General features: G+C 61.5%; 50 protein-coding genes (2 of these 50 cut by a window edge). 22 read left to right on the top strand and 28 right to left on the bottom strand.

From position 1 onward, the window contains the following. The 4 genes from tssC (J2X76_RS26225) to tssA all read right to left on the bottom strand — a co-directional run. A protein-coding gene (gene tssC / locus J2X76_RS26225; RefSeq protein WP_310220491.1) for a type VI secretion system contractile sheath large subunit crosses the window boundary here: on the bottom strand, positions 1-769 show its 5' portion. 620 nt of this gene lie to the left of the window's left edge; 769 of the gene's 1,389 nt are visible here — the first part of the coding sequence; it begins with the start codon at positions 767-769; the stop codon falls past the left edge of the window. 123 nt (positions 770-892) lie between these two features. Beyond that, a complete protein-coding gene (gene tssC, locus J2X76_RS26220; RefSeq protein WP_310220489.1) occupies positions 893-2,374 on the bottom strand; it encodes a type VI secretion system contractile sheath large subunit in 1,482 nt (493 codons plus the stop codon). Between the two features lie 124 nt (positions 2,375-2,498). After that, positions 2,499-3,023: a type VI secretion system contractile sheath small subunit gene (gene tssB, locus J2X76_RS26215; protein WP_113282905.1), complete on the bottom strand. Its 525-nt coding sequence runs from the start codon at positions 3,021-3,023 to the stop codon at positions 2,499-2,501. A 90-nt stretch (positions 3,024-3,113) separates the two neighbouring features. Beyond that, positions 3,114-4,184, bottom strand: coding sequence for a type VI secretion system protein TssA (tssA, locus tag J2X76_RS26210; RefSeq protein WP_310220488.1), 1,071 nt, complete (start codon positions 4,182-4,184; stop codon positions 3,114-3,116). Positions 4,185-4,416: 232 nt separating this feature from the next. Here tssA and tssH point away from each other — a divergent pair, with 232 nt between their 5' ends. The 9 genes from tssH (at position 4,417) to J2X76_RS26165 (ending at position 16,049) form a co-directional block, all read left to right on the top strand. Further along, positions 4,417-7,197 carry a type VI secretion system ATPase TssH gene (gene tssH / locus J2X76_RS26205; RefSeq protein WP_310220486.1) on the top strand — a complete coding sequence of 927 codons (2,781 nt, stop codon included), beginning with the start codon at positions 4,417-4,419 and terminating at the stop codon, positions 7,195-7,197. A gap of 42 nt (positions 7,198-7,239) precedes the next feature. Then, positions 7,240-7,716, top strand: coding sequence for a type VI secretion system tube protein Hcp (locus tag J2X76_RS26200; protein ID WP_113128141.1), 477 nt, complete (start codon positions 7,240-7,242; stop codon positions 7,714-7,716). Between the two features lie 143 nt (positions 7,717-7,859). Beyond that, positions 7,860-8,936, top strand: a complete 1,077-nt coding sequence (locus J2X76_RS26195) for a hypothetical protein (RefSeq protein WP_310220485.1) — start codon at positions 7,860-7,862, stop codon at positions 8,934-8,936. Positions 8,937-9,240: 304 nt separating this feature from the next. Beyond that, entirely contained in the window at positions 9,241-9,876 is a 636-nt protein-coding gene (locus J2X76_RS26190) for a hypothetical protein (RefSeq protein WP_310220483.1), read from the top strand. 28 nt (positions 9,877-9,904) lie between these two features. Then, complete coding sequence (gene tssI, locus J2X76_RS26185; RefSeq protein WP_310220481.1) at positions 9,905-12,229, top strand: type VI secretion system tip protein TssI/VgrG; 2,325 nt, start codon at positions 9,905-9,907, stop codon at positions 12,227-12,229. 7 nt (positions 12,230-12,236) lie between these two features. Then, a complete protein-coding gene (locus J2X76_RS26180; RefSeq protein ID WP_310220479.1) occupies positions 12,237-13,307 on the top strand; it encodes a DUF2169 domain-containing protein in 1,071 nt (356 codons plus the stop codon). A 5-nt stretch (positions 13,308-13,312) separates the two neighbouring features. After that, complete coding sequence (locus J2X76_RS26175) at positions 13,313-14,893, top strand: PAAR-like domain-containing protein (protein ID WP_310220478.1); 1,581 nt, start codon at positions 13,313-13,315, stop codon at positions 14,891-14,893. A gap of 5 nt (positions 14,894-14,898) precedes the next feature. Beyond that, the gene (locus J2X76_RS26170; protein WP_310220476.1) at positions 14,899-15,351 is read left to right on the top strand and encodes an ankyrin repeat domain-containing protein; all 453 of its coding nucleotides are present in this window, start codon (positions 14,899-14,901) and stop codon (positions 15,349-15,351) included. Positions 15,352-15,392: 41 nt separating this feature from the next. After that, positions 15,393-16,049 carry a hypothetical protein gene (locus tag J2X76_RS26165; RefSeq protein WP_310220475.1) on the top strand — a complete coding sequence of 219 codons (657 nt, stop codon included), beginning with the start codon at positions 15,393-15,395 and terminating at the stop codon, positions 16,047-16,049. Between the two features lie 253 nt (positions 16,050-16,302). Here the strand turns inward: J2X76_RS26165 and J2X76_RS26160 are convergent, their stop codons facing one another. Further along, positions 16,303-18,111 (bottom strand): chloride channel protein, encoded by a 1,809-nt coding sequence (locus J2X76_RS26160; RefSeq protein WP_310220593.1) that lies wholly within the window; start codon positions 18,109-18,111, stop codon positions 16,303-16,305. 141 nt (positions 18,112-18,252) lie between these two features. Between J2X76_RS26160 and J2X76_RS26155 the strand changes: the two genes are divergently transcribed. Beyond that, positions 18,253-18,660: a helix-turn-helix domain-containing protein gene (locus tag J2X76_RS26155; protein ID WP_310220592.1), complete on the top strand. Its 408-nt coding sequence runs from the start codon at positions 18,253-18,255 to the stop codon at positions 18,658-18,660. Between the two features lie 28 nt (positions 18,661-18,688). Continuing rightward, positions 18,689-19,132, top strand: coding sequence for a helix-turn-helix domain-containing protein (locus tag J2X76_RS26150; RefSeq protein ID WP_310220473.1), 444 nt, complete (start codon positions 18,689-18,691; stop codon positions 19,130-19,132). Positions 19,133-19,233: 101 nt separating this feature from the next. Here J2X76_RS26150 and J2X76_RS26145 read toward each other — a convergent pair whose 3' ends face one another. The 8 genes from J2X76_RS26145 to J2X76_RS26110 all read right to left on the bottom strand — a co-directional run bounded on the left by J2X76_RS26145 (position 19,234) and on the right by J2X76_RS26110 (position 27,339). After that, positions 19,234-20,172 carry a dihydrodipicolinate synthase family protein gene (locus tag J2X76_RS26145; protein ID WP_310220472.1) on the bottom strand — a complete coding sequence of 313 codons (939 nt, stop codon included), beginning with the start codon at positions 20,170-20,172 and terminating at the stop codon, positions 19,234-19,236. 16 nt (positions 20,173-20,188) lie between these two features. Then, complete coding sequence (locus tag J2X76_RS26140; protein WP_310220471.1) at positions 20,189-21,142, bottom strand: oligopeptide/dipeptide ABC transporter ATP-binding protein; 954 nt, start codon at positions 21,140-21,142, stop codon at positions 20,189-20,191. 1 nt (position 21,143) lies between these two features. After that, a complete protein-coding gene (locus J2X76_RS26135) occupies positions 21,144-22,160 on the bottom strand; it encodes an ABC transporter ATP-binding protein (protein ID WP_310220470.1) in 1,017 nt (338 codons plus the stop codon). An 8-nt stretch (positions 22,161-22,168) separates the two neighbouring features. Then, positions 22,169-23,086: a dihydrodipicolinate synthase family protein gene (locus tag J2X76_RS26130; RefSeq protein WP_310220468.1), complete on the bottom strand. Its 918-nt coding sequence runs from the start codon at positions 23,084-23,086 to the stop codon at positions 22,169-22,171. A 19-nt stretch (positions 23,087-23,105) separates the two neighbouring features. Next, on the bottom strand, positions 23,106-23,981 hold the full coding sequence (locus J2X76_RS26125) for an ABC transporter permease (protein ID WP_310220467.1): 876 nt from the start codon (positions 23,979-23,981) through the stop codon (positions 23,106-23,108). Positions 23,982-23,984: 3 nt separating this feature from the next. Continuing rightward, positions 23,985-24,944: an ABC transporter permease gene (locus tag J2X76_RS26120; RefSeq protein WP_310220466.1), complete on the bottom strand. Its 960-nt coding sequence runs from the start codon at positions 24,942-24,944 to the stop codon at positions 23,985-23,987. A gap of 80 nt (positions 24,945-25,024) precedes the next feature. Further along, the gene (locus J2X76_RS26115) at positions 25,025-26,611 is read right to left on the bottom strand and encodes an ABC transporter substrate-binding protein (RefSeq protein WP_310220465.1); all 1,587 of its coding nucleotides are present in this window, start codon (positions 26,609-26,611) and stop codon (positions 25,025-25,027) included. After that, positions 26,611-27,339, bottom strand: coding sequence for a FadR/GntR family transcriptional regulator (locus J2X76_RS26110; protein WP_310220464.1), 729 nt, complete (start codon positions 27,337-27,339; stop codon positions 26,611-26,613). Before J2X76_RS26110 ends, J2X76_RS26115 begins: the two co-directional genes overlap by 1 nt. A 107-nt stretch (positions 27,340-27,446) precedes the next feature. On the opposite strand from J2X76_RS26110, the gene J2X76_RS26105 reads away from it, so the two are divergent. Then, entirely contained in the window at positions 27,447-28,940 is a 1,494-nt protein-coding gene (locus tag J2X76_RS26105; protein WP_310220463.1) for a putative N-acetylmannosamine-6-phosphate 2-epimerase, read from the top strand. An 11-nt stretch (positions 28,941-28,951) separates the two neighbouring features. On the opposite strand, the gene J2X76_RS26100 is transcribed toward J2X76_RS26105, so the two are convergent. After that, a complete protein-coding gene (locus tag J2X76_RS26100) occupies positions 28,952-29,884 on the bottom strand; it encodes a LysR family transcriptional regulator (protein ID WP_310220462.1) in 933 nt (310 codons plus the stop codon). Between the two features lie 124 nt (positions 29,885-30,008). Further along, positions 30,009-30,773 (bottom strand): GntR family transcriptional regulator, encoded by a 765-nt coding sequence (locus tag J2X76_RS26095; RefSeq protein WP_310220461.1) that lies wholly within the window; start codon positions 30,771-30,773, stop codon positions 30,009-30,011. A gap of 116 nt (positions 30,774-30,889) precedes the next feature. Between J2X76_RS26095 and J2X76_RS26090 the strand changes: the two genes are divergently transcribed. Genes J2X76_RS26090 through J2X76_RS26065 form a run of 6 tightly spaced genes read left to right on the top strand, consistent with a single transcriptional unit; the run spans position 30,890 to position 38,480 of the window. Continuing rightward, positions 30,890-32,203, top strand: a complete 1,314-nt coding sequence (locus tag J2X76_RS26090) for a M20/M25/M40 family metallo-hydrolase (RefSeq protein ID WP_310220590.1) — start codon at positions 30,890-30,892, stop codon at positions 32,201-32,203. A 19-nt stretch (positions 32,204-32,222) separates the two neighbouring features. Next, entirely contained in the window at positions 32,223-33,773 is a 1,551-nt protein-coding gene (locus J2X76_RS26085) for an ABC transporter substrate-binding protein (protein ID WP_310220459.1), read from the top strand. A 57-nt stretch (positions 33,774-33,830) separates the two neighbouring features. Next, positions 33,831-34,778, top strand: coding sequence for an ABC transporter permease (locus J2X76_RS26080; protein ID WP_113283428.1), 948 nt, complete (start codon positions 33,831-33,833; stop codon positions 34,776-34,778). Continuing rightward, entirely contained in the window at positions 34,771-35,595 is an 825-nt protein-coding gene (locus tag J2X76_RS26075) for an ABC transporter permease (protein WP_113283429.1), read from the top strand. Before J2X76_RS26080 ends, J2X76_RS26075 begins: the two co-directional genes overlap by 8 nt. A 10-nt stretch (positions 35,596-35,605) precedes the next feature. Further along, positions 35,606-37,237 carry an ABC transporter ATP-binding protein gene (locus tag J2X76_RS26070; RefSeq protein WP_310220456.1) on the top strand — a complete coding sequence of 544 codons (1,632 nt, stop codon included), beginning with the start codon at positions 35,606-35,608 and terminating at the stop codon, positions 37,235-37,237. A 22-nt stretch (positions 37,238-37,259) separates the two neighbouring features. Then, positions 37,260-38,480: a M20/M25/M40 family metallo-hydrolase gene (locus J2X76_RS26065; protein WP_310220455.1), complete on the top strand. Its 1,221-nt coding sequence runs from the start codon at positions 37,260-37,262 to the stop codon at positions 38,478-38,480. A gap of 94 nt (positions 38,481-38,574) precedes the next feature. Here the strand turns inward: J2X76_RS26065 and J2X76_RS26060 are convergent, their stop codons facing one another. The 4 genes from J2X76_RS26060 to J2X76_RS26045 are packed head-to-tail and all read right to left on the bottom strand — an operon-like array spanning position 38,575 to position 41,193. Continuing rightward, the gene (locus tag J2X76_RS26060) at positions 38,575-39,213 is read right to left on the bottom strand and encodes a CDP-alcohol phosphatidyltransferase family protein (RefSeq protein ID WP_310220453.1); all 639 of its coding nucleotides are present in this window, start codon (positions 39,211-39,213) and stop codon (positions 38,575-38,577) included. Further along, positions 39,210-39,605 (bottom strand): hypothetical protein, encoded by a 396-nt coding sequence (locus J2X76_RS26055; protein WP_405030095.1) that lies wholly within the window; start codon positions 39,603-39,605, stop codon positions 39,210-39,212. The genes J2X76_RS26060 and J2X76_RS26055 overlap by 4 nt, the downstream gene beginning before the upstream one ends. After that, entirely contained in the window at positions 39,605-40,552 is a 948-nt protein-coding gene (locus J2X76_RS26050; RefSeq protein ID WP_113283432.1) for a phosphatidate cytidylyltransferase, read from the bottom strand. The genes J2X76_RS26055 and J2X76_RS26050 overlap by 1 nt, the downstream gene beginning before the upstream one ends. Next, a complete protein-coding gene (locus J2X76_RS26045; RefSeq protein ID WP_310220448.1) occupies positions 40,549-41,193 on the bottom strand; it encodes a lysophospholipid acyltransferase family protein in 645 nt (214 codons plus the stop codon). Before J2X76_RS26045 ends, J2X76_RS26050 begins: the two co-directional genes overlap by 4 nt. Positions 41,194-41,460: 267 nt before the next feature. Between J2X76_RS26045 and J2X76_RS26040 the strand changes: the two genes are divergently transcribed. After that, the gene (locus tag J2X76_RS26040; RefSeq protein WP_310220447.1) at positions 41,461-42,417 is read left to right on the top strand and encodes a hypothetical protein; all 957 of its coding nucleotides are present in this window, start codon (positions 41,461-41,463) and stop codon (positions 42,415-42,417) included. A gap of 55 nt (positions 42,418-42,472) precedes the next feature. Here J2X76_RS26040 and J2X76_RS26035 read toward each other — a convergent pair whose 3' ends face one another. The 9 genes from J2X76_RS26035 to J2X76_RS25995 all read right to left on the bottom strand — a co-directional run bounded on the left by J2X76_RS26035 (position 42,473) and on the right by J2X76_RS25995 (position 55,275). Then, a complete protein-coding gene (locus J2X76_RS26035) occupies positions 42,473-43,792 on the bottom strand; it encodes a glycosyltransferase family 4 protein (protein ID WP_310220445.1) in 1,320 nt (439 codons plus the stop codon). Beyond that, positions 43,789-46,029 carry a hypothetical protein gene (locus tag J2X76_RS26030; protein ID WP_310220442.1) on the bottom strand — a complete coding sequence of 747 codons (2,241 nt, stop codon included), beginning with the start codon at positions 46,027-46,029 and terminating at the stop codon, positions 43,789-43,791. Before J2X76_RS26030 ends, J2X76_RS26035 begins: the two co-directional genes overlap by 4 nt. A 13-nt stretch (positions 46,030-46,042) precedes the next feature. Next, the gene (locus J2X76_RS26025) at positions 46,043-46,774 is read right to left on the bottom strand and encodes a hypothetical protein (RefSeq protein WP_310220440.1); all 732 of its coding nucleotides are present in this window, start codon (positions 46,772-46,774) and stop codon (positions 46,043-46,045) included. Between the two features lie 8 nt (positions 46,775-46,782). Next, positions 46,783-48,033 carry a glycosyltransferase family 4 protein gene (locus tag J2X76_RS26020; protein WP_310220439.1) on the bottom strand — a complete coding sequence of 417 codons (1,251 nt, stop codon included), beginning with the start codon at positions 48,031-48,033 and terminating at the stop codon, positions 46,783-46,785. After that, positions 48,030-48,869, bottom strand: a complete 840-nt coding sequence (locus tag J2X76_RS26015) for a class I SAM-dependent methyltransferase (RefSeq protein WP_310220437.1) — start codon at positions 48,867-48,869, stop codon at positions 48,030-48,032. The genes J2X76_RS26020 and J2X76_RS26015 overlap by 4 nt, the downstream gene beginning before the upstream one ends. Beyond that, on the bottom strand, positions 48,866-51,121 hold the full coding sequence (locus J2X76_RS26010) for a glycosyltransferase (RefSeq protein ID WP_310220435.1): 2,256 nt from the start codon (positions 51,119-51,121) through the stop codon (positions 48,866-48,868). Before J2X76_RS26010 ends, J2X76_RS26015 begins: the two co-directional genes overlap by 4 nt. A 65-nt stretch (positions 51,122-51,186) precedes the next feature. After that, positions 51,187-51,846, bottom strand: coding sequence for a calcium-binding protein (locus J2X76_RS26005; RefSeq protein ID WP_113128105.1), 660 nt, complete (start codon positions 51,844-51,846; stop codon positions 51,187-51,189). 271 nt (positions 51,847-52,117) lie between these two features. Then, positions 52,118-53,518: an HlyD family type I secretion periplasmic adaptor subunit gene (locus tag J2X76_RS26000; protein WP_310220433.1), complete on the bottom strand. Its 1,401-nt coding sequence runs from the start codon at positions 53,516-53,518 to the stop codon at positions 52,118-52,120. Beyond that, positions 53,515-55,275, bottom strand: coding sequence for a type I secretion system permease/ATPase (locus J2X76_RS25995; RefSeq protein WP_310220432.1), 1,761 nt, complete (start codon positions 55,273-55,275; stop codon positions 53,515-53,517). The genes J2X76_RS26000 and J2X76_RS25995 overlap by 4 nt, the downstream gene beginning before the upstream one ends. Before the next feature lie 256 nt (positions 55,276-55,531). Between J2X76_RS25995 and J2X76_RS25990 the strand changes: the two genes are divergently transcribed. The 3 genes from J2X76_RS25990 to J2X76_RS25980 form a co-directional block, all read left to right on the top strand. Next, positions 55,532-56,041 (top strand): MarR family transcriptional regulator, encoded by a 510-nt coding sequence (locus J2X76_RS25990; protein WP_405030094.1) that lies wholly within the window; start codon positions 55,532-55,534, stop codon positions 56,039-56,041. Between the two features lie 44 nt (positions 56,042-56,085). Then, a complete protein-coding gene (locus J2X76_RS25985) occupies positions 56,086-57,333 on the top strand; it encodes a glycosyltransferase family 4 protein (protein WP_310220430.1) in 1,248 nt (415 codons plus the stop codon). 183 nt (positions 57,334-57,516) lie between these two features. Continuing rightward, a protein-coding gene (locus J2X76_RS25980; RefSeq protein WP_310220429.1) for a DUF6212 domain-containing protein crosses the window boundary here: on the top strand, positions 57,517-57,671 show its 5' end (the start). The gene runs 1,327 nt beyond the window's last position; only the first 155 of its 1,482 coding nucleotides appear in the window; its start codon is at positions 57,517-57,519; its stop codon lies beyond the right edge, outside the window.

Here is a 57,671-nt window from a genome sequence, read left to right as displayed (position 1 = left end):
TCCTGTCCTGGGTGACGCCGCGGATATCGGCGAACCAGCCCGATTCGATGAAATTGCGGATGACGATGGTGGCGAAGGCGAAGGCGCCATTGCCCCAGAGCAGGGAGCTGCCGTCTGCTGCAATCTCCTCGCGGAAGGGAAAGCCGTCGTTGCGCCGCCGGTCATACGGTTCGAGCGGCGCGCGCATCAGGACGCGTGGGCCGACGAGGCCGATGAAACGCGAATCCTCGCGGGCGCGAAGTGCGTTCCAGCGGATGCGGGCCGGATCGCTGGCGAGCCAGGAAAAGTCCTGGACGCGGCCGAGCTCGTGAAAGTCCTCGAGCCCGATCGCCTGGGGCGAGGCACCGGCGACGAAGGGGCAAAAGGCTGCCGCGGCCACCATGCCGAGCTGGGTGAGGAGGCTGACGGCGTCACCGCATCGAGGTTCGCCCGGCGAGAAGTGGTAGTCGCCGATCAGCAGCCCGTAGGGTTCGCCGCCCGGCGTGCCGAATTCGCGGCTGTAGATCAGCTCGAAGAGATGGCTCTGGTCGAAGTCCGAGGCGCGCTCCATGCTCCGGGAAAGCTCCTGCGCGCCGACGCTCAGAAGCTTGACCTTCACATCGCCGCTCGGGCCGGATACACGCACGAGCATGGCAAGGCCGCGCCACCTCGCCTCCATCGCCTGGAAATCGGGGTGATGCAGGATCGCGTTCACTTGGGCGTTCAGGGCCTCGTCGATCAATGCGATCAACCGGTCCGCCCGACGCCTCCATTCTGTGCAAGAACCCATCGTCATCCTGGTTTCAAATCCGGGCAGATCCAGGAAAATGCGGTTGCGTTTCCGGCTGGAGCTGCATGAAAACAAAATCGGAAGGATCACGCGCGACGAGGGGACGCCGCGCGTGCCGTCGCATCAGGATTTGGAGGGTATCCGTGCGACCATCCGCAGAGAGGTCGTCAACTCCTCCATCTGCAGCCAGGGGCGCATCCAGGCCACCGCATTATAGGCGCCCGGCTTGCCCGGGATTTCCTGAACGGTGACCTTGGCATCGCGCAAGGGATATTTGGCCCGCGATTCCTCGCCCGCCTCGTCATTGGCGTTGACGTAGTTGGCGATCCAGCGGTTCAGCCAGGCCTCGCAATCTTCCGCTTCCATGAAGGAGCCGATCTTGTCGCGGCCCATCACCTTCAGGTAATGCGCGAAACGGGAGGTCGCCATCATGTAGGGAAGACGGGCGGAAACCGCCGCGTTGGCATTGGCTTCCGGCCGGTCGTAAAGCTTCGGCTTGTGGGTCGTCTGCGCGCCGAAGAACACGGCGTAATCGGTGTTCTTGTAGTGGCAGAGCGGCAGGAAGCCGAGCTTGCCGAGTTCGGCGTCGCGGCGGTCGGTAATGCCGACTTCGGTCGGACATTTGAGATCCAGATCGCCATCGTCGCTGGAGAAGATGTGCATCGGCAGGCCTTCGACCTTGCCGCCGTTTTCGGCGCCGCGGATCGCCGTGCACCAGCCGCTCTTGGCGAAAGCTTCGGTCAGCCGCGTGCCCATCACATAGGCCGCGTTCATCCAGCAATAATTGTCATGCGGCAGTTCTCCGGTCTTGGAACCGCCCGTCTCGTCGTAGTTGAACTCGTCGATCGGGCTGGTCTTCGGACCATAGGGCATGCGCGCGAGGACGCGCGGCATGGCGAGCGTCACGAAGCGTGAGTCGTCGCTGTCACGGAAGCTGCGCCACTTGGCATATTCGACCGTGTCGAAGATCTTTTCGAGATCGCGCGGCTTGGCGACTTCGCGGAAGTCCTCGAAACCGAACATGCGCGGGCTCGCTGCCGAGATGAACGGTGCAAAAGCGGCAGCGGCGATCATCGACACGCCCTGCAGCAGCTGGATGTCCTCGAAGGAATTGTCGAACTCGTAATCGCCGATCAGCGCGCCCATCGGTTCGCCGCCCGGCGTGCCGAACTCGTCTTCATAGACCGACTTGAAGAGGCGCGACTGATCGAACTCGACCGCCTTGGCGAGATCCTTGGAGATTTCGCGCTTGGAGGCATTCAGCACGCGGATCTTCAGGTTGACGCTGGTCTCGGTATTCTTGACCAGATAGTTGAGCCCGCGCCAGGCGCCTTCGAGCTTCACGAACTCGGGCGCCTGCATGATCGCCGCGAGCTGCCTGGAGATCGTCTTGTCGATCTCGGCGATCGCGTTGTTCAGGGTGACGGTCAGGTTGCGGTCATAGGTGACCGTGCCTTTCAGCGCCTGATCGGTCAGGGTGCGCAGGAGGTCCTGGGCGCGGTTCGGTTCCGTCTGGCGGGTCGCCGCGACCACCTTCGTCAGAAGGTCCTGATCGGGAACGAAATCGATCTGCTCTGTCGTCTGCAATTGCGTGTCAGCGCTCATGTCTCAAATCCTTGTTCCGGGGAGCTGCGCTCTCGAAGTGTTGACGCCTTCGAGGAAGCGGCTGCTCCAGCCAACAGATGGGCGGGAATTTCAAAGCGCGCGGTCGCCCGCGCGCCGACGACACTCAGTTGACCGCGTCTTTCTTCTCTTCCTTCTTGTCGCCGCCGAGCTGGGCGACGAGCTGGGAAAGATCGGCCTTGTTCTGCAGGATCTCTTCGAGAAGCCGTTCCAGCTCTTCGGAGCGGTCGGCCTTGCTCATCAGGTCGCGGAGTTCGTTGCGGGCATTGAGCAGGGCTTTCAGCGCCGGCACCTGGTTGACCACGGCGCCGGGTTCGAAATCCTCCATGCTTTCGAATTTCAACGAAACCGGAAGCTCGGTTCCGTCGTTCTGCAAGGTGTTCTCGACGGAAATGGTGAGGCCCGGGGTCATGCGGCGCATGACGTCGTCAAAATTATCCCGGTCGATCTGGACGAACTTGCGCTCGCCGAACGGTTTCAACGGCTGGGTTGGATTGCCGGAGAAATCACCCAGCACGCCGACGACGAAGGGCAGTTCCTTCACCACCATCGCGCCTTCGGTCTCCACTTCATATTTGATGTGGACCCGGGGTTTGCGAACCCTTTCCAGCTTCTCATGCACACTTGCCATCGGGATTCTCCTTCCTGCCATCGGCAGATTACGAATTCAGACTTTTGCAGATTGCGGTCGGGCGGAAGCCCGCATGCGGTCGTATGCCCCTCAACCTCCCCTGTCGGCCGAGGGCTGGATGCCGGCCGCCGTCAGCACCGCATTGCGCGCGTGCTGTTCGGGCAGGAGCTCGGCAAGAAGCTCGGAAAAATCCATGCGGCCGCGGCGCACCAGCGTCTCGATCGACATGGAAATCGGTGAATGAGGTTCGGTGCGGCGAAAATAGCGTGCCACTGCGATCAGCAGTTCGAACGCTTCTTCGCGGGACCGAATCATCTCGGCGGTGATCGGACGGAGCTGCGCCGCCGGCTCCGTTTCCGCCTGGTTCGTGTTGGCGGGATGCAGGTCCGTCTGGTGCGACAACGGCTGTTCGGGAGCGGGTGCGGTTATCTCGATGCCCGCCAGGACCCGAATTGCAGAGGCCGCCTCATGCAAAACATTGCGTGTATTCGAACTCGGCGGCGCCTGATCGCCGCATCGGGCGTCAAGTATAGCGACCAGACGGTCGAAAGCGGCGATGCATTCCGTGAGTACCGTCAGGTGGCCTGACATGCGTGCGACACCGGCTTCGGTCGCCGCCTGCTGCAAATCCTCGCGCCGCTCGCTTTCAGTCGCCCGCTGCGAAAGCTGGAAATCCCAGAGCGAAAATTGCGCGAATTTTCCGCCAGGGATCAACGAAGTCAGACGGATCGCCTGGATGATCGTTCCTTCCCCGCCGACGCCGTTCAGGCCCGCAAGGGGCGCAAACCGCTCCTCCAGATCGTCTTCGCCGATTGAGTGCAGGGAGTCAAAATAGTTGTCTAAAAGCGACACAAGCGCCTCATAGACATCCCGCAATCCTTCGAAGCCGTGCAGCCTCAGCTGAGCCTCGGCCAGCCAGGCCAATACTTCGATGTCCTTGCCCACGGAAGAAAGGATATGCAATCCAAGATTGTTGACGTCCTGCCAGGCAGGTGAAAGACCAATAGTTTCACCCGGAACTATTCCCCGTTCAGTTGTCCTTGCGGCGCTTCTCGCGTCCTTTATTCTATAGTATATTTCGCGTACCGAAGTATTAGTTCGGACGTTTTCTCCGCACGGAGCGCCTTCTTCAAATGGATCGGCTATTTTTAGCACATTCACGCTGGCATATTCTCCAAAAATGGGAGCATAAATCCGCAGACGGTCATCCTGTTGGTCATATACTGCCTTGTCAAGTTCCAGAATAAGGTGACAGTTTGGTGACAACTGTCATAATCGCTATTTTTTGACATAGCGCAACTTTTTGTCTGGACAAGGTCTGGTAACCGCCCTAGTTGTTGCCTCGCATCTCGAAAGAACACTGCACCTCGACGAAAGATACAGGGCTTGCCGGATGTCGCACATCGATCTCAGCCGTCTCATCAGAACGCTTGAGCCAAGTTTGCGTGTCGGTCTTGAGACAGCCGCTTCGCTTGCTGCACGTCATCAGCAGCCGGTCGTGGAGGTCAGTCACTGGCTTCGCGCACTTCTCGACATCGAGGGAATTTCTGCTGTCTTCGAGGACCTGGGCGTCCCTTCGGAGACGCTGCGCACGGAGCTTGATGCGGCGATTGCCGATATACGCCGGGAAGACGGCGCATCGCTCGTGCTTTCCCAGAACCTGCTTTCGCTGGCCCGCGAAGCCTGGCTCGTCGCCTCGCTTCAATACGGACGCGGCGTCATCACCCTTGCCGACCTGCTTTCCGCGTTGACGGCCGATCACGCTCTGCGCGCCGTGGTGCGGGGCATCGCGCCGTCGATGCGCGGGCTCGACCGGACGCGTCTCGACGACAAGCTCGAAAAACCGAAAGTCGATCAAGCGGATAACCCGTCGCAGCCGGTTCTTTCGAAGCCGGCTTTTTCGTCGGCGGAAAACGAATTTCTGCGCCTCTATACCCGCGATATGACGGCCGATGCGCATGCCGGAAAGATCGATCCGGTCATTGGCCGCGACCGCGAACTGCGCCAGCTGGTCGATATCCTGATGCGGCGGCGGCAGAACAATCCGATCCTGGTCGGAGAGGCAGGTGTCGGCAAGACGGCAGTCGCGGAGGCGCTCGCTTTGGAGATCGCTGCGGGAAGCGTGCCCGACCGGCTGAAGCAGGTGAAGCTGCTGCTGCTCGACCTCAGCCTGTTGCAGGCCGGTGCGGGCGTGAAAGGCGAATTCGAACGGCGACTGCATGGCGTCGTCGACGCCGTGAAAGCCTCACCCGAACCGATCATCCTGTTCATCGACGAAGCGCATGGCCTGATCGGCGCCGGCGGGCAGGCAGGGCAGGGCGATGCTGCGAATATTCTCAAACCGGCCCTGGCGCGGGGCGAATTGCGAACCATCGCGGCCACGACCTGGAGCGAATACAAGCGCCATATCGAGAAGGATGCGGCACTCACGCGGCGCTTCCAGGTGGTGCATGTGCAGGAGCCGGATGAAGAGACCGCGGTCCGCATGCTGCGCGGGGTGGCCGAGAGCCTGAAGGCTCACCACAAGGTGCGGATTCGCGACGAGGCGCTGGTTGCGGCTGTCCGCCTTTCGGCCCGTTACATGCCGGCACGGCAGCTCCCCGACAAGGCGATCAGTCTGATCGACACGGCGGCCGCCGGCGTTGCGCTGTCGCGGCAGACCTCCCCGGAAGCGCTGAGGCTGCTGAGCAACGAACAGAAACTTCTCGAGACCGAAGCCAAATGGCTGGAGGGGGAGCCGGAAACGCCGGAAAATATGGCGCGGCTTGCCGAGATCGCCCGGAAAAGAGACGAAATCGGCGCCGAAGCCGAAGCGCTGCAGGCGAAATTCGAAGAGGAAATGCGGCTCGCACGCGAAGCTGACCGGCTTGAAGAGGCTTTTTCGCATGACGCTGCCATCTCGCCGCTAAGCCCGGCCGAGGGGGCGGGTGGCGGCACCAATGTCGCGCCTTTCCCGCCGCAGGCGATGACGCCGGAAACTGCCCGCGCCGCCTTTGCCAGCACCGAGCAGAGCCTCATGGCGATAGCCGGCGAGACACCGCTGGTGCCGCGTGTCGTCGATAAGGAGGCGGTGGCCGCAGTCGTCGCCCGCTGGACCGGTATCCCCGTCGGCAAGCTGCTGTCGGATCAGGTCGAGACGGTGAAGACGCTGGATGCGCGGTTGAAAGAGCGCGTGCTCGGCCAAGATGCGGCAATCGAGCGGATCGCATCGACCATGCGCGCTGCCCGCGCGGGCCTCACCGACCCGCGCCGGCCGCCTGCCGTCTTCCTGCTTGTCGGCATGTCCGGCACGGGTAAGACGGAGACGGCGCTGTCGCTCGCCGACATGCTCTATGGCGGCAGCCGATATCTCACGACCATCAACATGTCGGAGTTCAAGGAAGAGCATAAGATCTCGATGCTGCTCGGCTCACCTCCCGGTTATGTCGGGTATGGCGAGGGCGGCGTTCTGACCGAGGCGGTGCGGCGGAGACCCTATGGCGTGCTGCTGCTCGACGAGATCGACAAGGCCCATCCGGGCGTCCAGGAAATCTTCTACCAGGTGTTCGACAAGGGAACGCTGCGGGACGGCGAAGGCCGCGACATCGATTTCAAGAACACCACGATCTTCATGACGGCCAATACAGGCTCGGACCTGCTCGCGGCACTGGCCGCCGATCCGGACACAATGCCGGAAGGCGAGGCGCTCGAAGCGCTTCTGCTTCCCGAATTGCAGAAACACTTCAAACCTGCCTTCCTCGGGCGCACCACGGTGCTGCCCTTCATGCCGCTTGGCCGCGAAACGCTCTCCGGCATCGTCGACATCCAGATCGGGCGCATTCGCGAACGCGTTGGCACGGCCTACGGCACGGCGCTCGACCTTTCGGCCGACGCGCGGGAAGCCCTGATCTCAAGGGCGAAAGCCAGCGAAATGGGCGCTCGCGCCATCGAGATCATGATCGCCCGCGACCTTCTGCCCGTGCTTTCCACCTTCTTCCTCGATGCGGTCGCGGAAGGCCGGAAGAGCGCCGGCATCACCATCAATTTCGACGGACAGCGCTTCGGCATTGATGCCAAGAGCGCGGCCGTCCAACAAAAATTCGCCGAACCGGAACATAGCCGGCAGGCGGATGGAGAACCCTCGGGCAGCAAGCGCACCCGGGGAGGAGCGAGACGAAAGGCAACTACGCCTTAGACGCAACTAGGCACTTAATCCGATAACAGGAGAGCTGACAGCATGCCGATTTATCTGCAGATCGACGGTATTCAGGGTGACGCAACCCATGAACAGCACCGCAAGTGGATGGATATCGAAGCCATCCATTGGAACGTTGCCCGCAACATGAACACGTCTGCCGGTTCCGCGGCAAACCGTGAAGCTTCCGAGCCGACTGTCTCGGAAGTCATCCTTACCAAGGTCAGCGACTCCTCGTCGACCAAGCTTTTCCAGGAAGCCTGCTCGGGTCGCACCGGCAAGCGCACCGTGATCCACCTGGTGACCACCGGCAATCCGGGCGACACGTATATCGAATATTCGCTGACCAACACGCTGATCGCCAGCTACTCGATCGATTCCAACGGCGACCGCCCGATCGAAACGATCAAGCTGAACTTCACCAAGATGGAAGTGAAGTACACGCCGTACGACGAAAATCATTCGCCGCAGTCGCCGATGATCGCGTCCTACGACCTTTCCACGGCCAGGGCCGCCTGAGGCTTCTCAACATTGGCGACGCCGGTCTTTTCGGCCGGCGTCGCATCCATGCGCCACCCCACCCGTCTCCGCTCACGCTGGCGACGGACGTTTTCGCAGACAGTTGAGAGATATTTTTCGGCTTTGGACAATGGGAGATGATCGTGGCATCCGCAAATCAACGCCTGGGCGATATTCTTGTAAAGCTTCCCAAATATAAGTCCCAATGGGAGCTGAACGTCGCCAGCCCCTATGTGCGCGCCTATGACGCCGCAGTATTGAGCTACAACAACGAAATGAAGGCACAGGGCGAGCGCGACCGCGCCACCGCCGAGATGTTCGTGCTGGCAGCTTCGATCCTGACCGGCAGCGTGATGATGGCCGCTTTCGCTACGACCTCGGTACGCGTGCTGGCGGGCCGCGCGATTGTCCGCGTGATCTGCAACAACAATCTCAACCGTACTTTCAATCTGATGGTCGCCGCGAACAACAACAAGGCTTTCATGTTCGCGCTGGGCGGCGTTCTGGACGAGGCCAAGAAGATCGCCAACAAGCAGGTGACCAAGCTCGCGGAAGGCTTGACGAGCACCGGCACGCAGATCTCCGCGCCGACGTCCGTCAACTATGAATCACGTCTGATGGACTTCATTCGTGCCAGCCATATCTGCACGCATAGCTTCATCGAAGGGGTCAAGGAAGACAATTCGATCAGCGAGGCGCACAAGGCACAGGTTGCGGACATGGCCGCGAGAATCCCGTTCTGCAACCCGCCGGCCGGCAGCAACGTGGACGAAAAGAAGCTGGCCGAGAAGATGGAACTGCTCTTCTACATGAGCTCGGTGCTGGATTCCGACAGGCTCGTCACCTACGCGCCGTCTTACGGCGGAAGCGTAGGGGCCATAGGCCGCGAAACGGAATATGACAAAAAGTCGATCTCGCAGATGCCGTCCGATCCCCGTTATCCGAAGGCCGTCTACCCCAAATTCAACGGCAGGCCTTTCGCATCCTACGATCCAGGCCAGCGCGTCGAGTACGAGAATATCGGCTCGGGTATCCGCGACCGCATCAACAAGCTCAGCGTCAGCACCGGGAACGGGCCGTTCTATCCGTCGCAGAGTTTTGTCGAGAAGAAGCTGTTCGATCCGACCGGTCACACGCAGATGGTAAAAGCCGAACAGATCATCAACAGGCTCTACAACGACGCGCGCCCCAGGCAGCTGACAGACGTTCGGATGATCTAGGGTGCAGTGGATGAAGTCGTTCCGCTTTCCCTCGTCATCGGTTCGGGCCGGCACCATTCTGCGGCGGTCGCGGAATGTTGCCCTGGCCTTTGCCATGGCGGTATCGGCACCCGCGCTGGCATGTGCTTCGGGCGAAATCGACGAAGCTCTTCTTCGGATCGAGCAGGTGGCTCCGCGCCTTTCGGCGCTGCCGTCGGCGGTTGAGAACGTCGTGAAGGCCGCGGCCGATCGAGGAAATGCCGAGGCTTCGAAGGCCGGAGCCATCCTTGCGCCCATCGTCCGCGCTTCCTTCGATCCGAAGGGGATGGCTGCCGAGATTTCGGATGGCTTGGCGGAGGTCCCCGACGGGAAGGCGGATCCGGCCGACCTGGCCAAGGCGGCTGCGGCTTTCGAAGACGGGCGCAAGAAGATCGCGAAGATGTATGAAAGCCAGGATCAGGCGACCGCAAAACAGGTCGAGGACCGGATCGCCGGCACCGAGGACGGCCCCCGCATCAGGCAACTGGCCGACCTGATGGCATCGCCGGAACTGGCTGCCGAAACCGCTCTCACCGCGCAGGTCATGTATGTCTCGCTGGAGGCATTTTCCGATACGAATTCGGCCGAACTGGCATCCGCGTCGCCCGAGAAACTGAAGTCCGAACTGAGCGGCGTTGTCGCATCCCTCCGCGACAGGACCGAGAATGAAAAGCCGGTGCCCAAAGATATCGCGCGGATGGAAGAAAAAGCCCGGTTGACGTTCATCCTGGCGGCTCTGCCAAAAGAAGATCTTTCGGTTCTTTTTGATTTTTATCAAAGCGCAGAAGGAAAGGCCAAGCGGCAAGCGCTTGTCGAAAGTTACAGGCAAGTATCCGATCGGGCCAGTACCAAAATGCTCGCCGAATATTTCCCGACATTGGCAGATTATCTCAAAACTCATCCCCGACCGCAGCAGCAGTAGCCGCGCGTTCCAAGACGGGACCTGATGTATGGACGATTTACAATCCTTTGCAGCCGACTTCATCCAGGCGAGCCGCATTCTGAAGGTCGTTTCGCCGCTTGGCGAGGACCAGCTTCTGCCGGAGCGGCTGACGATCGACGAGGGGGTTTCCTCGCTCTTCGAGATCAAGCTGTCGGCCCGTGCCAAGAAGCCGATCATCAAGCCGGAAGAGCTTATCGGTCGGCTGATGGATGTTTCGGTCGAGGTGCAGCAGGGTGAAGGCGAGGGCGGCGTGCGCCGTCCGTTCAACGGCCTGGTGACTGAACTCAACGAAGGGCCGCCGGTCACCCGCGGCCTCAGATCCTATTCCATGGTGCTGCGGCCGCAGATGTGGTTGCTGTCGCGGCGTTCGGACTGCCGTATCTGGATGGACAAGACCGCGATCGATATCGTCGAGACGCTGTTTTCCGAGCACGGCATTCCGGCGCCCGACACGTCCGGCATCGTGACGCCACCGCCGCCGCAGCATTATTCGGTACAGTGGAACGAGACCGACCTTGCCTATCTCACCCGCCGTTTCGAAGAGGACGGGCTGTTCTACTGGTTCAGCCACGAAGACGGGAAGCACAAGCTGCATGTGGGAGACAATGCCAGTTCCTGGCTTGGTCCATCCCCTTCGGCGCAGGGCGAGGGGCGGGTGCGTCTGGCGCAGGGTTCTTCCGACCGCAACCACATCACCGACTGGAGCCGGCGGTATTCCTACGTGCCCGGCCAGCGCGCCGGCGCCGACTGGAATTTCGAGACGCCGCGCATGGTGCCGGGGACGATGACCCCATCGCTCGTCCAGATGCCGGAGGCGACCAAACGCGAGCTTTACGAATACCCGGCCCGCATTTCCACGGTTGCCCAGGCCGAGCGCGCCGAAAAGCTGCGCATGCAGGCGAGCGAGGCCGATCACGACCGCGTTTCCAGTTCTTCGACGTCGCGCATCCTCGAAGTCGGGCGTCGGTTCACGCCTTACGAAGTGGCCCATCCCGACCACGTCTACGAGGAGCATGTGGTGACCAGGATGACCCAGAAGGTCGTCGATCGCTCCTATGAAACCAATACGAACGAGCCGGAATATACCAACACATTCGAAGCGATGCCGTCCCGCGTGCCGATGACGCCGCATCGGGAAACCAGGCGTCCGCGGATCGAAGGAACGCAGGTGGCGATCGTCGCAGGTCCGGCCGGCGAGGAAATCCATCCGGACCAGTACGGCCGCATCAAACTCTGGTTTCCGTGGGACCGCAAGGCGAAGAAGGACGGGTCGGACACCTGCTGGGTGCGGGTGGCGCAGAACTGGGCCGGCTCCACCTGGGGCGGCCAGGTCATTCCGCGCATCGGCATGGAGGTCATGGTCGCCTTCATCGATGGCGATCCGGACCGGCCGCTGGTCACGGGCGTCGTCCCGAACCCGTCGAATGGGGTGCCTTACGACCTGCCCGCCAACAAGACCCGCATGGTGATGCGTTCCAATACCCACAAGGGCAGCGGCTTCAACGAAATGACGTTCGAGGACGATGCCGGCCGTGAGAACATGTTCTTCCATGCCCAGAAGGACCAGACCACCCGCGTCCTCAACGACCGGACCAAGCGTATCGACAGGCACGAAGTGTCGGCGATCGGCGCAAACCGTACGGTCGAAGTCGGCGGCAACCAAAAACACGAGGTCGGCGGCTCAATGAACACCGTCGTCGGCGGGACGGGCCCCGGGGCCATGGCGCTGATGGCGGCCGTGCAGGGGCTTGCCGGCCAGACCGCGACGCTGCTTGGTCAAGCAGGCCAGATCGCCGGCGGTGGCGGGCCGGGCCTTGCCGCATTCGCGGGAACGCTTGCTTCCTCGGCACTCGGTTTCCTCAGCGTAGCCGGTCTCGGCAGCCGTCAGGGTGTCGTTTCCGGCCCGAGCCCACGGGCTGACGCCGGCACCGCACTGGCCGGTTCCGGCAGTGGTGTCGGCGATGCAGCCTCGAGCCTCTTCCCGCTGCCGGGGATCATGAACACCATTGTCGGATCCTTCAAATCCGACACGGTGGGCGTCGCCCGGGTTGAGCAGATCGGAGTCAGCAAGGTCACCAATGTCGGCCAGACCTCTCTTGAAAAAGTTGGTAAATTCAAGAAGTTGATCGTTGGCGACGAATTCGTCATCGAATGCGGCGCGTCCAAGTTCATCATGCGCAAGGACGGCACAGTCATCATCCTCGGCACGCATTTCAACTTCACGGCATCCGGTCCGACACAGATCAACGGCGTGGTCGTGGATCTGAACAAGCCGGGAGGAGGGTTCTCGGAAGCATCGCCGACATCGTCCGACACGACAGCTAAGGGATGAGCGATCGATGTCGGTCGACAATCACACGCCCTTTCCGGCGCTGGCGTTTCGGCAATACAATCTGGCCGGGGATTTGCTCGGCGTCGTGGTGGCGCGGGGCACGTTTCGCCTGAGCAATGGCGGCCCTCTCGTTCTGGATGATGTCCAGCGTCCTCTGGTTATGTCGGACACCTATGACGGTGATCCGCACCAGACTCCACAGACGGCCTGCACCGATCTTGCTCCTTTCAAGCCCGGCACCGATGTAACGTTTCTCGGCGCCACATTTGCGCCTGGGGGCAGCCCCGAGCAATCCTGGTCGTGCGGATTGCAGGTCGGGCCAGTCGAAAAACGGTTGCGCGTCTATGGACCGCGCGCCTGGCGTGCCCGCACCCGCAAGACCTGGAAAGGTTTGATCGATCGAGCGCAAGAGGACGCGCTTGACGGTTGGGTGCTGACAGATCCGGAGCCGGTTACGCATGTTCCACTGGATTGGCGACTTGCCTTCGGGGGGCGGCTGGAAACATCCGGCAAAAAGGAGGTTGTGGAGAAGAACCCGATCGGCATCGGCCTTGTCGATGAGGGTCTTTTCCGGGAACGGCCAGAATGGCCCGCGCCACAGATCGAAGACGAGAAACATCCTATCCGTCACGTGAGTGAGAGACCCGACCCGGCGGGTCTCGGCCTGCTGTCACCTTTCTGGGAAGACAGGGTGGCTCGCGCAGGAACCTATGATGACACCTGGCTGAAAGAACGCCATCCGCTTTTGCCAAGGGATTTCGACTTCCGTTTCTGGCAGGCTGCTCACCCAAACCTCGTCAGCGAGACCTGGCTCCAGAGCGACGAGGAATTCGGGCTGGAGAATCTGCTGCCGCAATTCCCACGGCTTGAGGGCGCCCTGCCCGGCATCAGGCTGGAGATCGAGATCGACCGCGGCGCCGGTCTTGCCCGGGGAGAGATGAAACTGGACGGAGTGCATTTCGACATGCGTCCGGGTGTCGGCCGCGTTTTCCTGACGTGGCGCTGCGGCTTTCCGTGGCCACAGAGGATCGGAATTCCCAAACTCATCTTTGCACGATCCGATGCGGAGGTCGCCTGATGGGAATGGAAATTACCATCGACGGCAGCCACATCCGCAACGTCAGCGCGGCTGCTGCCGAGACCGGTGCGATCGCTCGAAATGGACTCGACCCTTCTCAGCCCGTGATGTGGAACAAGGCGGGCGACTACTTCTATCAATATGACAGCCCGACAAGCCTCGATCCACCGAAGGAATTTACCGACGAACTGCTTGCCAAACGGGTGAAGGAAGACGAGCAAAAGAGGGAAAAAGAGAAAAAGATACAATCTCCGACAAGTGCGAACCCGGCCCCGCCGGAGCTTATCCCGGATGAGAGCAGGGCGATCGCGGTTTGCCTGTCGCCTGATGTCTGCAAGTCGCCGGACAAGCCGGTCCCCTATATGTCCTGGGGGGAGGCTTCCGACGACCAGAACTATTCTCCGGACGTGCGCTCGAACGGCAAGATCATAAAGCGACAGGATTCCAAGTTTTCCTGCTGTTATGGCGATGAGCCGGGTGTCGGACTGGGCTGCAAATCTAACACGGTCGGCGATGTCGTCGAACCTGTCACCTCGTCGCAAATCGTTCGCGCCAATGGCATTTGGGTCCAGCGCCATGGCGATCGCTGCACCTTGAACAAAGGCAATACCGAGGGCGAATACGTCCACGTGGAGGCTACCGACTCTCACAAGGCTCCCGAGGGAACAGATAAACAAGATCAGAGCGGCGGCAAGGCCGAAGATACCCGCAGCGAGGGCCAGAAATTTTCCGATGGCTTCACGGAGAATGCGAGCGAGACATGGGAGGGGATGAAAAAGGTCGGCTCGGATGTCCTGGAGGGCACCAAAAATCTGGCTTCCGATCTCTGGAATGATCCCACGGGAACGATCGCGGCCGGTGCCGAAAGCGTCAAGGATGGCGCCGTCGGTGCGGCGAACTGGACGGCGGAGGTTGCGCAAAATCTCTACGACGATCCCGGGGCGACACTCGGTCGCGGATGGGAAAATACCCAAAATACCGCCAGTTCAATCTGGCACGCGGTTGCTGATCCCTACAGCGAAGCCTATGAGAAAGGCGGCCTGTCGCAGGCCGTAGGTCACGGCACCTTCGACGTGGTAAAACTCGCCGTCGAAGCCCTGGCAACCAAGGGGGCGGCCACGGTCGCCGGAAAGACTGCATCGATCGGCGCGGGGGTCGCGGCCAAGGCGCACAAAGCCGAAGAGGTTGCGGAGACCGTCAACGATGCGCGGAAAATCGAATCGAAGGTCGAAGATGGCGCGCATGGTGCGAGAAGCACGCGCGAGGTCAAACCGTACTCAGACCCCAAGAAGAGACCCAAATACGCGGATGGGCAGGTAGACGACGTCTGGGAGGCTGCGAAGGATGAGAACGGCGACGTCTACGATCCAAATACCGGTGAAAAGTTGGAATGGGACAAATCCAAACCGAGAACTGGGCAATGGGACATGGGGCACAAGCCGGGCCACGAGTATCGGACATTGCACCGAGATTATATGGAGGGACGGCTATCGAAAGACGAATTCTTGCGCCAGTATCGCGATCCAAATAACTATCAGCCAGAGTCCATAAACGGAAATCGCAGTCATCGCTACGAAGCGGAGTAAAAAGAATGGCGAATTTCTTCGCAGAGTTACGAACTGATCCGAATTTTGACCCTCAGGTGATCGCGGACTTCAGCGAGATAAGTGAGGACAATCGCAGCTACCTTCAGGAAGCGATTGCTTACAGACCGGAACATGCTGAAGCGATCCTGCAGGCTGACATACCTCTCGATCACCAGGACGGTAATGGCCAGACAGCGCTTCAATATGCGATCTCACGGGGCATGTATGATCTGGCAACGGACATCGTGAATAAGGGCGCCGATCTGAATCGTCTCGACAAGTATGGGAATGACGCGCTTTGGACGTCGGTACTGAACCCCCGCCCGAGCCTGCCACTGATTGAACTGCTTGTCACAAAGGGTGCGGACCCCCACCGCAAAAATGCAGCCGGACGATCGTCGGCGGACATGGCGGTTACGAAGAAAAATCAGGCAATGATGAAGCTTTTCGGGGTTTGATCACGGCGCCGGGGCTCAGTCATGCTCATCTGAGGCCTCACATGAATGACGATTATCTCTCCCGGTTTTGCGGAAGCGACTATCGCCTCCTCGCTGATGCAGCCGATGCCGGTCGGTCGCTGTCGCCTCTCTGGGCCGATATCGCGCGTATCGATCAGACGAAACGATTGGAGGCTTTCACCGCGTTTGTCGATAAAGTTTTCGTTCGGATGCCGCAGACTTGCAATCTTCTGCTCGAGCGAACGACAGACGCTTATCTTGTGAAGGTGCAGGATGACATAGTTCTGGTCGCCGATCGTCAGGCTGAGGATTTGGTTCTCTCCTACAGAGGATTTGCGCCGACCGGCAGCTCAAGGTTCGGGGGAGGAGTTGGGGAATTTTACAATCATCTTGATGGCTTCTGCGACTTCCATTTCATGGGAGGTCTACTGCCTGAAAGAGAAATCCGACCAATTGGTCGTGACGGCAACGAATTTTTGACGGAGCCCTCGTCCAAAATATTTGAGACAGTTAAGTCACAGGACTACGTCCACATATTCAACAGCGGGCGGAAAGGCCAAGGCTATGTTAGTCTCCGGAGCACCATCGCAGATGATCCCGAAGGATTGCTTCTTTGGGTTGATGACGATGAGCCGCTGGTCGATATGGATTTCTGGGACCTTTTTGACAACTGGACGTCTATCGCGATGGAGGACTGATTCATTGGGGTCTTCGGCAGCGGCTTGATTGTCCTGCGTTGTTTTTTGAAGATATCGTTGTGGAATTGGCGCGCCGTAGTGCCGCAGGCGAAAAAACGAATGTCGAGTCGAAGATTTGCGAATAAATGCACGAATATTTCAAATGCTACCCGGGCAAATACAATCTACTTAACGTGAGAAAAGCCTGACAGGGCAATCATTTCCTGCCTTCCAAAATATACCCCGGCATTTCCGGTGGGAATCGATCACCTCGTCAGACTCCCAACGTTCTGGTTGTCAGATACGGTCGCCGCTCCAGTTCCGAGCGCCTCAGCGAGCTGCGCAGACGCAGAAGATCCTTCCGGGCAATCAGCCCGCACAACACCCCGGTCACCGGATCGACGATCGGGATTCGTCCTGTGTCGGTCGAGAGCATCACGTCCGCGACAAACCCGACCGTATCTTCCGGGTGACAAACGGGAACGGAAGCGTCCGAGACGCTGTCGGCGAGCGTCTGTCCTGCCAGTTCCGCATTGCCCTGCCAGCCGAGCGCGTCACCCCTGGAAACGACCCCTGCCAGACGGCCGGCGCTGTCTGTCAGGGGATAGATGCGGTGGGTCTTTTCGGATGATGCAAAGAGTTCACAAGCCTCCGATACCGTCATCGTCGCCGGCAGCGTGTCCACCTCCTTGATCATGATCTCACCGGCCCGCGTGAGTTCGAATGGGTCGATGCCATATTCGCGGGTTATGTGCTGTCCCCTTCGCGCGATCTTCTCGGTCAGGATCGAGCGGCGCAGAAGCAGGACAGTGACCGCATAGGCGACGACCGTCGCCGCCAGCAGCGGAACCAGCGTGCTGACGTCCCCTGTGATCTCGACCGCGAAAAACGTGCCGGTCAGCGGCGCGCGCATGGTTCCGCCCATCATCGCCGCCATGCCCAGCAGAGCCCAGAACCCGGGATTGTCACCCGGCATTACCAGGCCGACAAGCCAGCCCAGGGCGCCGCCAAAAATCAGCAGCGGGGCAAGAACGCCGCCAGAAGTCCCGGAGGACAAGGCAAACAGCCAAATGCAGCTCTTGACCACGAGGATTGTCAGGACAGCGGAGGCGAGCAGCTTGTTGTTGAGCAGGCCGTCGATGATATCGTAGCCAACGCCCAATGCGCGGGGCTCGATCAAGCCGCCGACGCCAATCACGACGCCGCCGAGCATGGGCCACCACATCCAGTGGATCGGAAGCTCCTCGAAGAGATCCTCGATCTTGTAGAGCAGGGTGGTGAGCAGCCCGGACTGCAGCCCCGTTACGATGCCGATCGCGGCACAGGCGAAAATACCCCACCACGGCAGGGCAAGTTCGAAATGGGTCGGGAACAGCGGTCCTGTGCCTAACAACAGCGGCCGCCAGCATATCGAGACACAGGCTGCGACGGCGACGGGAATGAAGCTGCGCGGTTTCCATTCGAACAGCAGGAGTTCGACCGCGAGCATGACGGCGGCAATCGGAGAACCGAAGATGGCGGTCATGCCCGCCGCGGCGCCGGCCACCAGCAAGGTCTTCCGCTCTGCTGCGCTCATGTGGAAGAACTGGGCAAACAGCGATCCGATTGCCCCACCGGTCATGATTATCGGGCCTTCCGCGCCGAACGGGCCGCCCGTCCCGATCGAGATCGCCGACGACAGCGGCTTCAGCACGGCGACCTTGGGCGACATTCGGCTGCCGCCGATGAGGATCGCCTCGATCGCTTCGGGAATGCCGTGACCTCGGATCTTTTCCGATCCGAAACGAGCCATCAGACCAATGACGAGCCCTCCCAACGGGGGCACCAGCAAAATCCACGGAGATCTCGGGACGTCTGCAAACGAGGCGGGTTCGATGCCGGCATGTCCAAACCAGACGATATTGGTCACCAGCGCAATCAGACTGACCAGGCACCACGCCGCAAATGCACCAGCGGTCCCGACGATGATCGCCATGCCGACCAGGACGAGCACCCGTTTGTCGGTTGTGAAGTCTCCCGCCTCGCGCCGTGAAAGGCCGCCGGTAAAGTCGTGCGGCCGGTTGCTGGGTTGATGCTGGGACATGGTTTTCCTTTGGCAGGTCGGAAACGGGGATGCTTGAGCAGGTGAATTATATCGTGATACGATGTAAATCAACTGGAAAAACCGGGAGCAGATATGGCGACGAAACATCAGGATCACCTTGGCGAGTGAGACTACGAAGCACTGGCCAACCTGCGTTACAGTATCCGCCGGTTCCGGCAGTTCAGTGCGAAGGAGGCGGACAAGCTTGGCCTCAGTCCGCAACAGCATCAGGCGCTGCTGGCGATAAAAGGACTGCCGCGCGGGAGAGAGATGACGGCCCGGATGCTGACCGACCGCCTGCTCATGGGCAGGCGGCTGGTGGAGGAACTGGTTCAGCAACTCGTCGATGAAGGTTATGTGGCGGCGGAGGCGCCCACCAAGGGGCGCTCCGGGCAGGTTATTCGCCTCACATGCAAGGCGGAAGGCGCCCTTGACCAGCTGGCAAGCGCCCATTTATTCGAGATCCGGAAGATGGCTCCGGAACTGATGCAGGCGCTCCGCATCCTGCAGGACCGTCAGAGGATGCAGCGCATCACGTGGATGCTCTGACCAGCGAGTGTCGGAAAACGGGGAACTGATGAAAAAGTCAAAAGGGCTCAGGCAGCAGGACTATGAAGCCCTTTCCGACTTGCGATATGCGCTGCGCCAATTCATGGATTTCAGCGCTTCCGCCGCCCAGTCGGAAGGTGTGCCGGCCCAGCAGCATCAGGCGCTGCTGGCGATCAAGGGCAACAAAGACGGCGAACCGATGACAGTCGGTATGCTCGCCGAAAGGCTGATCATCGCGCCCCACACCGCGACGGAACTGGTTGGCCGCCTGATCGACGGCAATCTCGCGGAGCGGCGAACCGATCCTGACGACAGGCGCCGGCAAACCGTACATTTGACGGAAAAGGCAGAAGAGCTTCTCGTTCGGCTGAGCGAAGTCCATCTGGCGGAAATTCGCGAGATGGCGCCAAAGTTGATAGTCCTTCTCGCAGAACTGGAAAAGACAGGATCGAAGACCGGCCGGGAGAGCTGACGCGGTGTACGAGGCATCAGACGAATATCCGAGGCCCAAGCTACATTTCCTTGGGACCTCGACGTCAAGCAGGCTCTTCCGCGGTCGGACGCGCTTCCGGCTTATGGGTTCATCAGCTCGGGAAGCATAGCTTGTGCGACAGCCCGTAGACTGACGGCATGTTCGGCGTCCACGAACCGATAGGGCCACCGCAACCGGGTGCCAACGGGTCCCCAGCCGCCGATCGCCGCCAGCAGCTTGTCGAGGGCCGCGTTGGAATATCCCTGCGCCCGGCGGAACGGAACGATATGATCGTCCATGAAAGCACAGATGCGGCTTTCAATTTCGAGCGCTGTGTCGATATCCGTGCGCATCAGGTCCGTCCAGTTCTGCGCCCCCCGGGGGCTGATGCAGGCGACATTCGAAAACGCGCCGGCGGCGATCCCGGACTTGGTTCCTCTCGCAAGGTGATGGCCTGGCACAAACAGCGAAAATTCCTCAAGATTGGCACGCGCATCAGCATACCACTGATCATCCCCGTCGGCGAGCTTGATGCCGACGACCGAAGGGCAGGGGCCGCAGACATCGGCGAGCTCGGCGGGCGTGAGGACCCGTTTGGCATGCGGCGGGTTGTAGAGGATGAGCGGAATCCCGTCCGCGACATCGGATGCGCGCTGCAGGAAGTCCACCGCTTCCGGGTAGGTCAGGGGCCACCAGTCGGGAAGGATGACCTGGATGGCCATCGGCTTCAGAGGCACCGCGCGGCGCAGACGGCCCAGCATGAGATGGGGATCTGGCTGGCAGGCGCCGATGACGAAGGGCATATCGGCCGCTCGGCAGCGGCTTGACAGCATCTCCTGGATACGGTCGTATTCCGCTTCCGTCTGGTTGTGGAATTCGCCGGCCGTGCCGTTCGAATAGATGCCGTCCACCCTGGCGGCGATCAGGATATCGATTTCCTCGCCAAGCTTGTCGAAGCCGATACTGTCATCGGCCGCAATGGGCAGAAGCAAGGTCGCCCAGTTTCCGGCAATCGGGTGGCGGCGCGTCTGCATCGTCATGGAAATAGTCTCCAGCTCAGTCGAGGTCGTCACGGATGCAGGCCTTGAAATGCCCGGGTGTCGTTTCCCGCAAGTCCGGCACGATCTCGCTGCAGGCCGGCAGCACGTTCGGACAGCGGGTGCGAAAAACGCAGCCGCTCGGCGGATCGGCCGGGCTCGGGATGTCGCCTTTCAGGATCTGGCGGTCGCGCGGCGCGTCCGGATCGGGAGAGGGGATCGCCGAGAGCAGCGCCCGTGTGTAGGGATGCCGCGGCTGCGCGTAGAGCTCGGCGCTCGGCGCGATTTCCATGATCCGGCCGAGATAAAGCACGATCACTCGGTCACAGATATACTCGACCACCGCGAGATCGTGGCTGATGAACAGCATGGTCAGGCCGAGACGCTGCTGCAGGTCGCGCAGGAGATTGATCACCTGGGCCTGGATCGATACGTCGAGCGCCGAGACCGGCTCGTCGGCGACGATGAATTCCGGTGCCAGCGTCAGAGCGCGGGCAATACCGATCCGTTGGCGTTGGCCGCCCGAAAATTCATGGGCGTAGCGATTGACCGCATCGCCGGGGAGATCGACCTGTTCGAGGGCCTCGCGGGCCCGTTCAAGGCGTTCCTTCGATGTGCCGATGCCCTGAATCCTCAACCCTTCCGTCAGGATTTCCCCGATCGTCATGCGCGGCGAGAGGCTCGCGAACGGGTCCTGGAAGATGTATTGCATCCGCGGCCGGGCGCGGCGCATCTCGGATGACGAAAGCCGGGTGAGTTCGGTTCCGTCGAAGCGGATACTGCCGGCGGAGGGCTCGACGAGGCGCAGGACGGAGCGGCCGATCGTCGTCTTGCCGCTGCCGGATTCTCCAACCAGTCCAACGACCTCGCCCTTGCCGATGTCGAAGGAGATTCCCTGCAGGATCGTCAACCTCGTGCCACGGGACGTATAGTGTTTCGAAAGGTCGCGAACGGAGAGGAGCGGTGCGGTCATCTCATATCTCCTGCCAACGGATGCAGCGGCTCTGGTGGCGCGGATTGACGTCGGCAAGCGGCGGCACCGCCGTGCGACAGTCATCGATCGCGAATCTGCAGCGGGGCGAAAAAGCGCAACCGGCCGGCATGTTCATCAGGCTCGGCACGACACCCGGAATGGCGGCAAGCTTCTCGCCGGCCTGCTTCATGCGGCTGGCGTCGCCGAGCTTCGGCATCGAGGCAAGCAGGCCCATCGTATAGGGATGTTTCGGATTGCGGAAAACCTCGTCCACCGGCCCGGTCTCGACGATCCGGCCCGCATACATGACCGCCACCCGGTGGGCGATTTCCGCGACCACGCCGAGATTATGGGTCACGAAAAGCATGGCCATCCCGCGCTCCCGCTGCAGCTTCTGCAGAAGATCGAGGATCTGCGCCTGAATGGTCACGTCGAGCGCCGTCGTTGGCTCATCGGCAATCAGCAGCGTCGGATCGCAGGCGAGTGCCATGGCGATCGTCGCACGCTGGCGCATGCCGCCCGACAGTTCGTGTGGATATTGCCCGGCCCGGCGTTTCGCATCCGGAATCCCCACGCTTTCCAGAAGGGTAACGGCCGCGTTCATCGCGGCCTTTCGGTCTGCCCCGCGATGAACGCGGATCGGCTCCGAAATCTGGTCGCCGATCGTGTAGACAGGGTTCAGGCTCGACATTGGCTCCTGGAAGACCATGCCGATATCGTCGCCGCGAATGGAGCGCATCTCCTGTTCGCTTAGTGAAACGAGATCACTGACTGCGCCGTTCTTGCGCTTCAGCCGGATACTGCCGGCGGCGATCACGCCGATCTTGCGGGTCAGGAGCCGCATGACCGAAAGGCTGGTCACCGACTTGCCCGAACCGGATTCACCGACAAGCGCCAGCGTCTCGCCGGCCGCGACCGTCAGATCGATGCCATTGACCGCCGTCATTTCGCCGGCGCGGATACGGAACACGGTCCGCAGCCCCTTGACGTCGAGAATGGTGTCGGCGGTCTGTTGCATGGCATCCATCAGGAAAGAAGGCCGGTCGCGCGCAGGATCGCGTCGATCTTTGCGGTTTCGGCTTCGTTGAGGGCGGCACGGGGGCGAGGCATCAGCGCGGTATCGATGATGCCGAGGCTCTTCATTGCCGCCTTGAAGGCGCCGATGCCGGAGGCTCCGCCGCTGACGCGCCCGGCACCCACCCAGACGATTTCGAAGAGCCGGCAGAGACGCTCCTGTTCCTTGCGGGCGGCGGCCCAATCGCCGCGCTGGGCGGCATCCCAAAGCCGGACATATCCGTGCGGGTCGACATTGGCGATGCCCGGCACGACGCCGTGAGCGCCCATCAGCAGAGCGTTATCAACCACGATCTCGGATCCCGTCATCAGGAAGACGTCCTTGTTGCCGGCAAGGTCGAGCAGGACATAACGGAAGTTTCCGTCGTCGCCGCTGGAATCCTTGACGCCGATAATCGTGCCTTCCTTCGCAAGGGTGACGGTCGTCTGTCTCTGCAGTTTCACATGGACGCAGACGGGGATGTCGTAGGCGATCAGGGGTACGTCGACGGCATCGCGGATATAGCGGAAGTGATCGATGATCTCGGACTGGCTGGTGACGGTGTAATAGGGTGCCGTCACCACAACCGCGTCGGCGCCGGCGGCTTTGGCGATCCTGGCATGGTTGATGACAAGATCGGTGGTGGCGTCGATAACGCCGACGATCAACGGTACGCGGCCGTTGATGACCTTGGCGGAATGCTCGATGATGTCCCGCCGGGTCCTGGCGTCATGGAAAACGACTTCGCTGGTCGAGCCGAGCACGAAGAGACCGTGGCATCCGGCTTCGATGAGGTTTTCCAGAACCCGCGTGTAGGACGGATAATCGACGGTGAAATCCGCATTCAGCGGCGTGATGACGGGAGGAACGACACCCTTGAACTTGCTCATGTTCGCTTTCTTTCGATCGTCAGTTTAATTCGGCGCGAGGGTCGAAGGCATCGCGAAGACCATCGCCAATGAAGTTGATTGCAAGAACGGCAAGCACCAGCGCGCCGCCGGGGAAAAGCCATTGCCAGGGATATTGCTCGAGCACCGCCGTGGAGCGGGCGGCGTTCAGCATGTTGCCCCAGCTTGCCGCGGGTGGTGCAATGCCGAGCCCGAGGAAGGAGAGACCGGCCTCGAGAAGGATGGCATTGGCGATCTGCAGCGTCGCGAAGACGACGAGGATGTCGATCGAGTTCGGCAGGCCGTGGCGGAAGAGGAGGTGCGGGAGACCGGCACCCATGCCTCTTGCCGCCATCACGAAGTCCCGCTCGCGAAGTTCGAGGAGCCGGGACCGTACCATTCGCGCCAGGAGTGGCCAGGAGAGGAGCGAGATCACCAGGACCGTCGGCCAGATGCCGGTGCCGGCGATCGAGGCGAGCACCAGCAGGAAAATGACCGGCGGCAGCGTCATGACCAAATCGACGAAGCGCATGGTGACGGCATCCGCCCAGCGACCGGCAAGCGCCGACACCGCCCCGACCAGAAAGCCGATGATTGCGGAAATAACGGTCGAGGTTATCGCCACCAGCAGCGAGATCCGTCCGCCATCCATGACGCGGGCAAAGATGTCGCGGCCGACGCCGTCGGTGCCGAACCAGTGTTTTGCGGTCGGGCCGGCATTCATGGCGAGAAGGTCTATGTCGTTGGGCCTGAAGCTCCACCATAGTGGATAGGAGAGGATCAGCAGGACCATGGGCACGATCATGCCCATGCCAAGGACGGCTGCCCGGTTGAGCAGGAACCGGTGAAGAGACCGTGCCGTAGGTCCCGGACTGCGGGAAGGAGTGCGTGCCAGCATCGCTCACCCCACCTTGATGCGCGGATCGACGACCGCATAGGCGAGATCCGTGAGGAGGTTGACGATGATGACGCAGGCGCCGATCACCAGCGTCGATCCCATGATCACCGGGTAGTCGCGGTTCTCCACCGCATTGACCATGAGGAGGCCCATGCCGGGCCAGTTGAAGACGCTCTCGATGAAGATCGCGCCGCCGATGGCAAGGCCGATGGTCGAGCCGATCAGCGTGATGACAGGAAGCAGCGCATTGCGCAGGGCGTGTTTGGTGATGACCCAGAACTCGTAGACGCCCTTGGCGCGGGCGGTGCGCACGTAATCCTGGTTCAGGACTTCGAGCATCGAAGCGCGCATATACCGCATGATCAGCGCCGTCTGGGCGATCGCCAGCAGCATGGCGGGGAGGATGAGATGGTGAAGGAGGTCGCCGATCGAGAACTCCCGTCCGGGCGTCTGCATGCCGCCGGACGGCAACCAGTTGAAGTAGACGGAAAAGAGGTAGAGGCCAACGAGCGCGCTCAAGAACGGCGGGCTGGAAATGCCGGTCACGGCAAGCACTGAGAAGGAGAAATCCGCCACCGAATTGCGGCGCACGGCGCTGATCATGCCGGTTGCAATGCCGGCGATGATCGAGATCGCGATGGCCGTTCCCATCAGAAGCACGGTCGGGCCGACGCGTGACAGGACGAGGCCGAGCACCGGCTGGTCGGGCCGCTGGATCGAATAGCCGAGATTGCCCATCACGGCCTGCTGCAGCCAGGCGAGATATTGCAGCGGCAAAGGCTGATCGAGGCCGAGCGTCACACGCAGATCCGCAAGATCGGAGGGCGACATCGGCACGTTCGGATCGATATAGGCGTCGATGGGATCGCCGGGGGTGAGGCGCAGCAGCACGAAGATCAGCACGCTCAGGGCAAGCAGCATGCCTACCCCGATCAGCAGGCGCCGGAGACTGTAACTCAGCATGAATTCGTTCCCGTGAGGGTATGGGCGAGGACGGCCGGGTTTCTCCCACGCCATCCTCGGTTTTCACATGGACTGAAGCTTTATTCGGCGATCGCCCACTTTTCAGGATATGCCTGGTAAGGTCCGCCGCCGGGGGCAGGCGTCCAGACGAAATTCTTGAGCTTGGAGGACGCGATGCCATAGCGGTTCGCCACCCAGAGCGGACCCCAGGGGAGCTGGCTGTTCATCACCTTGCAGACGTCCTGGTAGCGGAGGTCGCGCTTGGCGGCATCGGTCTCGCCGAGAGCCGCATCGAGCGCTGCGGTCAGCGCCGGCATGCGAACGCGCGCGACATTCGGGCCGGCCGGCGGGACCTGATTTTCGTTGAGGCCGACATTGATGCTGCCCGGATCCGGACCGTTCTGCAGGCCGGCATAAACCATCTGGAACTGCGCGGTATCCGGCGTCGGATTGAGCACGATGCTGTTATAGGTCGGGGTGTCGACGGCGCGCGGTGTCACGTTGATGCCGACCTGAGCGAGCATCGCCTGGACTGCGGCCATGACGTTGGCGGCGAGCGGCGTGGTGTAATAGGTCAGAAGCGTGATCGGCTTGTTGCCGTTGATCTGGTCCCAGCCGGCTTCCTTCAGCAGCTGCTTGGCTTTTTCCGGATTGTAGGCATAGGTTTCGATTCCCTTCGGGACGACCTGGTCGGCGACATAGGCGCAGTTCGCCGGCTTTGCCGCGCCGCCATAGAGGCTCTGGATGATCGCATCGCGATTGATCGCATACATGACGGCCTGGCGGACCTTGATATCTTTCCAGATCGGGGAGTCGTGGTTGAATCCCAGATAGTTGACGACGAAGGAGTCGCCTTCGATGATGCGGAAATCCTTGTTGTTCTTGAACGTTGTAAGGTCGTTCGAGTCGACGTATGTAAACTGGATCTCGCCGGCGCGCAGAGCGGCGATCGCTGCCGCGGGATTGGCGAAATAACGGTTGATGATCCTTTCCAGTGCCGGCTTGCCGCCGCGGTAATCGGTATTGGCGGCGAGTTCGACATACTGGTCGGTGACGTATTTGGTGAATTTGAACGGACCGGTGCCGATCGGCGACGTCGACCACCAGCTGTTCTTGGCGAGCTGGTCGGGGGCGATCTGCGACAGAGCATGCTCGGGCAGCATCATCACCTTGGTCAGCGTGTCCATCAGGCTTGCCGACGGGCCCGAGAGCTTGATGACGAGCGTCTTGTCATCCTTCGCCTCGACAGAGGAAACCGCGCTCAAGCGGGCGGCCAGAACTGAACCGGTCTTGGCATTCTTGGCCAGTTCCATCGTGAACTTGGCGTCCTTGGCGGTAAACGGCTTGCCGTCATGCCATTTCGCATCGGTGAGCTTGAACGTGTAGGTGAGCTGATCCGGGCTGACCTCATAGGACGAGGCGAGCACACCGGTCACTTTCTGCAACTTTTCGTCATAGGTCACCAGCGGCTCGAAGTAGACGCTGAGCCAGGTGAAGCCGCCCGTTGCGGCAAGCGGATTGAAATTGCCCTGGAAACCGCCGGGGCCGACGTCGAAGCCGCCCGATAACGTGGCGGCCTGAACCGGGGCGGTGAAGGCCGGAACGGCCGTGGTCGCCATCATCGCAGCGAGCGCGATGGCGGACGATAGTCTGGACAGTCTGTTCATTATGCTCCTCCCACATGTGAACTTGTTTTGTTGGCGGCGATCACCCGGGAAATGCCCTCGTAGTGGCGATCCAGGCGCATCTGCACTTCCGCAAGATCCTTGGCCTCGACAGCATCGACGATCGCTGCGTGATCCCTCCAAGTCGCGACGGGGTCCACGTTGTCAAGGTTCACGAAATCGGAGGCCTTGTAGAAGGCGAGCCAGAACACATCGATGAGCCGGGCGAGGGTCTCGTTGTTCTGGCAGCGGAAGAGCAGGGTATGAAAAAGCTGGTCCTCGTCGGCGAAGGATTGGCCGCGCTCCGCATGGATGCGCATCCGGTCCACCGTGGCTCGAAGCTCCGCGATATCCTCGTCGCTGATCATGTCGAGCGTCTTGCCGATCAGCCCCACTTCCAGCGTGCGGCGGATCTCGATCACTTCCTCGATCTGGCGAAGCGCGCCGCCGAGCCCGTAGGCGAGATTGTCGAGCAACGGCTCGAACGAGAAGGCCTTGACGAAAATCCCAACGCCACGCCGCGATTCCAGCACGCCAAGCGATTCCAGCGCCTTGATGCCTTCCCGCAGGGAATTGCGGCTGACGCCGAGTTGGTTGGCCAGATCGGATTCGGCCGGGAGCAGCGTGCCCGGCTTCAATCCGTTGTCGCTGATATAGCCGCGAATACTTTCCTGCACGGACACGTGGAGGAGAGGGGCGCGGGTCAGGGGCTTGATCGACTTCATCTGCATGCCGGTCTCGTTTCGGGGGTGCACTCAGGATGAAGGAGACATATCCACTTGTAGGATATCTGTCAATTGGATACCAATGGCGGTGACAAGGTGGAAGGAATGCTCAGATGATGATGCAAGGCTTGGTCGTTTCCTGTCAGCCCGTTCCGGGCGGGCCGCAGGACAATGCGGATTTCGTAGTCGGTTTTGCGAGGGCAGCGCTTGCTGCCGGCGCTGTGGCTCTAAGGATCGAATCCGTGGCCTATGTCGCGGCCGTGCGGGCGGTCACCGGCGTTCCGATCATCGGACTTGTCAAACGCGACCTGACGGACAGTCCGGTGCGGATCACGCCCTTCGTTGCCGATGCCGAAGCGCTGGCCGATGCAGGAGCCGACATCATCGCGTTCGATGCGACCGATCGCACGCGCCCGGCTTCGATCGAGGAGCTGATCAAGGCGGTGAAGGGCAAGGGCAGGCTTTCCATGGCAGACTGCGCGTGCCTCTCGGATGCGCGCGGGGCTCTTGCAGCCGGTGCGGACTTTGTCGGCACCACCCTGTCCGGTTATGTCGGCGGCCCCGAGCCGGAGGAACCGGACCTGGCGCTCGTTGCCGCCATCCGCAGCCTGACGCCGCATGTCATTGCCGAAGGCCGCATCCGCTCTCCGGAACAGGCGGCGGCCGCAGTCCGGGCGGGGGCATCGGCAGTCGTGGTCGGTTCGGCGATCACCAGGACGGAGCATGTCACGTCCTGGTTCAACCAGGCGGTCACGCGGGCTTTGGCGGCAGGCGCCGAGGGGCCCGTATTGGCGATCGATATCGGCGGCACCAAAACGATGGCCGCTCTGGTTTCCGCTTCGGACGTGCTTGAGGAAATCACGATCGCCACCGCACGGGGCGCTGGACCCGGAGAATGGCTCCGCGCCATTGCCGACGAAACGGCGGCGTGGGCGGGCCGCTACCGGCGGATCGGAATTGCCGCGACAGGGTTGATCCGGGACGGGTGCTGGTCCGCGCTCAATCCGGCAACACTTGCCGTGCCGGATGCGTATCCGCTGGAACAGCGGGCGGAGGAGCTGTTCGGCGTGCCAGTCCGGGTGTTCAACGATGCCCAGGCGGCGGCCTGGGGCGAGTACCGGTATGGCGCGGGCCAGAACACGGACATGGTATTCCTGACCATCTCGACAGGGATCGGCGGTGGCATCGTCGTCAACGGGCGGCTGTTGACGGGAATGGCCGGGCATTTCGGCCTCATCCGCGGCCCGTCCCAGGGTCTGCATCCGTTGGAGGATCAGGCGTCCGGCAGCTGGATGGCCGCGCAAGCGGCAGAAGCGGGGCACGAGGTCGATGCGAGGCAGGTTTTTGCCCGATGGCACGCGGGCGAGGCATGGGCGAGGGATATCGTTTCAGGCTCTGCGCGGCGGACAGCATTGCTTTGCGCCGATATCAAGATGATGCTTGACCCGAAGACGATCGTCATCGGCGGCGGCATCGGTTTGGCCGAGGGTTATCTTGGTGAGGTTCTCAAGCACGTGCCTCGCCATTTCGACCTCAGGATCGTCCCGGCGATGCTCGGTCCCCAAGCAGGGGCGATCGGCGCTGCTGACATGGCGCCCCACATCTGAGGCGAGGGAATCTATTCCGACGATGCCGATGCGCCTGTATCGCTGGACCGCTCGATTTCCTTCAGAAGTACAGAGACGGTCGGGCGGACGTCGCCCTTGCGGCGAAAGACGGCATATATGTCCCGCGTCAGCAGGATTTCATTGAAATCGAGCGCAACCAGCCCCAGCCCGCTGCCCTGAAGGTTTGCCCGCGTCAGGTAGGCCAGGTGATGGGTCCGCGAAACCATTGAGGTCAGGAAATTTATCGATGTCGTTTCCACGGCAATCACGGGTTTGGGCAGGCCGGCACTGCGGAACAGGGATTCGAGCAGCAGCCTGTCCGTCTCGGGTAGCGGCGGCAGAACCCAGCTATATTCGGCCAGGTCAGCGACCGCCAGGTGTTCACGATTTGCCAGCGGATGTGATTGGTGGGCTACGATCTGCACCGGCTCCCTGGCCACCAGCCTCCACTCAAAATCCTCGTTCAGGATTTCGCTTGGCTTGACGGTGAAGACGACGTCGAGCTTTCCGGCGAAGAGTTGGGGAAGCAGGACTTCATTTGTGCCCTCGTGCACCATGAGGCCGACATCCGGGCGTGCGACTGCAAAATGGTTCAACGCGTCGGGGATAAGCTGCCGCAAGGCGGCCGCCATGCTTCCGATCCGAAGTGAACCCCGACGTGCACCTCGGAGCGCGTCTATTTCATCGACGGCCTCGTTGGCCAACGACAGCAGCAGCTCGCTGTAGCCGATCAGGCGCTGCCCGAACAGGGTCGCCTGAACGCCGCTCGGCCCGCGGTCGAGCAACCGGACCCCAAGCGCCTGTTCCATGCTGCGGATGCTCTTGCTGAGAGCGGGCTGGGTAAGCCGTAAATTCTCGGCTGCCATGCTGAAGCTGCCAGTGTGAACGACTGCCAGGAAGTGCCGCAACTGACGAAGATCAAGCCGCTGTAGATTGTTGTTCATGTTTCCCGCTCTCAGTCAGGCGATCTGCGGCCACTATGAACAAAGCTTATAGGCCGGGCAATCTCAGCCGGCCGATTTGCGCATTCCGGTCGCCGCCGCACCACCGTAACCAAAGAGCGGATACTCATTGTATCTCGTTGACATACCTGTGATGAGCGGTTGTGGCGCGATGTGCGGATATGAGAATGGGGACCGCGAGCTGATCATAGGCGACTTCGTCGATCGTCAGCACCGCGGCCGGCAAGGTCAGGTCCAGCCACCGGGCATCGAAATCATCTGCCAGATCGGCTCCGATCTGTTCCCGTATGGCCGAGATGCGTATCCCGTAATTTTCCAACAGATGCAGGTAGAAGAGCGGAGGGATCTCTTCAGCCCTCTGCGGGAAGTCCGGAACCCGTTCGCAGGAAAGCGTCAGCGTCTCGTGCATGATCGGCCGATCGTCGATGTAGCGCACCCGGTGGAAGTTGACGATCGGCGACCCTTCCTCGATCTGGAGTTTCCGCGCGTCGCCGGGGGAAGCGAGGCTCCTGTCGAGCGAAGTCACCTTGGTAACCGACTTGCTGAGAGAGCCGTCCAGCCCGTGCAGCCGGAAATATTGGAAAAACAGTCGCAGGCTGTGCTGTGGCTTGCGGCCGGTGACGACGGTGCCCGTCTTGCGGCGGCGGCTCAGAAGGCCGTCATTGGTCAGGTCCATCAAGGCTCGGCGAATGGTGCCGACAGCCACCCCGTAGGTCTGCGACAGCGCCACTTCGCTGGGCAGAACCGAGCCCGGGACCAGTTTGCCGATCATGATCGCTTCGGTGATCTGGCGCTTGACCACCTCATAAAGCGGCAGGGACAATTCCGTTAGCCTCGTCCCTTCTGATGAATTATTGGGCGATTCCGGCAACTATTTGCCTCTTCTTTGGTGTTGACTCATGGTCTCGATCTACGCAGTATTACTATATAGTTTATATTAAAGCGCAAGCTGAGGAGGCTAGCGCGACGGGTACCGAGGACACTGCCATGAACAAGCCGCAGCCAGCTTCTTCGCAACAGATCTTTGACTCTGCCATGGCAGCGATTGAGCTTGATGTCGAGGTCGCTGTCGGTGATCTGGCGCGGATGGTGGAAATCGACACCTCATTTCCCCCGGGTCTGGGCTATGGCGCATTCGCCGATCTGATGGCGGAGCTCCTGGCGCCGCTGGGCTTCGAGTTCGAGCGCGTCGTCGTGCCGCGTGATCTCTGGTACGTGGCCGGTGGGCCCGCCTCCGGCGAACGGACCAATCTTGTCGCGACCCGCGAAACGGGAAAGCCTGTCTGCGGCCTCTATTATCATGTCGATACCGTGCCCGTGGCACCCGGCTGGAGCCGCGATCCGTTGAAGTTGACGGTCGATGGCGACCATCTCTTCGGCTTGGGGGCCGCCGACATGAAGGGCACGATCGCTGCAACTCTGCTGGCACTCCGGGCCGCCAAGAAATGCGGCCTGCCGCTGTATTACGATCCGATGCTGCTTCTGTGTACCGACGAGGAAGGCGGACTTTATCCCGGCATTCGGTATCTGGCGGAGCAGGGCATGCTGAAAGGCCATATCGTCAATTTCAACGGGTCGGCGGCGCCGCGTATCTGGGCGGGCTGCTTTGGCGTCTTTCATCTTCAGGTAACGATCCTGGGGCGCGCCGTCCATGCGGGAGAAGGCAACCGGACGGGCGCCGGCATCAATGCCATCGAGGGCGCCTTGCCTGTGCTCAATGCCCTGACGGCATTGAAGCCGGATGTTGCCAGCCGGGCATCCGCGCTGAAGCCGCCGCCGCACGCATCGGGTCCGCTTCGGCCTCAGCTTTCCATTTCGGCCGTGAACGGCGGCACTGCTGGCGGACAGGTTCCGGCCGAAATCAAGATTCTCGTCAGCCGGCGTTACGCCCCGGAAGAGAGCTACGAGGCGGCGCGCGCCGAGATCGAAAGCCTGATCCGTGACAGCATTGCCGGGATGGGACTGGGGCTTGAAATCGATCTTGTCGGCCACCTGATCCCGACGGACGATCCGGAAGGTCCCCATTGGCCGCGCTGGCAAAAGGCGCTGTCGCTGGGCTTCGGCTACAAGCCGGAAGACTTTCAGAAATGGGGCGCCGCAAGCTGTTCCGACTTTGGCTACGTGCAGAAGGCCGGCTTCACGCAGGAGGTGCTGCTGGGCGGGCTCGGCCGGCCGGAAAGCTGCATCCACAGTCCTGAAGAGCATACCACCCGTCAGGACGTCATCGCTCTGGCGAAAAGCATACTGGCCTACCTCGCGGCGGATTTTGCCGCCGACTCCATTCCTGAAAACCGCGTCTGAAACATAAGGGAACTGAAAAATGCTGGAAATGAAACGTCGCTTCTTCCTCGCCGGCACCGCCGCCGTTTTTGCTGCACCGGCGCTTGGCCTGGCGCAGACCGCAAAGCCGGCCAGGGGCGGCACGCTGCGCATCTCGGTCGATCAGGCCGCAAGCGTCATCCATCCGCTGCTAACGCGCGTCAACCCGGAATATCTGGTGACCGAGCTGCTCTACAGCAACCTGACGCGCCTGAAGGTCGACATGTCCGTCGAGCCGGACCTGGCCGAAAGCTGGACCCCCAATGGTGGGCTGACGGAATGGACGTTCAAGCTGCGCAAGGGCGTCACCTTCCATGACGGCTCGCCGTTCACGGCCAAGGACGTCGTCGCCACGTTCAAGACCATCCTCGATCCGGCGACCGCGTCGCCGGGCCGCAACAATGTCGGTCCGATCACCGACATCGTCGCAGTTGACGATACCACGGTTCTGTTCAAGCTGTCGGTCGCCTATGCCGATCTGCCTGTCGCCATGGCCTACACCAACGCCCGCATCATCCCGGCCGCGATCGCCACCGGCGACCTCAAGAGCCTGTCCACCAAGGCAGTCGGCACCGGTCCGTTCAAGCTCGTGTCCTACGAGCCGGACCGCCTGATCGTCGTCGAACGCAACCCGAACTATTACGACCCGGCACGCCCCTATCTCGATCGTATCGAGGTCCAGGTGTTCCCGGACATCTCCGCCGAAGGTTCGGCGATGATCGCCGGCAATATCGACATCATCTCGACGCTGCAGCCGACCGAATACCTGCGTCTCGACGGCAATGACGGCGTCAATGTCCTGCGCACGCCGTCCGGCCAGTTCTGCAACATCAACTTCGGCTGCGACACGGCCCCGTTCAACGATCCGCGGGTCCGCCGCGCGATCGCGCTGACCGTCGATCGCGAAGCCATGGTCAATTTCGTAACCGAAGGTTTCGGCACGCCCGGCAACGACACGCCGCTGAACCCGTCCTACCAGTTCTTCAAGCCTGCCAAGCAGCGCCAGAAGAATATCGCCGAAGCCAAGAAGCTGCTCGCCGAAGCGGGTTTCCCCAAGGGGTTGGAAGCCACGCTGATCGCCTCCGACCGTCCGGCGGTACGCACGCAGCTCGCGGTCGCTCTCAAGGAAATGGCCAAGGAAGCTGGCATTACCATCAACGTCCAGACGATGCCGCACGCCACCTATCTCGAGCAGGTCTGGAAGAAGGGCAGCTTCTACGTCGGCTTCTACAACATGCAGCCGACGCCCGATGGCATCTTCAAGCTCCTCTACACCTCCGATGCCTCCTGGAACGAGACGCGCTGGAACAACAAGGCATTCGACGCCCTGATCGCCGAAGCCCGCGGCACGATCGACGCCGCCAAGCGTACCGAGCTTTACACCAAGGCGCAGGAACTGATGAACGAGGAAGTGCCCTCGATCATCCCGTCCTTCTTCGATGTGCTGTCTGCCAAGCGCAGTTGGGTCAGCGGCTACGAAGCACATCCTCGCGCCTCGGTTTTCCGTCTCGATTACGCCTCCCTGACCGACAAGGCTCCGAAGCGCGGCTGATCCCGAACAATGCCGGACGCTCATCGAGCGTCCGGCCCTGCAACAAGGAACACGACCGTGTCCCCGAACTACATAGCCAAGCGGCTGATGATGATCGTCTATACTCTCTTCATCGTCTCGCTCATCGTCTTCGCCATTACGCAGATCCTGCCGGCCGATGCTGCCGTCATGATGCTGGGTGAGAATGCGACACAGGATGCGCTCGCTGCACTGCGCGAAAACATGGGGCTCAACGCACCCGTTTGGCAGCAATACGCGACCTGGCTCGGCCACGTGCTGCGGGGGGATCTCGGCACTTCGCTGCGCACCGGCCAGGCTGTCGGACCGGTCATGTTCGAGGCCCTCGGCCGCTCGCTGCTTTTGGCCTTCCTGTCGATCGGCCTCATGCTGGTCCTCGCCATTCCGCTCGGCATCATTGCCGCCGTCCGTCGCGGAAAGATCGCCGACATGGTTGTCAGCCTGATCTCCTATGCCGGCGTGGCGCTTCCGGAATTCGTCACGGCGACCCTTGCGGTCCTCGTTTTTGCCGACCTGATGAAATGGCTGCCGCCGACCGGTTATGTGCCGCTTACCGAAAATTTCGGCAGCGGCATCGCCCATCTGGTCCTGCCGGTCTGTGTCATCTCGGTGATCCTGATCGCCCATGTCTCGCGCATGGTGCGCTCGGAACTCGTCGACGTGCTGCACACCGACTATATCCGCGCCGCGCGGTTGAAAGGAATTTCACGCGGAAAAGTCCTTCGTCGCCACGCGCTGCGCAACGCCCTGCTGCCGACCATCACCATCGTTGCGCTCGATGTCGGTTATCTCCTCGGGGGCGTCATCGTCGTCGAGGAAATCTTTGCCATTCCCGGCATCGGCCGGCAGCTGATCGTGGCGATCCAGGCGCGTGACCTGCCCGCCATCCAGGCCGGGGTGCTGATCATGGCGGCTACCTATTCTATCGTCAATTTCATCGCCGACATCCTCTATGCCTGGCTCGACAAGAGGATCCAGTATGACTGATTTCATCAAACGCCTCTTGCGCACGCCGCAGGGCGCCATCGGCATGGTGCTCGTCCTTTTGGTGCTGCTGGTCGTATTGTTCGGGCCAATGCTTGCGCCGCACGATCCGGAAGCCCTCTCGCCGCTTACGCGCTACAAGGGGCCGAGCCTCGCCTACTGGCTGGGGACAGACCAATACGGCCGCGACATTTTCAGCCGGCTGCTGATCGGCGCCCGCGCCACCGTCGTCATGGCGGTGCTCGCAACCATCGCCGGCACGCTCATCGGCGCCTTCATCGGCACCACCTCGGCCTTTCTCGGCGGGCGGGCAGACGAATTGATCATGCGCACCATCGACGCCGTCATGTCGATCCCGAGCCTGCTGTTTGCGCTTCTGGTGGTCAACCTTCTGGGTTCCAGCACGATCAACGCGCTGATCGCAGTCGCCATCGCCTTTGCGCCGGGCATGGCGCGTATCACTCGCAGCGTCGCGCTGTCGGTGCGCAAGCAGGACTATGTCAACGCGGCGATCGCCCGCGGAGAAAGCTCAGGTTACATCATTTTCCGGGAAATGCTGCCGAACGTGATCGCACCCATCATCGTCGAGATGACGATCCGCGTCTCCTTTGCGGTCATGCTGTTTGCGACGTTGAGTTTTCTCGGCCTCGGCGCCCAGCCGCCGGCCGCCGAATGGGGCCTGATGGTCTCGGAAGCGCGCCGCTACATGCATCTGAGTGCCGGTATCCTGATCTGGCCGAGCGCGGCGATCGCCGTCGTTGCCGTCGGCTTCAATCTCCTGGGCGACGGTCTGCGCGATGCCCTCAATCCGCGAACCTGAGGTCAAGGCCATGACGACGACACCAGATACCCCGGTTCTCGCGATCGAGAACTACTCGCTGGATTACCACACGGCCTCCGGCGTCTTCCATGCACTCAAGAACATCGACCTCGCCATCCACCGCGGTGAGATCCTCGGCCTTGTCGGGGAATCCGGATCCGGCAAGACCTCGCTTGCCTGGTCGATCATGCGTTATCTTCCCAAGAACGCCCGCGAACCCGGTGGCCGCATCCTTTTGAGCGGCGAAAACCTGCTGCAAAAGACCGATGCTGAAATCGAGGCCTTTCGCGGCCGTCGCATCAGCATGGTGTTCCAGGACCCGAGTACGTCGCTCAACCCGACCCTGTCGCTCGGCACCCAGCTCGCCGAAGTACTGGTCCGTCACCGCGGGCTGACGCGGCGGCAAGCCTGGAAGGAAGGCGAGGCGATGCTGGCGCATGTCGGCCTGAAAACGCCGACGGCGATGATGAACCGAATGCCGCACGAAGCATCCGGCGGGGAAAAGCAGCGGGTCGTCATCGCATCCGCTTTTGCCTGCAATCCGGAATGCATCATTTTCGACGAGCCGACCACGGCACTCGATGTCATCACCGCGCGGCAGATCCTTGACCTGTTCGTCGAACTGCAGGCCGAGACCGGCGTCGCATCGCTCTACATTTCCCACGATCTCGCCCTGGTGTCGCGCACGGCGAGCCGCGTCGCCGTCATCCGTCGCGGCGACATCGTCGAGCAGGGCGCGGTGCGCAGCATCTTTGCCAATCCGCAGCAGAATTATACCCGCGAGCTGATCGCGGCTGTTCCGGACCCTTCCCACAGGCTGGTCGGCGACGCCTTGGCCCCAACGGACCAGCCGCTTGTGCGGGTCGAAAACGTCAGCGTGCATTACGGGCGCAAGCCGTTCCTGGCGGCGCTGACCGGCCGCAAGACGGAACGTGTCGCCGGCAACAATGCCGTCAGCCTCAGCGTCCATCCGGGTGAAATTCTCGGCATCGTCGGTGAATCCGGCTCCGGCAAATCGACACTGGCCAAGGCGATGACCGGTCTCAACCGCTTCGAGGGCCAGATCTGGTTCGACGGTCGCGAGATCAGGAACCTTGGCGACATGGACAATGCCTATCGCAAGGATGTGCAGATCATTTTCCAGCACCCCGACGCCTCGCTCAATCCCCGCCAGAAGATCGGCGAGATCCTGTCGCGGCCGCTAAAGCTGTTCGGCAATGCGTCCGATCTCGATCAGAAGGTTGGCGACATGCTGGAACAGGTGCGCCTGCCGCGCACCCATGCGCAGCGTTATCCCCATCAGCTGTCGGGCGGCGAGAAGCAGCGCGTCGCCATCGCCCGCGCTTTTGCCTCGAAGCCGAAGCTGGTCATATGTGATGAAATCACGTCGGCGCTCGATGTGTCGGTGCAGGCGTCGATCGTCCAGCTTCTGCTGGAATTGCAGAAGGCCAGTGGCACCGCCTACCTGTTCATCACCCATGACCTCAACCTTATCCGCCAGATCGCCCACCGGATCGCCGTGATGTATCGCGGCAATCTGGTCGAAATCGCACCGGCGGCGGATATCGATAGCCCCGATCGCGCCGAATATACCCGCCGCCTCATCGAGGCGGTGCCGCGCGCGGCCGGCCAATACCTGTGATAAAGCCTTAAGGAGCATGACAATGGACCCGAAGTCCCTGGTGGATCGGATCGACGAAAAGGCCTGCCTCGATTTCCTGTCGAAGATGGTCCAGCACAAGAGCCATTCGGAAACCGACGGCGAGCGCGAGCTCGCGCGCTACATGGCCGGCGAACTGGAGAAGATCGGGATCGAAGCGGAACTGCAGCCCTTCGACGACGGCCGGCGGTTCAACACGATCGGACGCGTCAGGGGTGCCGGCGGCGGCAAGAGCCTGCTGTTCAACGGCCATCTCGATACCAACCCGGTGACCGAAGGCTGGACGGTCGATCCCTATGCCGGCCTCGTCGACGACAAGTTCATCTACGGTATCGGCGTGTCGAACATGAAGGCCGGCGATGCCGCCTATTTCTGCGCCGTAAAGACGCTGCTCGATGCCGGCGTCAAGCTCAAGGGCGATGTGATCCTGACTTTCGTGGTTGGTGAACTGCAGGGCGGCGTGGGTACGCTGGCTGCCATCCAAAACGGTATCAAGGCGGACTATTTCATCAACAGCGAGCCGAGCGACCTCGTCGCGGTCACCATGCATGCGGCCGCCCTTAGCTACGTCATCGAACTGACCGGGGATACGCGTCATCTTTCCAAGCGCGAAGAATCCGTCGATGCGATCGCGGCGGCCTGCGACATCATTCCGCGCATCAATGCGATGACCTTCAGCGGTGCCAGGAGCGACGTCCACCGGTCGATCAATCGCGGCCATGTGGGCGTCGTTCATGGCGCGCTTGGCCGCAGCCTCGAGGAATGGCGTCCGCCCCAGGTGGCGGATTTCGTCCGCCTAAAGGGCTCGTGCCGTTATGCGCCGGGCCAGACGCAGGAAGGCGTGCTGGCCGATCTCGCAAGGGAACTGACGGCGCTCGAGGGCCGGTTCCCCGGCCTCAAGGCCAAGCTGGTTCCGGAACTGATCGAGGGCCGCCCGCTGATGCCGCCCTTCGAGGTTTCGCCGACATCGCGGATCGTCACGTCGATCAACGCGGCCTATGAAGCCGTGCGCGGCGAAAAACAGCCGACGGGTGCGATCACGCCGACCCGTTTCTACGGTACCGATGCCGGTCATCTCTACCAGGAACTCGGCATGGAAGGCATCGTCTGCGGCCCCGGCGGCCGTTACAACACGATGCCGGACGAACGCGTCGACATCGTCGACTACCTCGACATGATCCGCATCTACATGCTGACAATCCTCGATATCTGCGAGGTAGCCTGAGCATTTTGCCCCGGGCGGACTTCGATCGACGGATCGGATACGTCCGGGACACCGCACGGAGCGCCGGCAGGTGCGGAGTTTCACGCTTATGCAGTCATGACAGCAGCCGCGAGACCAACGTCCTTGAACGGCGCAGTGCTGTGAAAGCCGCGCCGAGCGCGATCATTGCGAGACCGAAGGTCAGGATCTGGTTGTGCCAGCCCCACAATGGTTCGAGGATGGACGCCAATCCTGCTGCGGTGATGGTTGCCATCCGGTGCTGCTTGGCCATGGGGCCGGAGAAGTCGCTTGGTTTGCCTGTCGCGTGGCCAAGCTCGCGGACGTAGGCCGTCAGGACGGCAAATGCGCCGGCGGCCCAGCCGAGCCCAGGCATGCCTATTCCATATCCGACGCCCGCGAAGATCAGAAGATCGGCGACGCGATCCGGGAACTCGTTCCAGAACGGGCCGTCCGGTTCTCCCTTTCCGCCTTCAACGGCGACCATGCCGTCAAAAAGGTTGCAAAGCAGCCGGGCCTGACAAAACAGGACCGCGGCTAACAAGCAGGCGACGCGCGCCCATCCGACCGTTTGTCCCGCCAGATAGAATGCGCCGCCGGCAAGCGCTGCGGCGACCATGCTGGCCTGGGATATCTGATTGGGCGTGATGGTTTTCGATGCCATCCATCGCGCGATCGCGCCTGCCCATCGGGTGTTGCGGCTTGCCAGTGGTCGCCTGTCGCCCGTCTCGGTCATGTCCCGGCACCTCGTTTTTCGGAGATCGAATAATTGTAGATCGCGGCGTAGCTCGTCGAGACCAGGAGCGGGATCGTTATGGTCTTGAGTATTTCCGGTGTACCGCTCGCCGCATGGATGGCGACGAGAAGACTGGCCGAGCCGAGGCAGGCAATCAGCGGCGGTGCCCACAAACGTGTTCGTCCGGCAAAACGCTTCGAAAGACCGTCGATCACCGACTTCAGGAAAAGTGTCAGGCAGGCGGACATGGCGCCCTGGACCAGGCCTGAATAGAGCGGTCTCGGCATGTCATAGGCGCGATTGGCAAAGACGGCCCAACCGCCCATGGCGAAAAAAGCGAACAGGACATGGACCACCCCGTGGCGGGCCAATCTTTTCACCGCTTCCGCAATCACAGCGACCACCAGTAGCGCACGATATGGAAGAATATCGGCGCCGAGAAAACGACGGAATCCAGCCTGTCGATCAGTCCGCCATGACCCTCGATGAGATTGCCCCAGTCCTTGATGCCGCGGTCCCGCTTGATCGCCGACATCACGAGGCCCCCGAAGAAGCCCATCAGCGTGATCACGAAGGCCAGAAGTCCGGCCTGAACGGGCGTGAACGGCGTTATCCACCAGAGGGCGGCACCGATCAGGGTGGCGCTGATGACGCCGCCGGCAAATCCTTCCACCGTTTTCGAGGGCGACAGCTTTGGAGCGATCTTGGTGCGTCCGAACAGCTTGCCCCAAACATATTGCAGCACGTCGCTCAGCTGGACGACGATCACCAGGAAGGCGATCAGCAGGACGTTTCGTCCCTCGTAGCCCGGTATGTTCAGCGTCAGCAGCGCGGGCACATGCGAGGCGCAGAAGACGCAGATCATCAGTGCCCACTGCACTTCCGCAATGCGGATCAGAAAGCGCTCCGTATCCCCCCTGAGCACGGATATGATTGGCATCAGCAGGAACGCATAGACCGGGATGAAGATCGAGAAGATCCCGTATTGTTCGGCCCACAGCAGATAGTACTGAAGCGGCACGACGATGAAGAAGGCTGCGGCCAGCGCCCAGTGATCCGCCCTGCGGGTATTGATGAGGGTCACGAATTCCCGGAGCGCGGCAAAGGAGCAGAAGCCGAATAGAATGAGCACGCCGATCCGGCCCGCCACGAAAGCGATGCCGATCAGGATAACCATGATCCACCATGCCTTGATCCGGGCGTTGAGGTTTTCGATCGAGGCATTGGAGCCCGTCGGCGAGAGGCGCTGCTGCAGCACGTAACCGATGGCTGACGCAAGAATGAGTACGCCGAAGATGCCTGCCACCAGCGTCAAAAGATCGGAACTCGCGGCACTCATTCGCCACTCCCTGCAGGCTTCGGAGACAGAGCTAAAAGGGCAGTCTGCATTCGCTCAAGGAAAGCATCCTTGGTTTCGTCCGGTTGGATCCGCAGGGCGCCGCCGAAGGTGACGGTGCAGATCAGCGGGATAGGGACGATTTCTCCCTTTGGCATGACCCGGTTGAGATTATTGATCCAGACGGGGACGAGCTCGATGTCGGGGCGCGCCGTTGCCAGGTGAAAGATGCCGCTTTTGAACGGAAGGAGCCGGGCATCGGATTGGTTCCGCGTACCCTCGGGGAAGAGGATGAGGGATGAACCCGCGTCGATCGCCGAGGTCATCTGAGCGACGGGATCCTCCGTCCTCTTGTCTCGATCCCTGGCGATCAGGACGGCATTGAAAACGTCGCTGCCGATGAAGCGCGTGAGCGGCGATTTCAGCCAGTATTCGGCACCGGCAACCGGGCGGGCCTGACGACGGAGCCTCGGTGGCAATACCGCCCAGACCAGAACGAAGTCGCCGTGGCTGGAATGATTGGCGAAATAGATGCAGGGGCGAGATGGCAGCCCCTCCTCGGACCATATGGCGCGAACCGCAGTGACCGCGCGGGCAAAGACGACGATAGTCGCCGCTGCGGCCTTTGCAATAAAATCCGTCATTCGCCCCCCGGTCGAAGTTCACAAGCCAACGGGGCAAACTCTAGCACTGTCGCCGCCGGAAGAAAGAGCTTTGCAGAATTCCAGCGAAGGGGTCGGCGCCGGCGACGGTTGCATTGAAGACGTATTCGGTCACTAGGAATACACCTCGTCGCTGCAGGCTTGAGTGCAGTTGATTCCGAGTATCGATCCTTATATTATTGATATATTGAGGAAATATATTTTGAAAATAGAATTATATTTTCTCCTAATCATTTTGCAGGTGGCCGCATGCGGGTGTTTTCAGATGAAAATTTGGAGGTGATACATCGTGCGGGATCATCTCCCTATCTTCTCGTCACCTTTAACGAAATGGAAATGAAGGCCAACGGCAGCCGCTTCTGGGGTCAGCGGTTCTGCGAGAAAGCCGACATTTCGGGGCTTGGCTTCATCAGCCGGCGGCCGAACTGGTTTCCGGCGGCAAGCGTCGTCAAGGCGGTCGAGGCTGCCGCGCCCATCCTCCGCGCAGCGCCGGAGCGGATCCTTTACGGACACTCGCAGGGCGGCTACGCGGCGTTGCGGTATCGAAGGCGCTTCAACGCTGCCGTTGCCATCGCCTTCTGCCCGCAGGTCTCGATTGATCCAAAGGCCGTTCCTTTCGATGGCAGGTTTGCGCGCCATTTCTCGCCCGATCTCCACGCCAATATGGCGATCGCGCCTGAACACGCAGCCGGCCGGTCCTATCTTTTCTTCGATCCGTTTCACGCGGTCGATCGCCAGCACGCGGTTCGAATTGCGGCGCTGCAAGAGGGGACGCAGCTGGTTCCCGTCCACATGACCGGCCATGGCACCGTTCGAGCGTTCACCGGGACGGCGCGCGCCCTGTCGCTGATCGAGGCGTGCCGGGGAGACGACCTTCCCGGTCTGCGCGCCCTGGCCCGTGAAGCTCGAGTGACGGCGCCGATGCGGCCCTATCAGATCGCCGTCACGGCGATCGCGCGCCATCGTGTCTGGGCCGACCGATTTCATGCCCACTTCGGTTCGGGATTCTCTACGGTCGAGCAGGCAAACTTCCTTTATCATCGGGCCAACCGCCACATTCGCGACGGCGAGCTCGCAATGGCGCGTGCGATGCTTGTGGACGCCATGAAGTATCAGCCGGAAAATTCCGGCTTCGCCCGTCGGATCGAGGAGCTGGACGGCCGTATCGCGCGGGGCCTCGTGGCGAATGGCGCCGCGCATTCGTAATTTGCATGTTGCTGCCGACGCCCCTCGACAGGCCGGCCTTCTTCAAGGCGGTCCGTCAGAGCGAGTGCGAGAGGATCTTCGGGCTTTCGGCTATCGCGGCATCGAGCTTCCGGCGGAGCAGGGAGCGATAGAGTTTGACGTGTTCGCGCGCGCAGACAAGCCGGTCGGCGGGTTGGCGCATGGAAATGCGCAGCCGCTCCCAGATGTGGTTGTCACCGAGGACTTCGACGATCCTGTCAGCGAGGTCCTGGCTGCTGCCCGCGCGAAAGTGCAGGCCGTCCTTTCCGTCCCGCACCTTCTCGGCCATCCCGCCGATGTCGGAGCAGATCATCGGCCTGCGGTGGAGAAGGGCCTCCTGGATCACGACGGGTGAGTTTTCCCACCAGACGGACGGCAGAACCACCCAGTCGACCGAACGCATAAGACGAGGGACATCCGCGTTCTGGTAGGCGCCGTAGAAGCGGACGCGGTGGCCGGCATCGGCAATGAGCTTCTTCATCCGTTCCTGGAACTCGGTCGGCTGCCGCTCGAGGTTGCCGCCGAAGATCATCAGGCAGGAGTCTTCGCCCCATATCTCTTTCGGGATGCGCGAAACGGCGTCGACCAGAAGGTCGGCTCCCTTGAACGGCGTCATCTGACCGAAATAGGCGAAGCGGTTGCGGCGCGGCTTTGGACCTTGCACCTCGCGCGCGGGCACGGCAGCCTCTGGCGCGATGCCGTTTTCGATCACGCTGATCTTGTCCTTTTCGATGCCCCAGGCGGCGTACCGGTCCGCCAGAAACCGGCTGGGGGAGATGAAGGCGTCGGCAAGACCAAGCATTCCGCGGGCAAACAGCTCACGCTTCAGGAAGCGTGAAACCGGGATTTCAGGGAAGCAGCCGTGGCAGGCGACAGGCGACGCCGTTTGGCAAAGCTGACCCGAGGGGCGTTTCACCATCTGCCCGTGATTGTGGCAGATCGACAGGTATTCGTGGAACGTGACGAGGATGGCGGCGTGCGGAAACGCTTCCCTGAGGGCGTAGAGAGTTTCCAGACCGATACCCAGAACATGATGGAAATGGATGACGTGGGGCCTCAGGTCGCGCGCGAAACGCAAAAGGTCCCGGGTGATGGCCTGCGTATCGCCGTTGGACAGGAAGAAGTGGTCGTAGTCGTCCGTGTGGAACAGCAATTCATCCTCGGCAAGGCGGAGGCTCATCAGCGCCGAAGCTGCATGTCGTGGCACCGGGTGGCCGATCCGGGCGAGGTAAACCGATTCCACATTCGGCAAAGCTTTCAGGCCGAGATGCAGGTTGTGGGACGCGATCTCGGCCCCGCCGAGCGAGACCGTGGGATGCGCATGCGAGATGACAAGGACGCGAAGCTGCTCGTTCATGCCGGCCTCTTTTCCTGATGCCTTTCAAGGCTGAGGATAGGCAGCCATTGGCTCTTGAAGATCTTCCGATCGATCTCCTCCACCAGGGCCGCCATTGCGGGACTATTTCCGTTATGTGCGTCGTCGCAGCCCCACATCTGCACCGAAGGCAGCAAATACGAGTCGAAACCAGCGCGGCCGAGGCGGAGGCCGAGATCGACACCCTTTTCCTGCGCGCCAAGATAGCCGGCGGAAAACCGGCCCGCGCCCGACAGGGCCTGGCGCGGCATGGCGCAGCATTCGAGCGAGGCAGCCGCGATGCGGGTGAGATTCATGTCGGTCACTGCTTTCAGCGGATATCCGGCGTATCGGCCGACGACCGGTTCGTCACCGTTGCCCTCGTCGATCCAACTTCCCGCCCAGCGAACCGAATGATCCTCATAGGCCAGGACGGGCGAGACGATGCTTCCCTTGAGCGTCGCGGCCGTGGCCACAAGCTGGCCATACCAGCCCGCCCCTTGCGGGATCAGCGAGGCGGAGAGCGACACGATCGTTTCACACGAGAGCGCCTCCGTGCCAGCTTCGATCATGTCGTAGACGTCGCCCGTTCCCTTCGCAGACACAAGCCTGACCGAAAGGCGGTAGAACCGCGCGAGTTCCTTGAGACGGGCGGCCTGCCTGCGAAACCGCTCCGAAGGCATGGCGATCACGATTGGTGCGCGCCGGGTCTCCGGATCGAGGGTGAGCAGGGCCAGCAGCGGGGCAATATCCTCCTCATTCTCCCCGGCGCCGATAACGATCGGCGGGCTGGTCTCCTCGTCGAAGGCTCCGGCATCGAGGGTCGTTTCGATGACCGGCGCGGGCCTTCCCGACGATTGCCTGAGGAACGGGACAATGTGCGCATCGACGATCGCCGGGAGGGCGCTGTTCGTGGGATCAATGGAGCCGATCTGTCGCAATGCCGCCGAGCGCGCCAAGGCGCGCGTCGGTTTCACCGGCAGAAACCCGCGGCGGGAATCCTGCAGTGTCAGCTCGAAATAAAGCGGCGCGCCGATATCGTCATTCGGCAACCGGGCGTGGACGATGAAGCCATGCGCCCCATGCTCGCCTCGAAAACCCGCCGCAAGATGCGGCTGGTCGTTGAAGCTGTCCGTGACGTCCGGCCGGTCGAAGCGCGTCCAGCACTCGTCGACGCGTGTTGCGGCATCGCGTCGACGCAGCCTGACCGTTGCGACATGGCCGTCGGGGTCATAGAGCCAGCCGGAGATAAGGAGATTTGCTGCATCGGCTTCGAATATGCTGTCTATTCCCATCCGCACGGGATAGGGCAAGCCGGAGACCGTTTCCTTGCCCTCGAAGCTGTTGGCGGCTGCTCGCAGGGCGAGAAGCACATCCGGTGCGCCATGGCTGCGCATCAGGATCGAGCGGATGTGTTCGGGCGTTTCCTGCGGGTCGGCGATGCGCTTTCGGGGGTGGATCGCAAGATGTCTCCAACCTGCCCGTCCGCGAAAGATCAGCCCTTCGATGTCGAGAGCCCGGATAGGCTCGCTGCTTTCGAGAAGGGCGGCAAAACCGGAGGCGCCATCGGGAGCATCAGGGCGGGGAAAGGTGGCGATACCGCATTCCGCGACCAGCGGGATCGCGCTTCCGATCAGGGACATCCGATAAGACCCCGGCGACATGCCGCGGCTCCAGCCCTGCAGGAACGTCGCGCCATCATGGCTCTCGCCGATCAACTCGACGAAACCGTCGCTGGCATGGGCTGCCTGCAAAAGCGTGGTGATCGTCAGAAGTGTGCGGCGGTTGACGTCGCCAGCCAACAGAGCGTCCACGAGCCGGTTGATGACGGCGGCGGACTGAGATCCCGCGGACTCGATCACGAGCGCGGCTGCTTCCTCCGCAGAGGCAAGCCGGGGGGAGAAGATATAGCGTGCGCCGGTCTCCTCCTCCCCGAACCGTATCGTGGTCATGGCAAGGTCGATGCTCTCTGCCGGAAGGAGCGCCGCAAATCCGTGCCTGGCCCGCGGCGAGGGTGCTGCCAATCGCCATTCCGATACAAACGAGCTTCGCGTGGTTGTCTGATCCTCTCCAATGCCGATAACCACGTCGCCGGCCGTGACGCGGCCGAGGCCGAGGATCAGCAAGGTCGTCTCGTCGATGCGGCAGCCGATAACCCGCCCGGAGCGCATCGCCCTACTCACGCCAATCCTGCTTGCCGAGGGGCTGATGGCTGCGGGCGATTGTTCTGTGAGCAGCATGCCTTACCCTCCCTCAGACCCCGGCAATCAGCGCCAGGCTGGCGCCGGCGGCAAATCCCACGAGAACGAACAGCAGCAGCAGGAGGGGCTTGAATTCGCCGGTCGCGCGCTTCCGCAAGGCGTTCAGATTCTTCTCCATTCCCGCCACGACCCCATCCAGCCGCATCAGGTGGACATCGAGATCGTTCAGCCGTTGGCCGATCTCCACCTTCAGGCTTTCGACGGCGTTGCCGACTTGGGTCAGGCCGGCGGTTTGGGTCTTGTCGGCATCGATATCCGGTGCGCGCTGCAGCGACCGTTGCGAGACTTGCAGCTGCCGCTGCGCCGCCATCAGCAGATCCAGCTTGTCGAGCACTTTCGCGAGCGGCGCGGCGATAAGGGCTTCGGCCGCCTGCTCGTTCGGCTGGGGAACGCGCAGAGCCTGTTCGGAACCGCTTCCATTCTGGGCGATGACGACGATGTCGTTCGCCCGCGAATGGACGGGATCGGGCAGTGCGATTTCAAACGCGTGCTTGCCGTCCCCGATGCCGTTGCGCCTGAGGTCGGGACGATTGCGGTCGGCGACGGCCTCGGCAATCACCTTCCCGTCCAGGAGGACACGGATGGTCAGCCGTTGATCCGGCGCCATCGGGTCGAATGCCCAGCCGAAGATCCTGCCCATGTCGACGGCATCGACCCGGCCGTTCATGGGCTTGACGTTGTCCTGTTCGGATGCGGCATCCGGTCGTTCAGCGGGACTGGTCATAAGTTCTCCTAGGCCTGCACCTGCGCCGTCTCCATCCACTTGAGGTAGCGGCGGGCGGTCGTGTCAATGTCGTCGGGCTTGCGCGCGTTCTTGGAGAACCGGCGCAGCAGGTTAGGCTCTTCCACGATGGTCCGCATCGCCGCGGCAAGCGCTCGGGCATCGTTGGGTGGAACGGTCAGGCCGTTGACGCCATGCTCGACCATCTCGGCCATTCCTCCGATATTGCTCGCGATCACCGGCCGGCCCTGAGCCTGTGCTTCCTGAATGACGAGCGGTGCGTTCTCCCACCAGACGGAGGGAACGATGGTGCAATCGACTGCGGCCACCAGATCGCCGATATCCTCGCGCCGGTAAGGGCCCCGCGCCTGGACGGAATCGGAAGTTTCGGCGAAACGCCGATTGATCTCTTCGAGGAAGCCCTCGCTCTGGAAAGGCGCTCCGCCATGGACGCGAAGTTCGAAATTGAGACCGTCGGCCAGAAGCTGGCGCGCCGCGTCGAGCAATACGGTAACCCCTTTCCAGGGATTGAGATTTCCGAAATATCCGAAGACCGGTTTCCCGCCCTGGAGCAGTTCCCTGCGTGCGCCGGCATTTCGGCCGGGGATGCCGTTGGGAATGACGCTGATCCTGTCTTCCTCCAGCCCCCAACGCACGAAGCGGTCCCGCAAGAAGGCGCTTGGCGAAACGAAGTGGTCGACGGTGCTCAAGAGGGCCTTCAGGTGGCGCTCGCGCAGGGTGAAGCGGTCGAGCGGGATGTCCTTGAAACAGGCATGGCAACGATCAGGGCTGGCCTGGTAACAAAGCTCCTTGCTGCCGGTACGCACCATCAGGCCGTCATGATGGCAGATCGGGTAGTAGTCATGCAGCGTCATGACGATCCGGCAGTCGGGCAGGGTGCGGCGGACGATGTGAGGGAACTCGGCGCCAAGCAGAAGCAGATGGTGGAGGTGAACCACGTCCGGCCGGAAATCGCGCAGCAATTCCGCTATGTCTGGCACAACGCCGTAGAGATCGATCTGACTCATGAAGAAGCGGTCGAAATGTCCCGACCACAGCAGAACCTCGTCTCCACCGGAGCCTATGCTCTGGAAGCTCGTGCCGGGTCTCGCTTCGCGGTGAATCTGGTTCGTGGCACCGAGAAACAACGCTTCATGTCCCTCGCGCTGGTAGGCACGAAACAGGTCGTGCGCGAATATCTCCGTCCCCCCGGGGTGGAGGGATGGATGGTTGTGGGCGGCCACCAGGATGCGTTTGCTCATCGAGCGGTTCCCCGGCGCTTCGCGACAATGAAGTCCTGATGATGGCCAGCGCCGGTGCCGCGCCAATGGCCAAGCGATTTCAGGGCGACGGAGAGGCCGGCACGTTCGAGCGCCTTGTCCAGAAAGCCGTCCTCGAACCCGACCGCGGAAAGCGGCGGCTGGTTGGGCACGAACCAGCATGGGCTTTCGCCATAGCGGCGGAATGCGAGGCGCGGATCGCGCCGTCCCTGCTCGTTGGCTGCAGCGATCCGATCGACCACGAACGCGGTCATGAACAGCCGCCCACCCTGCGAAAGGACCCTGCGGACTTCGGCGAGATAGACAAGGACCTCCGCAGGCGGCAGGTGAGTGACGACGGACGTCATGATGACGAAGTCGAAATGACGATCCGGAAAGGGCAGCCTCAAGGTCCTGCCGCTGATCTTGCCGTTCGGATTGTAGAGTTCGTGCGCGATGTCCAGTCTCTGGAAAGCGAAGGTAGGGTAGGCGGGCGTGATCGTTTTCTGGCACCAGTCAATGCCGCCTTCGACCGGATCGATACCGTCGTAGCGGCTCGTTCGCGGATCGAGATATTGGGTGAGCGGCACGGCCATCCGGCCGATGCCGCATCCGATGTCGAGAACGCGGCTGTCTTCGCGCAGGCCGCCGATACGAATGAAGTAACCGAGAAACTCCGCCCCGATCGCGCGGAAATCACCGTCCCCGACAAAGACGTTGGTGGATTCCGGTTGCGGCAGGAAACGATTTTCCCGGACGGATTCGATCAGCCAGCGAACCCGGTCTTCATCGACCAGCCGGGCGGGCTTTGTGGTGTGCAGAAGTGCTGCCTGATTCACGCCGCGTCCCTTTCACGCATTCTCACGCCCATGGCGGCGGATCGATCGCTGTCTCTGCCGAACTGGTTCGCCATCAATTCGGTGATGTCGTCCTCCCAGCGCTGCGTGTGCAGCCATGAATTGTATTGGCTGGCAACGCCGCGCATGTAGTCCTGGCTGCGGCGGATCGAGCGGCGCTCGAAATGATAGAGGCAGGCTGCCGGTTCGTAGACGATCTGGAGCCCGAGCCGGCGGATCTTGAGACACAGGTCGCTGTCCTCGTAGTCGCCGATCACGTAGTCCTCAGTGAAGCCGCCAACACGCTCGTAGGTCTCCCTGCGGGCGACCAGGCAAGCGCCGGTGACGCCGGGAACCTCGCGGGCATGTTGCGCCGGCGCATAGTCGCCGGGCATGCCCTTGTGGAAATGGTGGTTCAGCCAGATCCCGCGCTGGTCCCGGCCGAAATACAGGCCGGCATGCTGCAGCGAACCGTCCTCGAAGATCAGTTTCGGACCAACTGCGCCCACCTTGCCGTTTTCCAGCAGTTCCCGCGACAGCACCTGAAGCCAGCCGGGCGCGCTCGGCACGACGTCCGAATTGAGCATGACCAATATCTCGCCGCGGGCGAAACGCGCGCCGGCATTGCAGGCGCGCGCATAGCCACCGTTGCGATTCATGACGACGAGTTTCATGGGCAGGCCGTGCAGAAGGTGCAGGCCGCCCAGCAGGTGCTCCGTCTCATCCTGGATCTCCGGCGAGTCGAGGACATAGATGACCTCGGCATTGGCCGCGAGCCAGGGATCCGTGGCCATTCCCGACAGCTGGAAACGCAGGAAATCGAGGACCTTGTAGAGGGGTACGACGATGGAAACGTGGGGCGCGCTCCTGGGCAGGCTGTAGTCCTTCGTGGAGGCGACCTCTATGGTCCTGCCCAGCCGTCGTTCCATGTCCTGCAAGGCGGGTGCTAGAATGGTACGGAAGGCACCGTCGACCGCATGCTGTGGCGGCACGGCGCGCAGGACGTGGTTTCGTTGTGCCGCGGGCTCGAAAGGTTGCGGGTTAGGTATCAGCGGCCGGACCGCTCCCGAGGCAAGGCGCATCTGAAATCGTGGCTGCAGAAGCGGCCCGAGGGGCTCCGTCAGCGGGACCCAGGCAACGAAACCCGTCACGTCGGTCTTGCTCTTTTCATCTTTGCCTTGCGCCCATGCCGGAAATTCGTAGCTGTTGCCGTCGAGCGGGATGGCCGTTCCGTCCTCCTTGACGTAGTCTATGCCGGCGAAGGCGGATGACGGTGCATGGAACCAGCCGCCGGCCAGCAGACCGTCGTCGAGCGCGAGGGCGAGATCGACCTCGCCGGATGGATGCATCGGCGATTTGGCGATCCGGCTCGCCGGCAGTGGCGCCCGGACTTGAAGGTCGATCGCCGTGGCTGCGCCACTTTCCGGCAACGTGGCGAGGCGACGGACAATCATCTCGCGCAATTCCACCGCATCGGCGTTTTTGGCCCACCAACGCTCAAGGCTGGGATGGCGAGGCTTGCCGTCGGCAAGCTGGCGAATGGCGACGCCGTTCTTGCTTATCAGGACGATGAGAAACGGCGGCGAAGGGGACGGCGCCTCCGCGATGAAATGGCACGATTGAAGGCCGTTTTTGGCATTGCGTCCGAGCACGGACCCTACGGCCATACGGGTGATCGAAGCGGCGCCGATTGCGTAGATCGCGGTGATCTCGCCGAGATCCGGGTTGATAACGGTCTCGATCAGATGGCGTCCCTGCGCAATCTGGCAGACGATGCTGGCGGCCTGCGGTTCAGGCACCAGCGCATGAAGGGCATCTTCCACCACCATGTGGAAAAGATGGTCGCCGGTGATGCGGAAGGCGCTTCGCCAGACGGTCAAAAGGTTGTTGACGAACTTGATGCGGGCACCCGGCGCGAGATCCGCGAACAATGTCTCCACATCGAGGGGAGCGAGCATGCGCGCCGGCTGCATCACAATGGCTTCGGCAACGCTGCCCTGTTCCGTGCAGATGCCGACGTTCGCCGGCTGTTGTTCCGGTCTCATCGCCCAGAACATCCGCTGTCCGCCGTTGGCGAGCGCAAGCATCATGCTGACGAGCGGTACCGGCGACCGGTCCATGGACAAGGTGCATTTTGTGGGAGCGGGAAGGGATGGGGGAATATCCCAGATCAGGACGGCAAGATCCAAGCCGAGCCGGAAGGTCTTTGCGTTTCTGAAAACGCCAGCGGCGTCTATCGATTCGTCGGACGTCACACGCTACCCCTCTGGATCGGAATTGCGCGCCCCACGGGAGGAGGCAGGGCGCGCAGAAGTCATGCTCAGTGAACGGTAAAGTAGTTCTCGGGATTGGCATGAATGTCGTTTGCGTCGACATTGACCAATGTGAGCGTGTCGCCATGGCCGAGATCCACGACGACGTTGCTGCCGACCTGGGTAACACGCGAGGCCAGGTCTTCGGGCGAAGACACGTCGAGGCCATTGATACCCTTCGAGATCTGCAGCAGATCTTCGCCGGCGTTGAAGTCGAGAATGACGTCATTCCCGCCGCCGCCGTCGAAGACGAAGACGTCATGGCCGGCGCCGCCGACCAGGAGGTCGTTGCCTGCACCGCCATCGATGATGTCGGCACCATCGCCGCCATACAGGATGTCGGCGCCCTTGCCGCCGGACAGGAGGTCGCTTCCCTGTCCGCCGAGCAGGGTGTCGCTGCCCTTGCCGCCGTACAGGAGGTCATCGCCCCAGCCGCCGACGAGGTTGTCATTACCGTCTTCACCGTTCAGCAAGTCGCTGCCCTCGCCGCCGAACAGGGAATCATTTCCCTTTCCGCCGAACAGCAGGTCGTCACCGTCACCACCGAACACGATGTCGTGCCCGTTGCCGCCGCTCACGAAATCATCGCCCCCATGGGCGCGAATGAAGTCGTTAAAGCGGGAGCCGAACAGGGCATCGTCGTATGCTCCGCCTTCCAATGTGGCCATCTGCCTCTCCTCTTCGGATCTGTATTCATGCGTCTCGGCGCAGGGTGCGACGATTTCGCGCCTGAAATGTGCACCGCAAAAAAAAGAAGCGCAAGCATGTCTTGAAGCTAAAATGCCATGTTTTGAGAAATATATTTCCCAAATTGAATATTATTGGCACATTGTTTCGATAATTTGCGGGATTATAAAGTAATTTTTCCGTACTTTACTTTGAAATAACTTCAAAATTTGAAACAATTTCTGTGGTGCAGCATTGCGTTCATCTGGAGATCTAGTCTTCCCTGAAGGCGCGATTGAAGCTCTCGAGAACGGGAGAAGTGATGTAGTCGATCGCACGGCGTGACTCGTGGATGATCAGCACCTCGGCAGGCATGCCGGGATAGAGGCGGACATCGGGGTTCGCCTTGAGGGATGCCGGATCGAGTTTGGCGCGCGCCACGAAAAACGCGCTGTTTGATTTTTCATCGACCGACTGGTCGGCGGCGACATAGGTGATCGTGCCTTCCATAGGCAGGCGCGAACGCTGATTATAGGCCGTCAACCGGACCTGCGTGTGCGAGCCCGCGGCGATGCTGTCGATGTCGCGGGGATTGACGCGCATCTCGACCAGTAGCGGCTCGTTTTCCGGTATGATTTCGAGCAACGGCTGACCGGGGGTCACCGCGCTGCCGGGAGTGCGCAGCAGGATGTTACTGATGATGCCATCCTGCGGAGAGCGAATCTCGAGGCGCCGCAACACGTCTTTCGCAGCGGTGATCTGCTCTTCGACATCCGCGAGATCGACGCGTGCCGTGGTGATTTCGCCGGCGATCGTCGATTGAAAGTCGCTTTCGATCCCGGTCAGCGCAAGCTGGGCGCCTGCTGCGGCCTTTTCGGACTGGGCCCTGTTGCCGACGAGCTCGCCTCTTTCCCTCGCAAGCTCGCTGAGCTTGGAATCGATCTCGATGATCTGCGTGCGCGGCACGGCGCCTTTTTTGACCAGCGTTTCCATGGCCGCCCGGTGCTCTTTGATGAGGTTGATTTGCTGATCGGTCGCCTGGATCTGGATGTCGAGCGAGGCTGCGTGTTCGAGGTGCTCCTCGATCGTCTTTTTCTGGACCCCGATGCGTCCGACCTTGGTCTCGCGCCGCTTTTCGAAAAATATCGTCTCCGCCCTGACGGCGTCGTCGACGGTAGCGTCCTGGGCTTCGCCGAAATCGCGCGGAAAGCTGATTTGCGGCACTTCGGTCTGTTCGGCCTTCAAGCGGGCGAGTTTCGCGATGAGGCCGATGCGCCGGATCTGGAGCGACTGCAGGCTGGAACGCGCCCGCGTATCCTCCAATTCGATCAGGGGTTGCCCGGCGGCAACCTTGTCCCCCTCCTGAACCAGCAGCCGGCTCATCACGCCGCCTTCGAAATGGCTGATGGTCTTCCGTTTCGAATCGACGATGACCGTCCCGTTGGCGACCGTCGCGCTGCTCAGCTCGACCGAAAATGCCCACGCGAAAAATCCACCGAAAGACACAAGGATGGTGGCGAGCCCCGCCAGAACGAGAGGGCGGAGCGGCGAACGGCTGTCGAAATGATCGAACTCGAGGTCCGACGAGCCAGCCTCCGGCGACGCCGGCTGATATCGCTGGAGGCGACGTTCGGAGAGATCCGGGCGGACGGCAAGAGAGTTCGTCTCGGTCATATCGCAGCTACCTCCCGGTGTATTTCTGCCGGCGTCGCGGTTGTAACCACCGCCGTTCGCGGTCCGAACTGTGTGACGCGCCCGTTCTCGAGCACGAGCAGCTTGTCGGCGACCTGCATGATGGCCGGTCTGTGAGCGATGATGATGACGATGGCGCCGTCCTCGCGCGCACGCTGGATTGCACGGATAAGGGCCCGCTCCCCGATCGCGTCAAGGTTTGCGTTCGGCTCGTCGAGCACGATGAGGCGAGGCTGGTTGTAGAGGCAGCGTGCCAACGCTATGCGCTGCCGCTGTCCTCCGGAAAGGGTCAGATGTCCGTCGCCGACGGGCGTGTCATAGCCGAGCGGCAGACGGCCGATCATTTCGTGTATGTCGGCCAGCCGTGCGGCCTCCAGCACCTTGTAGGGATCGCTGTCCGCCATTCGCCCGATATTTTCCCGAATGGTGCCTTCCAGAAGCGAGACGGATTGCGGAAGGTATCCGACCACCTGCCCAAACGAGCTGCGCTCCCAGAGATAGGTATTGTTGCCGTCGAGGAAGACGCCGCCGGACGTGGGGCGCAGGATCCCGACCAGCAGGCGCGCGAGGGTCGATTTGCCCGCAGCGGAGGGGCCGATCACGCCCAGGACCTCACCTGGGGAGAGGGAGAAGGAAATACCCTTGATGATGGGTACGTCCAGTCCCGGGGCTGCATAAATGAGCTTGTCCACCACGATATCGCCCGACGAATGCGGCGTCGGCATCGTCTGACGGATCGCGACGTCCGCCGTGAGCAGGGTCTCGATGCGACGCCAGCTGGCGATCGCCAGCACCCACTGCCGCCAATTGTCGATAAGCGAATCGAAGGGAATGAGGAGGCGCCCAATCAGGATGCTCGACGCCATCATTGCGCCGGGCGTGATTTCCTGCTGCAGCACCAGATACGCTCCGGCCGCCAGGGTGGCGATCTGGATGGAATAGCGCAGGCTGCGGGTGATGGACGACATCGCCTTGTTCCTGCGGCCGCTCGTTTCGAAGGCGCTGAGGGCTTGCAGTTGCAGCGCCCGCCAGCGGATCGCCAGAGCGGGCAGCATGCCCATCGCCTCGATGGCCTCGGCATGTCGCAGCGAAGCGCCGATCTTGGATATGGCCTCGACATTCGTCTGATTCGCCTCCTTGGTCAGCTGGCGCGTCAGCATGTCCGTAATCAGTCCGCCGCAAAGGAGGAGAGCCGCGGAGACGGCTCCGATAATGCCGAAAAGCGGATGCAGAAGGAAAAGAGCGCCGAGGAAAATCGGTGACCACGCCGCATCGAGCGGTGCAGTGACTGCTGACGAGGTCAGGAAGCTTCGCAATTCCGAGATATCCCGGAGCGACTGGGTCGCACGCGACAGGCCCTGATCGACAGACGCCTGAACGGCGGCGGCGAGGACAGGCATGTTCAGCCGCCGCACGAGCGCGCCCCCGATGGCCTGGAACGAGAGAGCACGGATGAACTCCAGGACACCGAGCACCACAAGGGCGCCGACGGCCAGGATGGTGAGCATGGTGAGCGTGTCCATGCTCTGACTGTTCAGCACCCTGTCATGAACCTGAAGCATGAACAAAGGCATCGTCAACTGCAGGAGATTCAGGCATACGCTGAGTGCTGCAGCGTAAAGCAAACCCGACAGAAATACACGCTTAGCTTGCGTTATCAGCAACCCTGGGATGTTGGTATTTTTCCCTCTCTGCATTTGCCCCTTGCTTCTTGTCTCATTTTGAACAGTATCGCGCATGGCAATTTGCCTCGAGTTAACGTTAGATCAATCAGTCGGAGGAGGTGTTTGGTTGTAGCTAAGCCGAAGGATAGTATTGCTGCTGCCAATCTGGCACATAACAGAGGGCTTGTGCAAGCTCATGGGGATAGAGGGGAATGGGCGCATTTGAATATTACTTCAAAATTTGAAGTATTTTCCTGAAACGGAGAGTGGGATGAAAGAAGAAGTTGTGCTTAATTTGCCCGTAGATTTGAACGGCGAACTGACGGTTCAGATGGGCCAGGCAGCACAGACAGACCCCAGGCATCCTCAGGATGCCGAATTTGGGGACCTCCAGCAGGTTACATATTTCGAGCTCGCTCGCCTCATGGAGCGGGCAAGCCGGCGGTTCTCGGGCCTGATCCGCGCCGAGCTCACCAAGCTTCGGGTAGACGATATCGGTCCCGCACAGGCAATGATCCTGCTGGCAATCGGCGATTCGGAGCTTTCGGTCGCCGAACTTCTGGATCGTGGCCATTATGTCGGCTCCAACGTTTCTTACTATCTGAAGCAACTGGCCGACGGTGACTATATTGATCGCGTTGCCTCCCAGCGCGACAAGCGGTCGGCGCGAATCAAATTGACAGAGAAGGGGCGGCAGCTCAGGGCAAATCTCCGCGACGCGGCGATGACCTATGAGCGTGCAGTGAAACGCGGCGACCAGGATCAGCGGATGCTCGAGACGGTCTTCCAGACACTGCATCAGCTCGAACTGGCTTGGGGCAGTTCACGGTACGGCGTCTGAGCGGTGAGTGATATCGCGCTCCCGGCAATGGCGGACTAGAGGCGATGCACGTGGCGTTTGTCCATCGACGGGGTTTCGGGCAGTTCGCTGCCCTGGCCGCCCAGCTCGCACAGGCGGGCAACGAGGTCAGCCTCGTCACCGAGACCATAGACCAGAAAATCGCTTCCGTTCGTGTCGTTCGACATCGGGCGGAAGCAGGTCCGCGCGCAGATCCGCAGATGGCTCGGCATATGGCCACTCCCGATCATCATGCGCGAATCGGCCATCGCGTCGCGGAAACATTCGATGCGATGGCGCGGCAGGGGCTGGTGCCCGACATTGTCGTCGGCCATATCGGTTGGGGCAGCATGATGTTCCTCAAGGACGTGCTGCCGCGCGTGCCAGCCCTGGGGTATTGCGAGTTCTTCTACCGGGCCGAAGGCGCGGATATCGGGTTCTCTCCCGATGACCAACCCGATCTGGATACTCGCAAGAGGCTGAGGTTGCGCAACATCGCGCAACTCCTGTCTCTTGACGCGATCGAGGCCGGCATCAGTCCCACTCATTGGCAGAGGAGCCTCTACCCCGCCGACGCCCGGGCGCGCATTTCGGTGTGCCACGAGGGGATCGATACCGCGCTGTTTCGACCCGACCCAACAGCGTCGGCCACGCTTCCGGACGGGCGTGTGCTCAATGCCGGTGGTCCTCCCATCGTGACCTTCGTGGCCCGCGACCTTGAGCCGTATCGCGGATTTCCGCAGGTTTTGGCGGCGGCGGCCAAAGTCGTGCGCCAGCGCCCCGACGCGCTGTTCGTTTTCGTGGGAGGCGACGGCATCAGCTATGGTGTGCCGCCGCCCGGTGGCGGGGGCTGGAAGGACCATCTCCTCAAATCGCTGGATATACCGCGGGAGAATGTCCTTTTTCCCGGCGCGGTGCCGCATTCGGTTTTGAGGCAGCTTTTTCAGATCTCGGCTGCGCATCTCTACCTGACCTATCCGTTCGTTTTGTCCTGGTCGGTGCTGGAGGCGATGGCATGCGGTGCCCTGGTTATCGGATCCGATACCGCGCCCGTGCAGGAGGTGATTCGCTCCGGGCGGAACGGCCTTCTGGTGCCGTTCTTCGACACGGATGCGCTTGCGGAGGCCATTCTCGGCGCACTGAAGAACCCGGAAAGCCACTTTGGGATGCGTCTTGCGGCGCGCCGGACGGTCGAGAGGCGCTTCAAGCTGGCGGACAGTCTGGATCGCCAACAAAATCTTCTTGAGAAATTGATGGGAAAATCGCTTCGCCGAAATGCAAATTTGACCGCCTGATTTATTACTTCAATTATTGAAGTATATGCGAAACATATTTATTCGAAAACGGTAATTTTTATTATTGTGCGCTGCAATGTTAATTGTTAGGCTCGTTGTAAATGGTGCCGGGCGGTTCGAGTAAATATTTGAATATCCGGAGTCTTTGTTCCTTATCGCGTGATAATTCTTCAGGGGCTGTGCGTGCAAGAGTTGACGTCTTCCGGCATTGGGAAACGACTTGTGACGAGAAAGCTGATCGCGGCATCGGACCGCGAACGGTCCTGCTTCGAGGGGAGCGATCTGGAGCATCTGGTCATTTTCCTCGACGCAAACGGTCCTCCTCCGGCGACATTGCA

The organism is Neorhizobium sp. 2083 (assembly GCF_031455615.1).
In the GTDB taxonomy this organism is placed as follows: Bacteria; Pseudomonadota; Alphaproteobacteria; order Rhizobiales; family Rhizobiaceae; genus Neorhizobium.
The sequence above is the reverse complement of the archived record's forward strand: the minus strand, read 5'-3'. Positions and strand labels throughout refer to the sequence as shown.

Excerpts from the sequence above, each read along its gene's own strand:
- J2X76_RS26165 (WP_310220475.1), top strand. The coding sequence starts at position 15,393 with ATGAATGACGATTATCTCTCCCGGTTTTGCGGAAGCGACTATCGCCTC.
- J2X76_RS26040 (WP_310220447.1), top strand. The coding sequence starts at position 41,461 with ATGCGGGTGTTTTCAGATGAAAATTTGGAGGTGATACATCGTGCGGGA.
- J2X76_RS26000 (WP_310220433.1), bottom strand. The coding sequence starts at position 53,518 with ATGACCGAGACGAACTCTCTTGCCGTCCGCCCGGATCTCTCCGAACGT.
- J2X76_RS26030 (WP_310220442.1), bottom strand. The coding sequence starts at position 46,029 with ATGCTGCTCACAGAACAATCGCCCGCAGCCATCAGCCCCTCGGCAAGC.
- J2X76_RS25995 (WP_310220432.1), bottom strand. The coding sequence starts at position 55,275 with ATGCGCGATACTGTTCAAAATGAGACAAGAAGCAAGGGGCAAATGCAG.
- tssH (WP_310220486.1), top strand. The coding sequence starts at position 4,417 with ATGTCGCACATCGATCTCAGCCGTCTCATCAGAACGCTTGAGCCAAGT.
- J2X76_RS26170 (WP_310220476.1), top strand. The coding sequence starts at position 14,899 with ATGGCGAATTTCTTCGCAGAGTTACGAACTGATCCGAATTTTGACCCT.
- J2X76_RS26025 (WP_310220440.1), bottom strand. The coding sequence starts at position 46,774 with ATGACCAGTCCCGCTGAACGACCGGATGCCGCATCCGAACAGGACAAC.
- J2X76_RS26175 (WP_310220478.1), top strand. The coding sequence starts at position 13,313 with ATGGAAATTACCATCGACGGCAGCCACATCCGCAACGTCAGCGCGGCT.
- J2X76_RS26100 (WP_310220462.1), bottom strand. The coding sequence starts at position 29,884 with ATGAACAACAATCTACAGCGGCTTGATCTTCGTCAGTTGCGGCACTTC.
- J2X76_RS26060 (WP_310220453.1), bottom strand. The coding sequence starts at position 39,213 with ATGACCGAGACGGGCGACAGGCGACCACTGGCAAGCCGCAACACCCGA.
- J2X76_RS26200 (WP_113128141.1), top strand. The coding sequence starts at position 7,240 with ATGCCGATTTATCTGCAGATCGACGGTATTCAGGGTGACGCAACCCAT.
- J2X76_RS26065 (WP_310220455.1), top strand. The coding sequence starts at position 37,260 with ATGGACCCGAAGTCCCTGGTGGATCGGATCGACGAAAAGGCCTGCCTC.
- J2X76_RS26075 (WP_113283429.1), top strand. The coding sequence starts at position 34,771 with ATGACTGATTTCATCAAACGCCTCTTGCGCACGCCGCAGGGCGCCATC.
- tssC (WP_310220489.1), bottom strand. The coding sequence starts at position 2,374 with ATGAGCGCTGACACGCAATTGCAGACGACAGAGCAGATCGATTTCGTT.
- J2X76_RS26135 (WP_310220470.1), bottom strand. The coding sequence starts at position 22,160 with ATGCAACAGACCGCCGACACCATTCTCGACGTCAAGGGGCTGCGGACC.
- J2X76_RS26110 (WP_310220464.1), bottom strand. The coding sequence starts at position 27,339 with ATGCAGATGAAGTCGATCAAGCCCCTGACCCGCGCCCCTCTCCTCCAC.
- J2X76_RS26150 (WP_310220473.1), top strand. The coding sequence starts at position 18,689 with ATGAAAAAGTCAAAAGGGCTCAGGCAGCAGGACTATGAAGCCCTTTCC.
- tssB (WP_113282905.1), bottom strand. The coding sequence starts at position 3,023 with ATGGCAAGTGTGCATGAGAAGCTGGAAAGGGTTCGCAAACCCCGGGTC.
- J2X76_RS26050 (WP_113283432.1), bottom strand. The coding sequence starts at position 40,552 with ATGAGTGCCGCGAGTTCCGATCTTTTGACGCTGGTGGCAGGCATCTTC.
- J2X76_RS26190 (WP_310220483.1), top strand. The coding sequence starts at position 9,241 with ATGGCTGCCGAGATTTCGGATGGCTTGGCGGAGGTCCCCGACGGGAAG.
- J2X76_RS26070 (WP_310220456.1), top strand. The coding sequence starts at position 35,606 with ATGACGACGACACCAGATACCCCGGTTCTCGCGATCGAGAACTACTCG.
- J2X76_RS25985 (WP_310220430.1), top strand. The coding sequence starts at position 56,086 with ATGCACGTGGCGTTTGTCCATCGACGGGGTTTCGGGCAGTTCGCTGCC.
- J2X76_RS26120 (WP_310220466.1), bottom strand. The coding sequence starts at position 24,944 with ATGCTGAGTTACAGTCTCCGGCGCCTGCTGATCGGGGTAGGCATGCTG.
- J2X76_RS26005 (WP_113128105.1), bottom strand. The coding sequence starts at position 51,846 with ATGGCCACATTGGAAGGCGGAGCATACGACGATGCCCTGTTCGGCTCC.
- J2X76_RS26115 (WP_310220465.1), bottom strand. The coding sequence starts at position 26,611 with ATGAACAGACTGTCCAGACTATCGTCCGCCATCGCGCTCGCTGCGATG.
- J2X76_RS26020 (WP_310220439.1), bottom strand. The coding sequence starts at position 48,033 with ATGAGCAAACGCATCCTGGTGGCCGCCCACAACCATCCATCCCTCCAC.
- J2X76_RS26140 (WP_310220471.1), bottom strand. The coding sequence starts at position 21,142 with ATGACCGCACCGCTCCTCTCCGTTCGCGACCTTTCGAAACACTATACG.
- J2X76_RS26145 (WP_310220472.1), bottom strand. The coding sequence starts at position 20,172 with ATGACGATGCAGACGCGCCGCCACCCGATTGCCGGAAACTGGGCGACC.
- J2X76_RS26045 (WP_310220448.1), bottom strand. The coding sequence starts at position 41,193 with ATGACGGATTTTATTGCAAAGGCCGCAGCGGCGACTATCGTCGTCTTT.
- J2X76_RS26105 (WP_310220463.1), top strand. The coding sequence starts at position 27,447 with ATGATGATGCAAGGCTTGGTCGTTTCCTGTCAGCCCGTTCCGGGCGGG.
- J2X76_RS26130 (WP_310220468.1), bottom strand. The coding sequence starts at position 23,086 with ATGAGCAAGTTCAAGGGTGTCGTTCCTCCCGTCATCACGCCGCTGAAT.
- J2X76_RS26125 (WP_310220467.1), bottom strand. The coding sequence starts at position 23,981 with ATGCTGGCACGCACTCCTTCCCGCAGTCCGGGACCTACGGCACGGTCT.
- J2X76_RS26090 (WP_310220590.1), top strand. The coding sequence starts at position 30,890 with ATGAACAAGCCGCAGCCAGCTTCTTCGCAACAGATCTTTGACTCTGCC.
- J2X76_RS26085 (WP_310220459.1), top strand. The coding sequence starts at position 32,223 with ATGCTGGAAATGAAACGTCGCTTCTTCCTCGCCGGCACCGCCGCCGTT.
- J2X76_RS26160 (WP_310220593.1), bottom strand. The coding sequence starts at position 18,111 with ATGTCCCAGCATCAACCCAGCAACCGGCCGCACGACTTTACCGGCGGC.
- J2X76_RS26035 (WP_310220445.1), bottom strand. The coding sequence starts at position 43,792 with ATGAACGAGCAGCTTCGCGTCCTTGTCATCTCGCATGCGCATCCCACG.
- tssI (WP_310220481.1), top strand. The coding sequence starts at position 9,905 with ATGGACGATTTACAATCCTTTGCAGCCGACTTCATCCAGGCGAGCCGC.
- J2X76_RS26180 (WP_310220479.1), top strand. The coding sequence starts at position 12,237 with ATGTCGGTCGACAATCACACGCCCTTTCCGGCGCTGGCGTTTCGGCAA.
- J2X76_RS25990 (WP_405030094.1), top strand. The coding sequence starts at position 55,532 with ATGGGCCAGGCAGCACAGACAGACCCCAGGCATCCTCAGGATGCCGAA.